Annotated in this window: 60 protein-coding genes (1 of these 60 running past the window's edge); 24 read left to right on the top strand and 36 right to left on the bottom strand. The window is 60.4% G+C overall.

What is annotated here, in order from left to right; all coding sequences use genetic code 11:
- Together CKW11_RS24465 and CKW11_RS24460 are read left to right on the top strand one after the other, a co-directional pair.
- Positions 1-22 carry the 3' portion of a DUF2782 domain-containing protein gene (locus CKW11_RS24465; protein ID WP_095139740.1) on the top strand. Its footprint begins 269 nt before the window's first position, so only the last 22 of its 291 coding nucleotides appear in the window; its start codon lies off the left edge, out of view; the stop codon is at positions 20-22.
- A 54-nt stretch (positions 23-76) separates the two neighbouring features.
- Positions 77-1,030, top strand: a complete 954-nt coding sequence (locus CKW11_RS24460) for a homoserine kinase (RefSeq protein WP_095139739.1) — start codon at positions 77-79, stop codon at positions 1,028-1,030.
- A 127-nt stretch (positions 1,031-1,157) separates the two neighbouring features.
- Here the strand turns inward: CKW11_RS24460 and CKW11_RS24455 are convergent, their stop codons facing one another.
- Positions 1,158-2,078, bottom strand: coding sequence for a zinc ABC transporter substrate-binding protein (locus CKW11_RS24455; protein ID WP_095139798.1), 921 nt, complete (start codon positions 2,076-2,078; stop codon positions 1,158-1,160).
- Positions 2,079-2,144: 66 nt separating this feature from the next.
- Between CKW11_RS24455 and CKW11_RS24450 the strand changes: the two genes are divergently transcribed.
- Genes CKW11_RS24450 through CKW11_RS24435 form a run of 4 tightly spaced genes read left to right on the top strand, consistent with a single transcriptional unit; the run spans position 2,145 to position 4,944 of the window.
- Positions 2,145-2,627 carry a Fur family transcriptional regulator gene (locus CKW11_RS24450; RefSeq protein ID WP_095139738.1) on the top strand — a complete coding sequence of 161 codons (483 nt, stop codon included), beginning with the start codon at positions 2,145-2,147 and terminating at the stop codon, positions 2,625-2,627.
- Complete coding sequence (gene znuC, locus CKW11_RS24445; RefSeq protein WP_095139737.1) at positions 2,627-3,412, top strand: zinc ABC transporter ATP-binding protein ZnuC; 786 nt, start codon at positions 2,627-2,629, stop codon at positions 3,410-3,412. The genes CKW11_RS24450 and znuC overlap by 1 nt, the downstream gene beginning before the upstream one ends.
- Positions 3,405-4,193, top strand: coding sequence for a zinc ABC transporter permease subunit ZnuB (gene znuB, locus CKW11_RS24440; RefSeq protein ID WP_095139736.1), 789 nt, complete (start codon positions 3,405-3,407; stop codon positions 4,191-4,193). The genes znuC and znuB overlap by 8 nt, the downstream gene beginning before the upstream one ends.
- A 37-nt stretch (positions 4,194-4,230) precedes the next feature.
- Positions 4,231-4,944, top strand: coding sequence for a PA5502 family lipoprotein (locus CKW11_RS24435; RefSeq protein WP_003220324.1), 714 nt, complete (start codon positions 4,231-4,233; stop codon positions 4,942-4,944).
- A gap of 96 nt (positions 4,945-5,040) precedes the next feature.
- On the opposite strand, the gene katE is transcribed toward CKW11_RS24435, so the two are convergent.
- Positions 5,041-7,182, bottom strand: coding sequence for a catalase HPII (gene katE, locus CKW11_RS24430; protein WP_095139735.1), 2,142 nt, complete (start codon positions 7,180-7,182; stop codon positions 5,041-5,043).
- Positions 7,183-7,442: 260 nt separating this feature from the next.
- On the opposite strand from katE, the gene CKW11_RS24425 reads away from it, so the two are divergent.
- From CKW11_RS24425 to CKW11_RS24415, 3 genes are all read left to right on the top strand, one after another.
- A complete protein-coding gene (locus CKW11_RS24425; protein ID WP_027610230.1) occupies positions 7,443-8,450 on the top strand; it encodes a methionine ABC transporter ATP-binding protein in 1,008 nt (335 codons plus the stop codon).
- The gene (locus CKW11_RS24420) at positions 8,450-9,124 is read left to right on the top strand and encodes a methionine ABC transporter permease (protein WP_027610229.1); all 675 of its coding nucleotides are present in this window, start codon (positions 8,450-8,452) and stop codon (positions 9,122-9,124) included. The genes CKW11_RS24425 and CKW11_RS24420 overlap by 1 nt, the downstream gene beginning before the upstream one ends.
- A gap of 77 nt (positions 9,125-9,201) precedes the next feature.
- Entirely contained in the window at positions 9,202-9,972 is a 771-nt protein-coding gene (locus CKW11_RS24415) for a MetQ/NlpA family ABC transporter substrate-binding protein (protein ID WP_095139734.1), read from the top strand.
- 173 nt (positions 9,973-10,145) lie between these two features.
- Here the strand turns inward: CKW11_RS24415 and CKW11_RS24410 are convergent, their stop codons facing one another.
- Genes CKW11_RS24410 through CKW11_RS24390 form a run of 5 tightly spaced genes read right to left on the bottom strand, consistent with a single transcriptional unit; the run spans position 10,146 to position 14,054 of the window.
- Positions 10,146-10,781 carry an SCO family protein gene (locus CKW11_RS24410; protein ID WP_095139733.1) on the bottom strand — a complete coding sequence of 212 codons (636 nt, stop codon included), beginning with the start codon at positions 10,779-10,781 and terminating at the stop codon, positions 10,146-10,148.
- Positions 10,778-11,677, bottom strand: coding sequence for a heme o synthase (gene cyoE / locus CKW11_RS24405; protein WP_095139732.1), 900 nt, complete (start codon positions 11,675-11,677; stop codon positions 10,778-10,780). The genes CKW11_RS24410 and cyoE overlap by 4 nt, the downstream gene beginning before the upstream one ends.
- Positions 11,665-12,744, bottom strand: coding sequence for a heme A synthase (locus tag CKW11_RS24400; protein WP_095139731.1), 1,080 nt, complete (start codon positions 12,742-12,744; stop codon positions 11,665-11,667). The genes cyoE and CKW11_RS24400 overlap by 13 nt, the downstream gene beginning before the upstream one ends.
- A gap of 10 nt (positions 12,745-12,754) precedes the next feature.
- Complete coding sequence (locus CKW11_RS24395; protein WP_095139797.1) at positions 12,755-13,348, bottom strand: hypothetical protein; 594 nt, start codon at positions 13,346-13,348, stop codon at positions 12,755-12,757.
- Positions 13,314-14,054 (bottom strand): SURF1 family protein, encoded by a 741-nt coding sequence (locus CKW11_RS24390; RefSeq protein WP_095139730.1) that lies wholly within the window; start codon positions 14,052-14,054, stop codon positions 13,314-13,316. Before CKW11_RS24390 ends, CKW11_RS24395 begins: the two co-directional genes overlap by 35 nt.
- A gap of 70 nt (positions 14,055-14,124) precedes the next feature.
- Here CKW11_RS24390 and CKW11_RS24385 point away from each other — a divergent pair, with 70 nt between their 5' ends.
- On the top strand, positions 14,125-14,328 hold the full coding sequence (locus tag CKW11_RS24385) for a twin transmembrane helix small protein (RefSeq protein ID WP_003220344.1): 204 nt from the start codon (positions 14,125-14,127) through the stop codon (positions 14,326-14,328).
- Between the two features lie 9 nt (positions 14,329-14,337).
- Here CKW11_RS24385 and CKW11_RS24380 read toward each other — a convergent pair whose 3' ends face one another.
- From CKW11_RS24380 to coxB, 4 genes are all read right to left on the bottom strand, one after another.
- On the bottom strand, positions 14,338-15,225 hold the full coding sequence (locus CKW11_RS24380) for a cytochrome c oxidase subunit 3 (RefSeq protein WP_095139729.1): 888 nt from the start codon (positions 15,223-15,225) through the stop codon (positions 14,338-14,340).
- A 25-nt stretch (positions 15,226-15,250) separates the two neighbouring features.
- Positions 15,251-15,802 (bottom strand): cytochrome c oxidase assembly protein, encoded by a 552-nt coding sequence (locus tag CKW11_RS24375; protein WP_095139728.1) that lies wholly within the window; start codon positions 15,800-15,802, stop codon positions 15,251-15,253.
- A gap of 129 nt (positions 15,803-15,931) precedes the next feature.
- A complete protein-coding gene (gene ctaD, locus CKW11_RS24370; protein WP_047597053.1) occupies positions 15,932-17,518 on the bottom strand; it encodes a cytochrome c oxidase subunit I in 1,587 nt (528 codons plus the stop codon).
- 82 nt (positions 17,519-17,600) lie between these two features.
- Positions 17,601-18,728, bottom strand: coding sequence for a cytochrome c oxidase subunit II (gene coxB / locus CKW11_RS24365; RefSeq protein WP_095139727.1), 1,128 nt, complete (start codon positions 18,726-18,728; stop codon positions 17,601-17,603).
- Between the two features lie 370 nt (positions 18,729-19,098).
- Between coxB and CKW11_RS24360 the strand changes: the two genes are divergently transcribed.
- Complete coding sequence (locus CKW11_RS24360) at positions 19,099-19,749, top strand: hypothetical protein (RefSeq protein WP_095139726.1); 651 nt, start codon at positions 19,099-19,101, stop codon at positions 19,747-19,749.
- A gap of 135 nt (positions 19,750-19,884) precedes the next feature.
- Here the strand turns inward: CKW11_RS24360 and CKW11_RS24355 are convergent, their stop codons facing one another.
- Together CKW11_RS24355 and CKW11_RS24350 are read right to left on the bottom strand one after the other, a co-directional pair.
- Positions 19,885-21,411: a SulP family inorganic anion transporter gene (locus tag CKW11_RS24355; protein WP_095139725.1), complete on the bottom strand. Its 1,527-nt coding sequence runs from the start codon at positions 21,409-21,411 to the stop codon at positions 19,885-19,887.
- Between the two features lie 89 nt (positions 21,412-21,500).
- A complete protein-coding gene (locus tag CKW11_RS24350) occupies positions 21,501-22,232 on the bottom strand; it encodes a carbonic anhydrase (protein WP_095139724.1) in 732 nt (243 codons plus the stop codon).
- Positions 22,233-22,716: 484 nt separating this feature from the next.
- Between CKW11_RS24350 and CKW11_RS24345 the strand changes: the two genes are divergently transcribed.
- Entirely contained in the window at positions 22,717-23,298 is a 582-nt protein-coding gene (locus CKW11_RS24345) for a hypothetical protein (RefSeq protein ID WP_143500105.1), read from the top strand.
- An 85-nt stretch (positions 23,299-23,383) separates the two neighbouring features.
- Here CKW11_RS24345 and CKW11_RS24340 read toward each other — a convergent pair whose 3' ends face one another.
- The 4 genes from CKW11_RS24340 to CKW11_RS24325 form a co-directional block, all read right to left on the bottom strand.
- Positions 23,384-24,442: a PA0069 family radical SAM protein gene (locus CKW11_RS24340; protein WP_095139722.1), complete on the bottom strand. Its 1,059-nt coding sequence runs from the start codon at positions 24,440-24,442 to the stop codon at positions 23,384-23,386.
- Positions 24,443-24,516: 74 nt separating this feature from the next.
- Positions 24,517-25,818, bottom strand: a complete 1,302-nt coding sequence (locus CKW11_RS24335) for a cytochrome c (RefSeq protein WP_095139721.1) — start codon at positions 25,816-25,818, stop codon at positions 24,517-24,519.
- Positions 25,819-25,830: 12 nt separating this feature from the next.
- Positions 25,831-27,615, bottom strand: a complete 1,785-nt coding sequence (locus CKW11_RS24330; protein WP_047597066.1) for a GMC family oxidoreductase — start codon at positions 27,613-27,615, stop codon at positions 25,831-25,833.
- A gap of 2 nt (positions 27,616-27,617) precedes the next feature.
- The gene (locus tag CKW11_RS24325) at positions 27,618-28,364 is read right to left on the bottom strand and encodes a gluconate 2-dehydrogenase subunit 3 family protein (protein ID WP_095139720.1); all 747 of its coding nucleotides are present in this window, start codon (positions 28,362-28,364) and stop codon (positions 27,618-27,620) included.
- A 304-nt stretch (positions 28,365-28,668) separates the two neighbouring features.
- On the opposite strand from CKW11_RS24325, the gene CKW11_RS24320 reads away from it, so the two are divergent.
- Positions 28,669-29,313: a dual specificity protein phosphatase family protein gene (locus tag CKW11_RS24320; RefSeq protein WP_095139719.1), complete on the top strand. Its 645-nt coding sequence runs from the start codon at positions 28,669-28,671 to the stop codon at positions 29,311-29,313.
- Between the two features lie 45 nt (positions 29,314-29,358).
- Here CKW11_RS24320 and CKW11_RS24315 read toward each other — a convergent pair whose 3' ends face one another.
- Positions 29,359-29,643 (bottom strand): YheV family putative zinc ribbon protein, encoded by a 285-nt coding sequence (locus CKW11_RS24315; protein ID WP_007962808.1) that lies wholly within the window; start codon positions 29,641-29,643, stop codon positions 29,359-29,361.
- On the bottom strand, positions 29,640-31,718 hold the full coding sequence (gene prlC / locus CKW11_RS24310; RefSeq protein WP_177440036.1) for an oligopeptidase A: 2,079 nt from the start codon (positions 31,716-31,718) through the stop codon (positions 29,640-29,642). The genes CKW11_RS24315 and prlC overlap by 4 nt, the downstream gene beginning before the upstream one ends.
- A gap of 62 nt (positions 31,719-31,780) precedes the next feature.
- On the opposite strand from prlC, the gene CKW11_RS24305 reads away from it, so the two are divergent.
- Positions 31,781-32,326, top strand: a complete 546-nt coding sequence (locus tag CKW11_RS24305) for a gamma carbonic anhydrase family protein (RefSeq protein WP_095139718.1) — start codon at positions 31,781-31,783, stop codon at positions 32,324-32,326.
- A 28-nt stretch (positions 32,327-32,354) separates the two neighbouring features.
- The gene (locus CKW11_RS24300; RefSeq protein ID WP_095139717.1) at positions 32,355-33,005 is read left to right on the top strand and encodes an HAD family hydrolase; all 651 of its coding nucleotides are present in this window, start codon (positions 32,355-32,357) and stop codon (positions 33,003-33,005) included.
- Between the two features lie 94 nt (positions 33,006-33,099).
- Here CKW11_RS24300 and CKW11_RS24295 read toward each other — a convergent pair whose 3' ends face one another.
- Complete coding sequence (locus CKW11_RS24295; protein WP_095139716.1) at positions 33,100-34,182, bottom strand: aminopeptidase; 1,083 nt, start codon at positions 34,180-34,182, stop codon at positions 33,100-33,102.
- Positions 34,183-34,240: 58 nt separating this feature from the next.
- On the opposite strand from CKW11_RS24295, the gene CKW11_RS24290 reads away from it, so the two are divergent.
- Entirely contained in the window at positions 34,241-34,663 is a 423-nt protein-coding gene (locus tag CKW11_RS24290) for a hypothetical protein (RefSeq protein WP_047297483.1), read from the top strand.
- Positions 34,664-34,703: 40 nt separating this feature from the next.
- Entirely contained in the window at positions 34,704-35,123 is a 420-nt protein-coding gene (locus CKW11_RS24285) for a hypothetical protein (protein WP_095139715.1), read from the top strand.
- A gap of 6 nt (positions 35,124-35,129) precedes the next feature.
- Here the strand turns inward: CKW11_RS24285 and CKW11_RS24280 are convergent, their stop codons facing one another.
- Positions 35,130-35,369: a DUF1161 domain-containing protein gene (locus tag CKW11_RS24280; protein WP_047297485.1), complete on the bottom strand. Its 240-nt coding sequence runs from the start codon at positions 35,367-35,369 to the stop codon at positions 35,130-35,132.
- A 244-nt stretch (positions 35,370-35,613) separates the two neighbouring features.
- Positions 35,614-36,045: an OsmC family protein gene (locus CKW11_RS24275; protein ID WP_034152273.1), complete on the bottom strand. Its 432-nt coding sequence runs from the start codon at positions 36,043-36,045 to the stop codon at positions 35,614-35,616.
- 242 nt (positions 36,046-36,287) lie between these two features.
- Between CKW11_RS24275 and CKW11_RS24270 the strand changes: the two genes are divergently transcribed.
- Positions 36,288-37,289: an LLM class flavin-dependent oxidoreductase gene (locus tag CKW11_RS24270; protein WP_027610203.1), complete on the top strand. Its 1,002-nt coding sequence runs from the start codon at positions 36,288-36,290 to the stop codon at positions 37,287-37,289.
- A gap of 171 nt (positions 37,290-37,460) precedes the next feature.
- On the opposite strand, the gene CKW11_RS24265 is transcribed toward CKW11_RS24270, so the two are convergent.
- Complete coding sequence (locus CKW11_RS24265; protein ID WP_047597082.1) at positions 37,461-37,685, bottom strand: DUF1161 domain-containing protein; 225 nt, start codon at positions 37,683-37,685, stop codon at positions 37,461-37,463.
- 124 nt (positions 37,686-37,809) lie between these two features.
- Positions 37,810-38,025 carry a dodecin gene (locus tag CKW11_RS24260; protein ID WP_095139714.1) on the bottom strand — a complete coding sequence of 72 codons (216 nt, stop codon included), beginning with the start codon at positions 38,023-38,025 and terminating at the stop codon, positions 37,810-37,812.
- 170 nt (positions 38,026-38,195) lie between these two features.
- Here CKW11_RS24260 and CKW11_RS24255 point away from each other — a divergent pair, with 170 nt between their 5' ends.
- A complete protein-coding gene (locus CKW11_RS24255; protein WP_003220391.1) occupies positions 38,196-38,522 on the top strand; it encodes a YqjD family protein in 327 nt (108 codons plus the stop codon).
- Here CKW11_RS24255 and CKW11_RS24250 read toward each other — a convergent pair.
- Complete coding sequence (locus CKW11_RS24250; RefSeq protein ID WP_095139713.1) at positions 38,495-39,412, bottom strand: LysR family transcriptional regulator; 918 nt, start codon at positions 39,410-39,412, stop codon at positions 38,495-38,497. The two genes, CKW11_RS24255 and CKW11_RS24250, sit on opposite strands and share 28 nt — an antisense overlap.
- 113 nt (positions 39,413-39,525) lie before the next feature.
- Between CKW11_RS24250 and trpB the strand changes: the two genes are divergently transcribed.
- The 3 genes from trpB (at position 39,526) to CKW11_RS24235 (ending at position 42,133) form a co-directional block, all read left to right on the top strand.
- Positions 39,526-40,758, top strand: coding sequence for a tryptophan synthase subunit beta (trpB, locus tag CKW11_RS24245; RefSeq protein WP_041074734.1), 1,233 nt, complete (start codon positions 39,526-39,528; stop codon positions 40,756-40,758).
- On the top strand, positions 40,758-41,570 hold the full coding sequence (gene trpA / locus CKW11_RS24240; protein WP_095139712.1) for a tryptophan synthase subunit alpha: 813 nt from the start codon (positions 40,758-40,760) through the stop codon (positions 41,568-41,570). Before trpB ends, trpA begins: the two co-directional genes overlap by 1 nt.
- A gap of 122 nt (positions 41,571-41,692) precedes the next feature.
- Entirely contained in the window at positions 41,693-42,133 is a 441-nt protein-coding gene (locus tag CKW11_RS24235; protein ID WP_095139711.1) for an anti-virulence regulator CigR family protein, read from the top strand.
- Between the two features lie 148 nt (positions 42,134-42,281).
- On the opposite strand, the gene CKW11_RS24230 is transcribed toward CKW11_RS24235, so the two are convergent.
- The 11 genes from CKW11_RS24230 to CKW11_RS24180 form a co-directional block, all read right to left on the bottom strand.
- Positions 42,282-44,243 (bottom strand): DUF4105 domain-containing protein, encoded by a 1,962-nt coding sequence (locus tag CKW11_RS24230; RefSeq protein WP_095139710.1) that lies wholly within the window; start codon positions 44,241-44,243, stop codon positions 42,282-42,284.
- Positions 44,240-44,560 (bottom strand): DUF2388 domain-containing protein, encoded by a 321-nt coding sequence (locus CKW11_RS24225; protein WP_007911662.1) that lies wholly within the window; start codon positions 44,558-44,560, stop codon positions 44,240-44,242. The genes CKW11_RS24230 and CKW11_RS24225 overlap by 4 nt, the downstream gene beginning before the upstream one ends.
- A 43-nt stretch (positions 44,561-44,603) precedes the next feature.
- The gene (locus tag CKW11_RS24220) at positions 44,604-44,909 is read right to left on the bottom strand and encodes a DUF2388 domain-containing protein (protein ID WP_095139709.1); all 306 of its coding nucleotides are present in this window, start codon (positions 44,907-44,909) and stop codon (positions 44,604-44,606) included.
- A 108-nt stretch (positions 44,910-45,017) separates the two neighbouring features.
- Positions 45,018-45,335, bottom strand: a complete 318-nt coding sequence (locus CKW11_RS24215) for a DUF2388 domain-containing protein (protein WP_007962831.1) — start codon at positions 45,333-45,335, stop codon at positions 45,018-45,020.
- Positions 45,336-45,546: 211 nt separating this feature from the next.
- Entirely contained in the window at positions 45,547-45,759 is a 213-nt protein-coding gene (locus tag CKW11_RS28935) for a hypothetical protein (RefSeq protein ID WP_256582138.1), read from the bottom strand.
- 162 nt (positions 45,760-45,921) lie between these two features.
- A complete protein-coding gene (locus CKW11_RS24205) occupies positions 45,922-46,137 on the bottom strand; it encodes a DUF1127 domain-containing protein (RefSeq protein WP_003220409.1) in 216 nt (71 codons plus the stop codon).
- A 321-nt stretch (positions 46,138-46,458) separates the two neighbouring features.
- Entirely contained in the window at positions 46,459-47,952 is a 1,494-nt protein-coding gene (locus CKW11_RS24200) for an acetyl-CoA hydrolase/transferase family protein (protein WP_095139708.1), read from the bottom strand.
- Positions 47,953-48,166: 214 nt separating this feature from the next.
- Positions 48,167-49,600: an NAD(P)(+) transhydrogenase (Re/Si-specific) subunit beta gene (locus CKW11_RS24195; protein WP_095139707.1), complete on the bottom strand. Its 1,434-nt coding sequence runs from the start codon at positions 49,598-49,600 to the stop codon at positions 48,167-48,169.
- Positions 49,600-49,920, bottom strand: coding sequence for an NAD(P) transhydrogenase subunit alpha (locus tag CKW11_RS24190; RefSeq protein ID WP_003220416.1), 321 nt, complete (start codon positions 49,918-49,920; stop codon positions 49,600-49,602). Before CKW11_RS24190 ends, CKW11_RS24195 begins: the two co-directional genes overlap by 1 nt.
- Before the next feature lie 15 nt (positions 49,921-49,935).
- Positions 49,936-51,057, bottom strand: a complete 1,122-nt coding sequence (locus tag CKW11_RS24185; RefSeq protein ID WP_095139706.1) for a Re/Si-specific NAD(P)(+) transhydrogenase subunit alpha — start codon at positions 51,055-51,057, stop codon at positions 49,936-49,938.
- A gap of 434 nt (positions 51,058-51,491) precedes the next feature.
- Positions 51,492-52,391 carry a LysR family transcriptional regulator gene (locus CKW11_RS24180; RefSeq protein ID WP_095139705.1) on the bottom strand — a complete coding sequence of 300 codons (900 nt, stop codon included), beginning with the start codon at positions 52,389-52,391 and terminating at the stop codon, positions 51,492-51,494.
- A gap of 157 nt (positions 52,392-52,548) precedes the next feature.
- Here CKW11_RS24180 and CKW11_RS24175 point away from each other — a divergent pair, with 157 nt between their 5' ends.
- A complete protein-coding gene (locus CKW11_RS24175) occupies positions 52,549-53,730 on the top strand; it encodes an acyl-CoA dehydrogenase (RefSeq protein ID WP_095139704.1) in 1,182 nt (393 codons plus the stop codon).
- A gap of 13 nt (positions 53,731-53,743) precedes the next feature.
- On the top strand, positions 53,744-54,964 hold the full coding sequence (locus CKW11_RS24170) for a CaiB/BaiF CoA-transferase family protein (protein ID WP_095139703.1): 1,221 nt from the start codon (positions 53,744-53,746) through the stop codon (positions 54,962-54,964).
- Positions 54,965-55,481: the final 517 nt, after the last annotated feature.

Raw genomic sequence — 55,481 nt, 5'->3', positions numbered from 1 at the left:
GAAAATTTTCGAATGGAAGTAGATTTTTAATTCACCCGGTGCCGCGATTGGCGGTGCCCGTACTGGCAGTTAAAACATGTCTGTGTTCACCCCCCTGGCTCGGCCCGAGCTGGAAACCTTTCTCGCCCCTTACGGGCTCGGCCGTCTGCTCGATTTCCAGGGGATCGCCGCCGGCAGCGAAAACACCAATTTCTTTATCAGCCTTGAGCAGGGCGAATTCGTCCTGACCCTGGTCGAGCGTGGCCCGGTGCAGGAGATGCCGTTCTTCATCGACCTGCTCGACGTGCTGCACGAGGCCGATCTGCCAGTGCCTTACGCACTGCGCACCGCCGACGGCGTGGCGTTGCGTGAGCTCAAGGGCAAACCGGCGCTGCTGCAACCGCGGCTGTCCGGCAAACACATCAAAGTCGCCAACGCTCAGCATTGCGCGCAGGTCGGCGAGTTGCAGGCGCATCTGCACCTGGCGACCCAGGGCGAGCGCATGATCAAGCGCAAGACCGATCGTGGCCTGGACTGGATGCTGGAAGAGGGCAGCGAGTTTCTCTCGCACCTGAGCGACGAGCCGCGTGCGCTGCTGCACAAGGCGCTGGAGGAAATCACGGCGCAGAAAGACAGAATCCTCGCGCTGCCACGGGCGAATATTCATGCGGATCTGTTCCGCGATAACGCGATGTTCGAAGGGACGCACCTGACCGGGTTGATCGACTTCTACAACGCCTGTTCGGGGCCGATGCTCTATGACGTGGCGATTGCCTTGAATGACTGGTGTTCGGACGAGGAAGGCTTGATTGACGGGCCGCGCGCCCGCGCATTCCTTGGCGCGTATGCGGCGCTGCGTCCGTTCACTGCCGCCGAAGCGGAGCTATGGCCGACCATGTTGCGCGTGGCGTGTGTGCGGTTCTGGCTGTCAAGGTTGATCGCCGCCGAGCAATTTGCCGGGCAGGACGTGCTGATTCACGATCCGCAGGAGTTCGAGCAGCGCTTGGCGCAGCGGCAGCAGGTCAGCACCCCTCTGCCGTTCGCGCTTTAAATTGTGGCGAGCGAGCTTGCTCGCGCTGGGTTGCGAAGCGGCCCCAAAATTCTGGCAGTCAGCCTGATTTTTGTGAGTGCTGCGCACTCAAGCGGGAGCAAGCTCCCTCGCCACAGGTTTTGCGTTGTTACAACGATTCCAGGCACCCGGCCAGATCGTTGCCCAGCTTCTCCAGCACCTGCTCATACCCCTGAGCCGTCGCCGGCGTATAGCCGCCAAGCGCATCCAGCTCCGCCAGTTTCACCGGCAGACCCGCTACCAGCGTCTCCGCCAGGCGTGGACGCAACGGTGGTTCGCTGAACACACAGGTCTTGCCGACTTCCTGCAGGCGTTTGCGCATTGCCGCCACATGCTGCGCGCCGGGCTGCACTTCCGCCGCCACACTGAACACGCCAGCGTGCTTCAGGCCATAAGCCTCTTCAAAGTAATCAAACGCCTCGTGGAACACGAAGTAGGGCTTGCCCTCAATGCCGGCCAGACGTTGCTTCAAACGTGCATCCAGCGCATCGAGGCGCTCATCGAAGGCCTTGGCATTGCTCTGATAACGCTCGGCATTCGCCGGGTCCGCAGCGCTCAAATCAGCCGCCATCCTGTCGGCAATCACCCGCGCGTTGACCGGCGATAACCACAAATGCGCGTCCAGGGTGCCCGGGCGATGATCGTGATCATGCTCGTCGGCGTCTTCGGCGTGGGAGTGGCTGTCTTCGGCAAAGCGGCGCAGTTTCATGCCCGGCAGATCCTGCACGGCCACGCTCGGCAGCGTGCGACCGTTCAGCACGCGGGGCAGGAAACCTTCCATGTCCGGGCCGATCCAGTACAGCAGGTCCACCGATTGCACCTTCCGTACGTCGGACGGGCGCAGGGCGTAATTGTGCGGCGAGGCACCCGGTGGCAGCAGCACTTCCGGAATGGCGATCCCGTCCTGCACCGCCGCGGCAATCAACTGCAGCGGTTTGATGCTGGTGAGGACCCTGACCTCGGCCTGAGCCGAACCGATCAGCAGAAAACTGGCGATAAAAGCCACAAAAACAGAAAAAAGTCGGGACACGATGACCACTCAATGAGGCGAGAACGGGTAACATAATAACGTCTCTATCAAAACTCGTCGCCGCCCATGCCTATTACACCGATTGCCAGCCGTCCCCACGACCACTCTCATTGCGTGCACAGCGCACTGACCGAGGCCGATACCTTGTGCGCCCAGAAAGGCCTGCGCCTGACTGCGCTGCGCCGGCGCGTGCTGGAACTGGTCTGGCAGAGCCACAAGCCACTGGGCGCCTACGACATTCTCGCGGTACTGAGCGAGCAGGACGGTCGCCGCGCTGCGCCGCCGACCGTGTACCGCGCGCTGGATTTCCTGCTGGACAACGGCCTGGTGCACCGCATCTCCTCGCTCAACGCCTTCGTCGGTTGCGTGCATCCCGAGCATGCGCATCAGGGCCAGTTCCTGATCTGCCGCGAGTGCCACGCTGCCATCGAGCTGGAACAGAAAGCCATCAGCGACGCGATCATCCACAGCGCCAAGGATGTCGGTTTCATCGTCGAAGCGCAGACCGTCGAAGTGGTCGGCCTGTGCTCCGGTTGCCAGGGGGCTTGATGAGCAACCCGTTGATCCGTCTTGAGCAGGTCGCCGTCACTTTTGCCGGGCAGACCGTGCTGGACAACATCGAGCTGAGCGTCGAGCCGGGACAGATCGTCACCCTGATCGGCCCCAACGGCGCCGGCAAGACCACTCTGGTGCGGGCCGTGCTAGGGCTGCTGAAACCGGACAGCGGCAGCGTCTGGCGCAAGCCGAAACTGCGCGTCGGCTACATGCCGCAAAAGCTGCACGTCGATCCGACCCTGCCGCTGTCGGTACTGCGCTTCCTGCGCCTGGTGCCCGGCGTAGACCGTCCGCGTGCGCTGGCAGCGCTCAAGGAAGTCGGCGCCGAACATGTCATCGACAGCCCGGTGCAAAGTGTTTCCGGTGGTGAAATGCAGCGCGTGCTGCTGGCCCGGGCACTGCTGCGCGAGCCGGAGCTGTTGGTGCTGGATGAGCCGGTGCAGGGCGTCGATGTCGCCGGTCAGGCCGAGCTGTACAGCCTGATCACCCGCCTGCGTGACCGTCACGGCTGCGGCGTGCTGATGGTGTCCCACGATTTGCATCTGGTGATGAGCACCACCGATCAGGTGGTTTGTCTGAATCGCCACGTCTGTTGCTCCGGGCATCCCGAGCAGGTCAGCGGCGATCCGGCGTTCGTCGAGCTGTTCGGCAAGAATGCGCCGAGCCTGGCGATCTATCACCACCATCACGACCACGCCCATGACCTGCACGGTTCGGTGGTCAAGGCGCCCGATGCGGGCCACACCCATGTTCACGGAGACCACTGCAAGCATGGCTGATTTTCTGTTGTATGCCCTGCTTGCAGGTCTGGCACTGGCGCTGGTCGCCGGGCCGCTCGGTTCGTTCGTGGTCTGGCGGCGCATGGCCTACTTTGGCGACACCCTGTCCCACGCCGCGCTGCTAGGCGTGGCCTTGGGCTTTCTGCTGGATGTCAGCCCGACGGTCGCGGTGACCGTTGGCTGCCTGTTGCTGGCGGTGCTGCTGGTGACCTTGCAACAGCGCCAGCCGCTGGCCTCCGACACGTTGTTGGGGATTCTCGCGCCGAGCACGCTCTCTCTCGGGCTGGTGGTACTAAGCTTCATGCATGAAGTGCGGATCGACCTGATGGCCTATCTGTTCGGCGACCTGCTGGCGATCAGCCCGACTGACCTGGCGTGGATCCTCGGCGGCAGCGCGGCAGTGCTGATATTGCTCGTCACGCTGTGGCGGCCGCTGCTGGCGATCACTGTGCATGAGGAATTGGCCAAGGTCGAAGGCCTGCCGGTCGCGGGTCTGCGCATGGCGCTGATGCTGTTGATTGCAGTGGTGATCGCGGTGGCGATGAAAATCGTCGGTGTGTTGCTGATTACTTCGCTGTTGATCATTCCGGCGGCTGCGGCACAGCGTCACGCCCGTTCGCCGGAGCAGATGGCACTGGGCGCGAGCCTGCTGGGCATGCTCGCGGTGTGTGGCGGGCTGGCGCTGTCATGGTTCAAGGACACCCCGGCCGGGCCGTCGATCGTTGTGACGGCGGCCGCACTGTTTCTGCTGAGTTTTGTTCTGCCCCGTCGAGGGGTGTAGACTTGCTCGCTTTTTGCGCAATTAGAGAGTCGCAGGAATGAAGCCGTTCGCCTCCCGTTATCTGCTCCTTGTCGCATTTTCCGTGCTGCTGGGCGCCTGCCAAAGCACGCCGCCGGTGGCCGAAGCCCCCGACGCGCGGGCCACGGCCATCGCACAGCTGGAGCAAAGCCTGGCCAGCAGCGAACTGGCCACCGCCGAAGACCAGTTGGCCGCGTTGCAGGCACAAAACCCCAACGATCAGTCGCTCGAGCAATACCAGCGCCAGTTGGCCGAAGCCTACCTGCGCCGCAGTCAGATCGTGTTGCAGAAAGGTGATGTGAACGCGGCAGCGACCGCACTGAGCCGTGCTCGCGCCCTGATGCCCAAGGCCCCGGCGCTGACCGGTGGCGTCAACGGCGCGATCACCGAAGCCCGTAAAGCCGAGCTGGAGAAAGCCGAAGCGGCGCTGCTGGCGGCCGAAGCCAAACCGAAAGCCAAGGTCATCGATCCGACCGCCGAAAGCACCACGGTGGCGCTGAACATCAACGATAGCCGCAAACTTCGCCGGCAACTCGACGCGATCGCCGCCGATGTGGTGAATTACGAATGTGCCGTGAGCATTCAGGCACCGCGCACTCAGGATTACCCTTGGCTGGCGACTCTGCTGAGCAAGCGGGTGAAGAAACTGAATCCGGATTTCGAGTTGCGCATTGAGAAGCAGATTCTGCGCACGGTGCCGGCGCAGATGGTTCTGATTCCCGCTAAACCCTAAAAGCTTCGCGAGCAAGCCCGCTCCCACAGGTACAGCGTGAACCCTGTGGAAGCGGGCTTGCTCGCGAAAGCGTCCTCTCAGCCGCCAGCCAAGAACTTAAGCTGGAATAGCCTTGGCCTTAGGCTCCCGCGCCCAAACCCGATGCTGCCCGATCGCCGCGAAGAACGGCTTGGTCAACCCCGGTACATCCTTGCCCTGCAGCAACCCCGCATCCGCCTCGAGCTTCAGCAGATCCTGCAATTGCTTGGCCTCGCCGTGCAGCGCAATCGCCTTCAGGTGCTTGTAGGCCTCCAGCAGGTAATGCAGCGCCACGCCGTCGCCACTCAACGCCTTGATCGACGCCGCGCCACCTGGCACGAACACCGCATCGAAGATTACCGATGGCATGCCCTCCATGGACGCGTCCACCGGCAGGGCTTTGCCGTCGGCAGTCTTCACCGGTGCCGAAGTCGGGCCTAGCAGCTTGGCGTGCGCACCTTCTGCTTCCAAGGCCTTTTTCATCGCATCAATCGCTGCACCATCGACGCCGTTAGCGGCAAGAATCGCCACTTTTCGGGTTTTGATGTCCTCTGGCAGCAGGTTGGCCTGACTCAGCGCCGGCGAATGATCGAACGAGGTTTTACGCACCTCGACCGTGCCTTTGCCTGGCGCTGGCAATCCGAGGTTGGCCGCCACGCGTTTAGCCAGTTCCAGGTCGATGTTGGCGAGAATCTCGTTCACCTGCCGTGCACGGATGAACTCACGTTCGACCTTGCCCAGCTCGAAGCTGTACGCGGCGATGATGTGTTCCTTCTCGTGCTCACTCATGCTGTTGAAGAACAGCCGTGCTTGCGAGAAGTGGTCGCTGAACGACTCGCTGCGCTGGCGGATCTTGTTCGCATCGATGCGTTCCGGGTAACTCTCGAAGCCGCCGTCCTGCGCGGCTGGCGGGGTTTCTTTCGGCCAGCCGCCGTCGATCGAGTTCGGCTCGTAGGACGCGCGCCCTTTGTCGATCACTGTGCGGTGCTGCGCGTCGCGCTGGCCGTTGTGAAACGGTGCGACCGGGCGGTTGATCGGCAGCTCATGAAAGTTCGGCCCACCCAGTCGGCTGATTTGCGTGTCGGTGTAGGAAAACAGCCGACCTTGCAGCAGCGGGTCATTGGAGAAGTCGATGCCGGGCACGATGTGGCCGGGGCAGAACGCGACCTGTTCGGTCTCGGCGAAGAAGTTATCCGGGTTGCGGTTGAGGGTCATCTTGCCCAGCGGGGTGATCGGCACGATTTCTTCGGGGATCAGCTTGGTCGGGTCGAGGATGTCGAAATCGAAGTCGTGTTCGTTTTCCTCCTCGATGATCTGCACGCCCAGCTCCCATTCCGGGTAGTCGCCCATCTCGATGGCTTCCCAGAGGTCGCGGCGGTGGTAGTCGGTGTCTTTACCGGCGAGCTTCTGCGCCTCGTCCCACACCAGCGAGCAGGTGCCGGCGGTCGGGCGCCAGTGGAATTTGACGAAGCGCGATTTGCCCTCGGCGTTGATCAGGCGGAAGGTGTGCACGCCAAAGCCCTGCATGCTGCGCAGGCTTTTCGGGATCGCCCGGTCGGACATCGCCCAGATCACCATGTGCGCCGATTCCGGCACCAGCGAGACGAAGTCCCAGAAGGTGTCGTGGGCCGAGCCACCAGTGGGGATCTCATTGTGTGGCTCGGGCTTCACCGCGTGGACGAAGTCGGGGAACTTGATCGCGTCCTGGATGAAGAACACTGGCATGTTGTTGCCGACCAGATCGAAGTTGCCCTCGTCGGTGAAGAACTTCACCGCGAAACCGCGCACGTCGCGCACGGTGTCACCGGAACCGCGTGGCCCCTGCACCGTGGAAAAACGCACGAATACCGGGGTCTTTTTCCCCGGGTCTTGCAGGAAGCCGGCCTTGGTCAGTGTCGAATGGTTCTCGTAGGCCTGGAAGAAACCATGGGCGCCGGTGCCGCGCGCGTGAACGATGCGCTCCGGAATGCGTTCGTGGTCAAAGTGCGTGATTTTCTCACGCATGATGAAGTCTTCCAGCAACGACGGCCCGCGCGGGCCGGCCTTGAGCGTGTTCTGGTTATCGGCGACCTTTACCCCTTGGTTGGTGCGCAGGGCCTGGCCGGTAGCGTCGGAGCGAAATTTCTCCAGGCTGTCGAGTTTGGCGTTGGTGTTGGCGCGATCCTTGGTATCGGTTCCGGCCAGCTGGCTTTTGTCGGTCGTAGGTTTCTTGCTGCTCATCAGACGTAAACTCCTCGGTTGACCCCATTTCGACGGGGACTCTTGAGCGTTTCCGGGCACGGTTACCCAGGGTTTCAAGTCGCTTAACTAGTGACCAATGAGCGGGAACGGGCGTTCCTTTTTTATGACCTTTGATCTTGTTATTGCCAAATCGAAGGTTAATTGCGAAATAAATGCTAAGAACCTCTATACGGACAGGCTAAAATGCGCGCCCGGCTAACCGCTGATCCTTTTCTAACGCGCCCCACAAGGTTCGCTACGTGATCGAGTTTCAAAACGTCCACAAAACTTACCGCGTCGCCGGTAAGGACATCCCCGCCCTGCACCCGACCAGTCTTTCAATTGAAAACGGTCAGGTCTTCGGCCTGATCGGCCATTCCGGTGCGGGAAAAAGTACCCTGCTGCGTCTGATCAATCGCCTGGAAGACTCCAGCGGCGGCAAGATCATCGTCGACGGCGAAGAAGTCACCGCGCTGGACGCCAACGGCCTGCGCCGTTTCCGCCAGCAAGTCGGGATGATCTTCCAGCACTTCAACCTGCTCGCCTCCAAGACCGTGGCCGACAACGTCGCGCTGCCGCTGACCCTGGCCGGCGAACTGTCGAGCAGCGAGATCAATCAGCGCGTCGCCGAATTGCTGGCGCGGGTCGGTCTGTCCGATCACGCCAAGAAGTATCCGGCGCAGCTGTCCGGCGGCCAGAAGCAGCGCGTCGGCATCGCCCGCGCCCTGGCGACCAAGCCGAAAATTCTGCTGTGCGACGAGGCCACCAGCGCCCTCGACCCGCAGACCACCGCGTCGGTTCTGCAACTGCTGGCCGAGATCAATCGTGAACTGAAGCTGACCATCGTCCTGATCACCCACGAGATGGACGTGATCCGTCGCGTCTGCGATCAGGTGGCAGTGATGGACGCCGGGGTGATCGTCGAGCAGGGTTCGGTAGCCGATGTGTTCCTGCATCCGCAGCACCCGACCACCAAGCGTTTCGTCCAGGAAAGCGAGCAGATCGACGAAAGCGAACAGCGCGATGACTTCGCTCACGTGCCGGGCCGCATCGTGCGTCTGACCTTCCAGGGCGAAGCGACCTACGCGCCGTTGCTCGGTACCGTTGCCCGGGAAACCGGGGTCGACTACAGCATCCTCGCCGGTCGCATCGACCGCATCAAAGACATTCCTTACGGGCAATTGACCCTCGCCGTCACCGGTGGCGACATGGAAGCGGCGTTCGCCCGCTTCACCGCCGCTGACGTTCATATGGAGGTGCTGCGTTAATGGAAATGCTCAAGGCTTTCTTCGAGAACATCGATTGGCTGGAAATCTGGCTGGCCACTGGCGACACCATGCTGATGCTCGGTGGTTCGCTGCTGTTCACCGTATTGCTCGGCCTGCCGCTGGGTGTGCTGCTATTCCTCTGCAGCCCGCGTCAGTTGCTGGAAAACCGTGGCCTCTATGCCTTCATGTCGTTGGCGGTGAACATACTGCGTTCGTTGCCGTTCATCATTCTGTTGATCGTGATGATCCCGTTCACCGTGCTGATCACCGGCACTTCGCTGGGCGTGGCCGGTGCGATTCCGCCGTTGGTGGTAGGTGCGACCCCGTTCTTCGCGCGTCTGGTGGAAACCGCGCTGCGTGAAGTCGATCGCGGCATCATCGAAGCCACCCAGTCGATGGGCGCGACCACCCGGCAGATCATCATGAACGCCTTGCTGCCGGAAGCCCGTCCGGGCATCTTCGCGGCGATTACGGTGACCGCGATTACCCTGGTGTCCTACACGGCAATGGCCGGTGTGGTCGGTGCCGGTGGTCTGGGTGACCTGGCGATCCGTTTCGGCTATCAACGTTTCCAGACTGACGTGATGATCGTCACCGTGGTGTTGCTGCTGATTCTGGTGCAAGTGCTGCAAATGGTAGGTGATCGACTGGTCGTGCATTTCTCGCGCAAATAACCGGTTTTTGTAATCAAGAAATGAGCCGGCCATTCGCTGGCAGGCGCCAGACGGGCGCCTCATAAGGAGTTAGCTGAATGAAAAAACTGATCGCTGCTTTCGCTGCCGTAGCCGCTTTTTCGGCCCACGCCGAAACCCTGACTGTCGCCGCCACCCCGGTGCCACACGCGGAAATCCTCGAATTCGTGAAGCCTGCTCTGGCCAAAGAAGGCGTGGATCTGAAGGTCAAGGTCTTCACCGACTACATTCAGCCGAACGTGCAGGTGGCTGAAAAGCGCTTGGACGCCAACTTCTTCCAGCACCAGCCATACCTCGATGAGTTCAACAAGGCCAAGGGCACCAGCCTGGTGGCGGTGACCGGCGTGCATCTGGAACCACTGGGCGCCTACTCGAACAAGATCAAGGATCTGAAGGACCTGCCAAGCGGCGCCAACGTGGTGATCCCGAACGACGCCACCAACGGCGGCCGTGCGCTGTTGCTGCTGGCCAAGGCTGGCCTGATCACCCTGAAGGATCCGACCAACATTCTGTCGACCCCGAAAGACATCGCGCAGAACCCGAAAGACCTGAAAATCCGTGAACTGGAGGCCGCGACCATCCCGCGCGTGCTGACCCAGGTCGATCTGGCGCTGATCAACACCAACTACGCGCTGGAAGCCAAGCTCGATCCGTCCAAGGATGCGCTGGTGATCGAAGGCAACGACTCGCCGTACGTGAACATCCTGGTGTCCCGTGCGGACAACAAGGACAGCGAAGCGATGCAGAAACTGGCGGCTGCGCTGCACAGCCCGGAAGTGAAGAAATTCATTACCGAGAAGTACAAAGGCGCGGTATTGCCGGCGTTCTGATTTAGATTGCTGCAACGAAAAGGGGGCGCCATGAGCGCCCCCTTTTTTGTGCCCGGAACACCGTCCCTGTGGGAGCGGGCTTACTCGCGAATGCGGTGTGTCAGCCAACATTTCTTTATCTGACCCACTGCATTCGCGAGCAAGCCCGCTCCCACACTGGTTCAGTGTTGTTGCTACTTGCGGTTAAGCATCACCGGCAGCTGCGCAACCAGTTTGGCGTTGTTCAGCGGCGCACGGATGAACCCGCGCTGCGTCCCGTCCGGGCCAATCACCGCCAGGTTGCCGCTGTGATCCACCGTGTAGTTCGGCTTGCTGGTATCGGCCGGAATGAACGGGATGCTCACGGCATTCGCCACCTTTTGCAGTTCTTCGATCGACTTCGGCGTCAGGCCCACGAACTGTGGATCAAAGTAGCCCAGATACTGCTTCAACTGCTGCGGGTTGTCGCGATTCGGGTCGACGCTGACCAGTACGATCTGCAACTTGTCCACCGCGTCTTTGGGCAATTCGCTCTTGATCTGGCGCAGTTGGGCGAGGGTGGTCGGGCAGATGTCCGGGCAGAAGGTGTAGCCGAAGAACAGCAGACTCCACTTGCCTTTCAACTCGTCGATGGCGACCGGTTGGCCATCCTGATTAGTCATTGTCACGTCCGGCAGGGTGCGGCTCTGCGGCAGCAGGATGATGCCGGCGTCGATCAGCGCGGTGGGGTCGCCCTGGCCTTTGCCACTCAGGACTTTGTTGACGGTCAGTCCCAGGATCAGCGCGATCACGGCGACGAGGATGAAGACGGTTTTCTGGGTTCGAGTCATAGGTTCAACAGTAAGTAGTGGTCTACGAGCAGGGCGATGAACAACAGGAACAAGTACCAAATAGAGTACTTGAAGGTGTTGATCGCCGCGTGCGGCCGAGTGCCACGGTACAGCACCACGGCCCATTGCAGAAACCTTGCGCCCAGCGCCAGCGCGCAAACCAGATACAGCACGCCGCTCATATGGATCACATACGGCAGCAGGCTCACCGCGAGCAGGGCGAAGGTGTACAGCAGAATGTGCACCTTGGTGTAGTGCTCGCCGTGGGTCACCGGCAGCATCGGGATGTCGGCCTTGGCGTATTCCTCCTTGCGATGAATCGCCAGCGCCCAGAAGTGCGGCGGGGTCCAGGCGAAGATGATCAGCACCAGCAGCAACGGTTCGGCGCTGACATGGCCGGTGGCGGCGGTCCAGCCGAGCAGCGGAGGGGCGGCGCCGGCAAGACCGCCGATGACGATGTTCTGTGGCGTCGCACGTTTGAGGAAGCCGGTGTAGATCACTGCGTAACCGAGCAGCGAAGCCAGCGTCAGCCAGGCGGTCAGCGGATTGGTGAAGGTCAGCAGCAAAGCCTGCCCGAGCAGCGCCAGCACCAGCGCAAAGGTCAGCGCCGCTGTCGGCGAAACCCGACCCTCGGCCAATGGTCGTTTGTGCGTGCGCGCCATCAGTGCGTCGATGCGTCGATCCACCACATGGTTGACCACCGCCGCGCCGCCGGCACATAGCGCGATCCCCAGATTGCCGAACACTAGCACCGTCCACGGCACCCCGGCGCGGGTCGCGAGGAACATGCCGACCAGCGAGGTGATCAGCATCAGCACCACCACTTTCGGCTTGGTCAGCTCCAGATAATCACGCCAGAGCGCCTGATGCGGGCGTTCGCCAATCAGAATCGCCACGGCGTTTCTCCTTTTATGGTGATGGGCGCCGCCACGTGTTTACGCGGGCTCAGGCGCCAGCGTGCGAGCACCGGTTGTTTGACCCGAACCAGACTGGTGCGCGCGTGGTAATTGACCAGCACAATCGTCAGCAACAGCGCCGCGCCGCCAGCGTTATGTGCAACCGCCACCGGCAGCGGCAGATGGAAAAGCACGTTGCTGATGCCGAGGGTGATTTGTGCGGCGAGGGCGATCAGCACCAGACCGGCCAGCCGCGTCATGCCGACGACTTTCAATTGCCAGGCGAGACCGAGCAGCACCAAAGTCACCAACAGCGCGCCGATCCGGTGAGTCAGGTGAATCGCCGTGCGCGCATCACTGTCCAGTTGTCCGCCGAGATAATTCGGGCCGATGTGTTGGGTCAGGTGAAAACCGTTGGCGAAATCCGCTGGCGGCAACCATTGCCCGTGGCAGGTCGGAAAATCGATGCAGGCCACCGCCGCGTAATTGGAACTGACCCAGCCGCCCAGCGCGATCTGGCCAATCACCAGCAACAATCCCGCCGTCGCCCAATACTGCAAACGCTTGGGCACGGTCAGCGCCGGCAACACTCCGGACAATCGCAACGTCAACAAAAACAGCAGACTCAAGGTCGCAAAACCGCCGAGCAGATGCCCGGTGACCACTTGCGGCCAGAGCTTGAGCGTCACCGTCCACATGCCGAACGCTGCCTGGGCGAACACCACCGCCAGCAGAAACAGCGGCAGTTTCAGTGGCTGACCCGGATGACCACGATTAACCCAGGCACGCCCCGCCAGAATCGCAATCAGCAGGCCGAGAGTGCCCGCGAAGTAACGGTGGATCATCTCGTTCCAGCCCTTGTGCGCCTCCACCGGCGAATCGGGGTAGTGCAATTCGGCATGGGCCAGTTGGGCTTCGCTTTTCGGCACGCTGATAAAGCCGTAGCAGCCCGGCCAGTCCGGACAGCCCAGGCCTGCGTGGGTCAGGCGGGTGTAGGCGCCGAGCAGCACGACGATCAGTGCCAGCAGGGTGGCAAACAGCGCGAGGCGAAATCCAGGTTTGGCCATGACGATGCCCTTATCCGATGTTCGACAGTTTCAGCAGATGACGCAGGTCGTTGAGCAGGTCCTTGCCCTTCACGCTCGGTTCGTAGCGCAGTACGAGGTTGCCGTGGGGGTCGATGATCCACAGCTGCGGCGTGGCCTTGTCGCCGTTGGCCTTGCTCAACGCTGCGCTGTCCAGGGGATAGCGTTGCAGTTGCGGGTATTCGCGGCTCAGCTTGGCTTCGTACTCGGAGCCCAGCGGTTGGGCAGCGGCAAGGGCATGGCTGGCGCGTCCGGCGTCGCGGCCGAGACCGATCTGGATCTGCCGGGCGAGGTACACCAGTTGCTGACAGTCCACCGCGCAATCCTTCGGCGCGGTCACCAGCATCTGCCAGCGTTGCTCGTCGGCCTGCACACCGAGGTCGCCGCGGGTCTGGCCGTTGCCGATCAGCTCGCCGTGATAGCTGCGACCCTCCGGTACCCAGAACTGCAATTTGTACATGCCGGTGGCGAGCAGCATCGGGCCGACCACGCCGAGCACAATCAGCAACAGCTGGATCCTTCCACGGCGGCGGGCGGCCGGGGTTTTCGCCTCAGACATGCTGGGTGGATTCATGGCCGTTCCCATGGTCGTTCTCCTTTGCGTTGTGCAATCCAAGGTAGAGATAGAGACCGAGCAGGGCGGTGGCCATCGCGAACCACTGCACGGCGTAACCGAGGTGTTTTTCCGGGCCCATGGCGACGACCGGCCAGTCGGCCTCATAGCTGGCGGGGCCGGGTTCGGCGCGAAGTTCGTAGGCGAAGCCGTCACGTTCGAGGGTTTTCCACAGCCTGGCCGGCTCGACGGCGGTGATGGTTTGCGGCCAGGTGCTGCTGGCCGGGTCGGCGTGCAACTGGAAGGTCGCACCGGGGGCGACGTAGACCCAGGCGTCGACAGTCAATGCGTCGGAAGGTGTGGTGAATTGCGGCGGCACGCGGCGATCCGGCCACGGCAACCAGCCGCGATTGACTAGCAGCCACTGGCCGCTGCGTTGATCCTGAAACGGTTGCAGCAACTCGACGCCGACCTTGCCGTCGCGTTGGCGGTTGTCGAGCAACAGACTGTGCGCGGCATCGAACTGGCCGTGCAGATGCACACGGCGATAAGCCGGGTCGGTGCTATGCAGCAATTCGCTGCTGGCCATCGGGTCAGCCGCGCGGCGCTCGGCGTAACTGGTGAGCAGGGCGGTTTTCTCCGCGCCGCGGCCCAGTTGCCAGAAACCCAGCGACACCAGCAGTGGCAGCAACAGCGCCACCACCACGGTCGGTATCACGCCCGGGCGAAAGCGCTTCATGGCCGCGCCACAAAGTCAGTCGTCGCGCTCGCTATACTCAACTGCATCGCCTGTCCCCCGGAGTCTTCCCATGCTAAAAGCAGCCATCGTCCTGCTGCTGATTGCCACGGTGATCAGCCTGTTCAGCGGCCTGTTTTTCCTGGTCAAGGACGACAGCAGTTCGAATCGCCTGGTGATCGCCTTGAGTGTTCGGGTGGCACTGGCCGCTGCCACCGTCGGCTTGATTGCCTGGGGCTTTTACAGCGGCCAACTGGTGTCGCATGCGCCTTGGTAATGCAGATCCTCAGAGTACGTAAACGAAGATAAAGAGGCCGATCCACACCACGTCGACGAAGTGCCAATACCAGCTCGCCGCTTCGAAACCGAACTGGTGCTCGTTGTCGAAGTGGCCCTTCATGATGCGCATCAGCATCACGAACAGAATGATCGTGCCGATGGTCACGTGGGCGCCGTGGAAACCGGTGAGCATGAAGAACGTTGCGCCGTAGATGCCCGAACCCAGGGTCAGGCCCAGTTCGTGATAAGCGTGGATGTATTCCTCCGCCTGGAAACCGAGGAACGCACAGCCCAACAGCACGGTGATCGCCAGCCAGATTTTCAGCGCGCCGCGATGGCCCTTCTTCAAGGCATGGTGGGCGATGGTGATGGTGACGCTGGAGCTGACCAGCAGAATCGTGTTGATCAGCGGCAGGCCCCACGGGCTGATGACTTCCTTGGGCGGCGGGAACAGTTTCGGATCCGGGGTGTGCAGCAACGGCCAGGTGAACTGGAAGTTCGGCCAGAGCATGTGGGCGATGCCTTTCGGGCCTTCGCCACCCAGCGCCGGGCCGGAAATGTGCCGCACGTAGAACAGTGCGCCGAAGAAAGCGACGAAGAACATCACCTCGGAGAAGATGAACCAGCTCATGCCCCAGCGGAACGAGCGATCCAGCTGTGCGCTGTAAAGTCCCGCGCGGCTTTCCTTGATCACCGTGCCGAACCAGCCGAACAGCATGTACGCCACCAGCAGGCCACCGATGAAAAAGATCAGCGGGCCGTGAGATTCCGGGCGCGCGGCCTTCAGATCGTTGAACCAGACGGCCAGGCCGTACACGGTGACGAACATCCCGACCGTGGCAATGATCGGCCACTTGCTCTGGGCTGGAACGAAATAATGCTCATGAGTTGCCATTTATTGTTCTCCTTATCGGGCACGCTTAACCGCCAGTGTTTACAGCCACCGGAGGATGTCGGGCGGTGATATCGAACAGCGTGTAGGACAGCGTCAGGTGCTTCACGTCCTTGGGCATGTCGCGGTCAACGATGAAACGCACCGGCATCTCGATCTGCTGACCCGGCTGCAGCACCTGCTGGGTAAAGCAAAAGCATTCGGTCTTGTGGAAATACGCCGCAGCGTTGCTCGGCGCGATGCTCGGCACAGCTTGCGCACTCATCGGTTTGTCGGTGGGATTGCGCGCGATGAAAATCATCTCGTTGACCGCGCCGGGGTTGGCGGTCAATTCATCGTGTTTGGGATAGAAGTCCCACGGCATGTCGGCGGTGTTGGTCGAGAGAAACTGCACGCGTACCTGGCGAGAGGTATCCACCACCTGCTCACCCTCGTACTGCCCTCCAGTCTTGCCATTGATGCCGAAGGCCTTGCACATCACGTCGTAGATCGGCACCAGGGCAAAGCCGAAGACAAACATTGCGACCACGACTCCCAGCAGCCGGATGACCAGTTTTTTCAGCGAGATCGAGTCAGCCATGATTGTCAGCCTCCACCGAGATCCCCTGTGGGAGCGGGCTTGCTCGCGAATGCCATTCATCATTCAACACATGAGTTGAATGATCTGACGCATTCGGGAGCAAGCCCCCTCCCACAAAGGCCAGGCGTTTCATTTCACTTCCGGCGGCGTGGTAAAGGTGTGATACGGCGCCGGCGACGGCACGCTCCACTCCAGGCCTTCGGCGCCATCCCACGGTTTGGCCGGGGCCGGCGCGCCACCGCGAATGGTCTTGATCACGATGAACAGGAAGAAAATCTGCGTGGCGCCGAACATGAACGCGCCGATCGAGGAGACCATGTTGAAGTCGGCGAACTGCAGGTTGTAGTCCGGAATCCGCCGTGGCATCCCCGCCAGCCCCACAAAGTGCATCGGGAAGAAGGTCAGGTTCATGCCGACGAACGACAGCCAGAAGTGCAGCTTGCCGAGGGTTTCGTCGTACATGTGCCCGGTCCACTTCGGCAGCCAGTAATAGGCCGAGGCGAAGATCCCGAAGATCGCCCCCGGCACCAGCACGTAGTGGAAGTGCGCGACCACGAAGTAGGTGTCCTGGTACTGGAAGTCCGCCGGGGCGATGGCCAGCATCAGCCCGGAGAAACCGCCGATGGAAAACAGGATCACAAACGCCACGGCAAACAGCATCGGCGTCTCGAAAGTCAGCGAGCCCTGCCACATGGTGCTGGCCCAGTTGAACACCTTCACCCCGGTGGGCACGGCGATGAGCATGGTCGCGTACATGAAGAACAACTCGCCCACCAGCGGGATGCCGACCACGAACATGTGGTGCGCCCAGACGATGAACGACAGGAACGCGATGCTCGCCGTCGCATAGACCATTGAGGTGTAGCCGAACAGCGGCTTGCGCGAGAAGGTCGGGATGATCTGGCTGACGGCGCCGAAGGCCGGCAGGATCATGATGTACACCTCGGGGTGGCCGAAGAACCAGAACACATGCTGGAACAACACCGGGTCACCGCCACCGGCGGCGCTGAAGAAACTGGTGCCGAAGTGGATGTCCATCAGCATCATCGTCACGCACCCGGCCAGTACCGGCATCACCGCGATCAGCAGAAACGCGGTGATCAGCCAGGTCCAGACGAACAGCGGCATTTTCATCAGGGTCATGCCGGGGGCGCGCAGGTTGAGGATGGTCGCGACCACGTTGATCGCGCCCATGATCGAACTGATCCCCATCAAGTGGATGGCGAAGATAAAAAACGTCACGCTTTCCGGCGCGTAAGTCGTCGACAGCGGCGCATAGAATGTCCAACCGAAGTTCGGCCCGCCACCGGCGGTGAACAGGGTTGAGACCAGCAGCAGGAATGCCGCCGGCAGCAGCCAGAAACTGAAGTTGTTCATCCGTGGCAGGGCCATGTCCGGCGCGCCGATCATCAACGGGATCATCCAGTTGGCGAGGCCGACGAACGCCGGCATCACCGCCCCGAAGACCATCACCAGGCCGTGCATGGTGGTCATCTGGTTGAAGAACGCCGGTTCGACGATCTGCAGCCCGGGCTGGAACAGCTCGGCGCGGATCACCATGGCGAACGTGCCGCCGAGCAGGAACATGCAGAACGCGAACCACAGGTACAGCGTGCCGATGTCCTTGTGGTTGGTGGTCAGGACCCAGCGCATCAGGCCTTTGGCGGGGCCGTGGGCGTGGTCGGCATGACCGTGGTCATCGATTACAGCGCTCATGGCCGGTCTCCTTTACGTGAGTGGACGGGGCGGGCCGGGGCGCGTTGCCCCGGCCGGTTCACGAAGTACGCGATAGACCGGCTCATTTGCTTTCCGCCTGTTTGAGCTCCAGCACTTCTTTTGGCGTGACCATGTCGCCTTTGTTGTTGCCCCAGGCGTTACGTTCGTAGGTCACGACCGCGGCGATATCGACCTCCGACAGCTGCTTGCCGAACGCCGCCATGGCGGTGCCGGGCTTGCCGTGGAAGACAATGCTCAAGTGATCCTTGATCGGCCCGGTGGCTATTTTCGAACCCTTGAGTGCCGGGAACATTGGCGGCAGGCCCTGACCTTCGGCCTGGTGACAGGCCACGCAGGTGGTGTGATAGACCTTGTCGCCGCGCTCCTTGAGTTCGTCGAGGGTCCATTCCTTGCTGGTCAGCTCTTTAAGCTGCGCGGCCTCGGCTTTGCGCTCGGCGAGCCATGTCTCGTAGTCGGCCTTGTCCTTGACCTCGACCACGATCGGCATGAAACCGTGATCCTTGCCGCACAATTCAGCGCACTGGCCACGGTAGAGGCCGGGCTTGTCGACGCGCGTCCAGGCTTCATTGACGAACCCCGGGATCGCATCGCGTTTGACCGCGAAGGCCGGCACCCACCAGGAGTGGATAACGTCGGCGGAGGTCACGAGGAAGCGCACCTTGGCGCCGACCGGCAGCACCAGCGGCTTGTCGACTTCGAGCAGGTAGTGCTCGCCCTTGGCTTCCTTGTTGTGGATCTGTTCGGCGGGGGTGGCCAGGTTGCTGAAGAACTCGACGTCCTGTCCCAGGTATTTGTAGTGCCACTTCCACTGGTAACCGGTGATCTGGATATCGATATCCGGCTCACTGGTGTCGTACATGCGGATCAGGGTGGCGGTCGCCGGAACCGCCATCGCCACCAGGATCAGCAGCGGCACGACAGTCCAGAGAATTTCGACGGTGGTACTTTCGTGGAATTTTGCGGCGACCTGTCCGGTCGAGCGACGATGCACGATCATCGACCAGAACATGGCGCCGAAGACGATGATCCCGATCACCACACAGATCCAGAAAATGGTCATGTGCAGGTCGAATACTGCGTGACTGATTTCAGTCGCTCCAGGCGCCATATTCACAGTCCAGGCCGCATGCGCCGGGCTGAAAATCGACCACAACAGGAGGCCCATCCAGACGTGTGGATGTCGCATCATTGCGGGTTCCCCTTATCGTTCTTGTTATCCCGGAGGCGTAACGCCTGCGGCAAGGGAGCGGCTGCATCAGACTACGAACTTGAATCGCCGGGCCTTGCTGCGGGTGCAGTCGGGCGTCATCAGCTAACTCCATTCAATGGCGAGTATAGACAGCCATCGGGAATTGCAATGTTGAGGCGTAAATGATCTGAAACAGCCGGGGCTTGCGCTCAAGGGTACGAATGGAGAAGGATGCAGACGAGTGGTGGCGAACCGATATAACGCTGCTGCATCAAGGATGAAATAATTATGACAAATGCGTCTTAGCATTTTTCGTAAGCCAGCTAACTTATGTCTTCCCTATTTCATTGCCTTGTTCCCTGGAGTTTTCATGAACACCGCCGCATTGCGCGAGCAGATCCAAAAAGCCCAAAAACACGAGAAGGAAACCGGCCTGCTGACCCGTCAGCTGGAAAGCAAACTGCCTCATTTACACCCGGCGATCCAGTTGCCGGAAGCCGACGCCAACGGCGTGCTGACGCGTTTTGTCGCCGCCTACATCGATGAAGTGCCAGACCTGCTGGATGCAGCCAATGATGTCGCCAAGGAAGCGGGAATCGAATCGCAGATCAAACCGGTGCTGAGAATCGCCGAGCAGTATTTCCTCCAGCCGCCGGCCATCATGTCCGGGCATGTCGGTCTGGACAGCCTGCTGGACGAAGCCTATCTGGCGCACCGCTTTGTAGAAGAGGTCAACGACCTGTACATCAAGCATTTAGGCCAGCCACTGATCCCCTTGGACATGACGGTCGCCAATCTGATTGCTCACCAACTGATCGGTGAGGAATTTGCCAATCAACTGGACGAAGCCGTGCATCACGCCATCGACGAGATGCTCAACGACGAGAGTTTTGCGCTGGAGTCGGTAGAAGCCTACCGCGATAAACTGAGCAGCCCGGACACCGGCGCGGCATGGAAGCGCTGGCCATGCATGGGCCGCCGCCTGGGCGTGGGCCTGGAGCTGGATCAGCCTGCCGCCTGATTCAAAGCCCAGTACAAATGCCGATTGTGGGAGGGGGCTTGCTCCCGAAGGCGGTGGATCAGTCACGATCAATGTCGACTGACCCACCGCATTCGGGAGCAAGCCCCCTCCCACAGGGGTATTTCAAGATCAGGTTTAACCTGCCGCACCGATCCCGGTATTGGTCCGAATCCGTCCCTCAAGCCGTCGCTTCAACCCGCGCGACTCGATCACCAGTTTCGACCCCTTGGCCGCATTCGCCCGGCCCCACTCTTCCAGCAATTCCAGACACGAATGGTCGATGTAGCTCAGGTTATTGAGCGGCACATGCACTGTCGTGCCCTGCGGAATACTGCCCAGCACCTGGGTCAGCGCCGGCACCTTGAGGAACGTCGCCGCGCCCACCAGACGCAATTCCATCTCGCCGTCCTGCGGCAGATCGATCAGGCTGATCTTCAGCCGCGAAGCCTTGAACGCCAGTTTCAACATCGTCAGACCGAAACCGATCAGCACACCGGTCAGCAGGTCGGTGAAGATGATCGCCAGGGCCGTGGCGGCGTAGGTGAACATCGGCATCCGCCCATAACGACCCAGGCCTCGAAACGCTTTGAGATCGACCAGTTTGAACCCGGTGTACACCAACACGCCTGCCAGACTCGCCACCGGAATGCTTTGCAGCACGCTCGACAGCAACAGCACGAACGCCAGCAGCCACAGACCATGGAAGATCGTCGAATATCGGGTGGTCGCACCGGCCTGGACGTTGGCCGAGCTGCGCACGATCACCCCGGTCATCGGCAACGCACCGACCAGACCGCAGAGCATGTTGCCGACACCTTGCGCCGACAGCTCACGGTCGAAGTCCGAGCGCACACCGCTGTGCATGCGGTCTACAGCCGCTGCAGACAACAGGGTTTCGGCGCTGGCAATGAACGCCACGGCAAAAGCCGCAATCAGCAGGGTTGGATCAGCGAGGCTGAGCAAGTCCGCCGGTTTCAGCCAGTCGATGGCTTCGGCCAGGTTCTCCGGCACTTCGACCCGTTTCACCTGCAACGCCAGCAGCAGACTGGCGCCCGTGGCCAGACCGACGCCGAGCAGAGCACCGGGAATGAAACGCAGCGAATGCGGGCGAAACTTCTCCCACAGCCACATCACCGCAATGGTCGCCAGGCCGAGCAATCCGGCCTGCCAGCCGAACGACGGCAAGGCTTGCGCCACTGCGCCGGGGAACGCCGTGAGGTTATCCAGCCCGGACGGTTGCGGTTTGGCATCGAGCATCACATGGATTTGTGAGAGCACGATCAGCACGCCAATCCCGGCGAGCATGCCGTAGACCACCGCTGGGGCCGTCACCCGAAACCAGCACCCGAGCTTCAGGCGCCCGGCCACCAGTTGCAGGAAACCGGCGAGCAACAGAATCGGCCCGAGCATCTCGATCCCGTGCTGGCGCACCAGCTCGAACACCAACACCGCCAGACCGGCCGCCGGCCCGCTGACCTGCAACGGCGAGCCCGCCAGCCAACCCACCACCAGACCGCCGATGATCCCGGTGATCAGACCTTTGGCCGGCGGCAACCCGGAAGCGATCGCAATGCCCATGCACAGCGGCAACGCGACCAGAAACACAACCACCGAAGCCAGCAGCTCCCGTGGTAACACCGCTTTCAATTGAGCAGCACGCATGATGACTCTCCCGAAGCTTTCTTCAGGCGTGGCGAAGCCGGGCCGCTGAACAGCGGCCGGCGTCATGCCACACAGATTTTTAGGAGGATTTAGAAGCGCGCTTTGGGCGTCGCCACCGGAATCGGATGGCTGCCGTCGAGCGGCAGGAAGCGTCCCTGATCCGCGTCGTAAGCTTTGATTTCACTGGTTTCGATGTTGTAGACCCAGCCATGGATGAACAGCTGACCGTTCGCCATGCGTGAGGCTACTGAAGGATGGGTACGCAAGTGCTGCAGTTGGGCGATGACGTTCTCCTCGGTGAGGATCGGCATGCTTTCTTTTTCGTCGGCGCAGTTACAGTTTTCGTGGACCATGGTTTTTGCCACTTCGGCGTGGCGCAGCCAGGCTTTGACCGTCGGCATTTTTTCCAGGCTCTCCGTATTGAGCACCGCGCGCATGGCGCCGCAATCGGAGTGGCCGCAGATGATGATGTGCTGCACGCCCAGCGCCAGCACCGCGTATTCGATGGCGGTGGAAACGCCACCGTTCATCTGGCCGTAAGGCGGTACGACGTTGCCGACGTTACGGGTCACGAACAGATCGCCCGGCGAGCTCTGGGTGATCAGCTCGGGCACGATGCGCGAGTCGGCACAGGTGATGAACATCGCCCGCGGCGATTGCGCCGTGGCGAGTTTCTTGAAGAGTTCTTCCTGCTGGGGGAAGACCTCATGATGAAAATGCAAAAAGCCGTCAACAATCGTTCGCAGCGCTGCATCGGCGGATTCCGCCCCAGGGACGGCTTGCGCCGACGCAGCCAACGGCTGTTTATCCTTGTCACTCATGATTCATCCTCTTTGGCGGATTCGGGGAGTCGTTCCCGTGTATTCCGATATGAAGCCAGTGGCTGTTTAAAACATCCGGGCCATCCCGACCCGTCAGTCACTCGATGAACAAGGTAGCCGCCGAAACTTAACTCAAACTGAATCAAGCGCTCTAGAACGTGTGTTCCAGGTCACAAAAAACGTGACTGGCGTGTTTCGACGCAAGGATTCCAAGCCTCAACCATAAGCTGATTGTCGCTAAATCAACGGCATGTGGCGACCCGGCGGACAGAAGGCCGCGCGACCAAGCCGAAGAATTTTTAATTTGATAATGGGGAGGAAGTTAGTATTAGTTGGCTTGAGTCTCATGTTAGTTGATCTATTTGTAGTCGAGTTTATTATTTTGAAATGACTAAGTTGTTGTGGCTCAATCGTTTTATTTCTATAGTTTTTTGGCGGGCATGATTAGTGTGTCCGTCTAATTAATTATTCAGGGATTGAAAAAATGACAACTCAAACTACTTTTGTTACTACCATGAATGCTCTGCGCGAATTTCATAAGGCAAGTTGCGATCATACGCCTGGGGCGCGCCGCCAAGTTCTGGTCAAACCGGTTTATCCAACGGTTTCTGCGCTCACTTCGCTGACACCGGAAGAAACCGCGGCAGTTGAAGGCTTGAAAGAAGATTCGCAAAGAAACGGTGCCGTTAACACCAATGAAATTCAGAATCAGATCACCGCGGACACCGAGCGGTTCAAGGAAAGCGGTGGTGGTGACGCTGCCAGCGAGGAGTTCAGGAAGCGTATGGAGGAGAAGCGTGCAGCGCAGAAAGAATCTTCCAACAAAATGATCGATGATATGTTCGATAAGGCTATTGATATTGGTGAAAAGTATCCGGCGACTCAGGGGGCAATCCTTTCTGTATCGGACCAGATCATGGCGTTTTTCAGCAAGTTATACAACGAGATCTATTTCTGGGTCAGCAATATTGTTGAGCAGTTTGTCGAGTGGGTGAAAAACGCTTGGGAAAACATCAAGAATACCGCCCGCCGCATCGTCGACTGGATCAGTAACTGGTTCAAGTAACAGCTTCTCCGAAGCCAGTAGTTCTAAATAATCGCTTGATGGAGCCAGACTCCATCAGGCGATTTTTTATTGTTTTGCGCTCTGCCTACAGCAGAGCCATTTGTGCCCCTGGCGGACAGAAGGCCGTGCAGTCGAGGTTATAGCCCTCACGATGGTTTAAACCGAGACGTTTAATGGCTTTGGCGAAACGTTGCGCCAGCAGGTCGGCGAACGGTCCCTCGCCACGCATTCTCGCGCCGAAACGGCTGTCGTAGAGCTCGCCGCCTCGGCTCTGGCGGATCAGGCTCAGGACATGGGCCGCGCGCTGCGGATAGTGCGCCTGCAACCATTCCTCGAACAACGGCGCCACTTCCAGCGGCAGGCGCAGCATCATGTACGCGGCGCTTTGCGCACCAGCCGCATGGGCTTCGGTCAGCAGGCTCTCGATTTCGCTGTCGTTGATCATCGGAATCATCGGCGAACACAGCACCCCCACCGGAATGCCCGCTTCGCGCATCACCCGGATCGCCCGCAGCCGTGCTTTCGGCGCAGCGGCTCGCGGTTCGAGGATGCGTTTGAGTTCGTCGTCGAGGGTGGTAAGGCTGATCATCACCGCCACCAGCCGTTGCTGCGCCAATTCGGTGAGCAGGTCGAGGTCGCGCAAAATCAGCGAGCCCTTGGTGACAATGGTCACCGGATGCCGGTAGCGCAGCAGCACTTCAAGGGTCTGCCGGGTGATCTTGTGCTCGCGTTCGATGGGCTGATACGGATCGGTGTTGGAGCCAAGGTTGATTGGCGCGCACTGGTAACCGCGTTTGTTCAACTGTTGTTCCAGCACCTGGGCGGCGTTGGTCTTGGCGATCAGCCGGGTTTCGAAATCCAGCCCCGGCGACATGTCCCAATAGGCATGGCTTGGTCGCGCATAGCAATAGATGCAACCGTGCTCGCAACCGCGATAAGGATTGATCGACCGATCAAAGGGCAGGTCCGGCGAGGTGTTGCGGGTGATGATGGTTTTCGCGGTCTCGATCATCACCTCGGTGTTCTGCGTCTCCGGCACTTCCTGATACCAGCCGTCGTCCTCGGCTACCGAACGGTTCGGTGCAAAGCGGTTGTGCGGGTTGGTCGCGGTGCCGCGACCCCGTGGTGGCAATGGAGTAGACATGAAAACGCCCCGATACTGTATATGCACACAGTATCGGGGCGTTGCTCATCTGGCTAGTGCCGTCGGGCGACTGGTCAGTTGTGTTGCGTGACCTGACCGAGGTCATCGCCGGAGGTGTGCTTCATATCCTCCTTGCGTAGTTCGGCAACGTCAGCGGCGTTCACCGGCGCACCTTTGTTGCCCCAGCTGCCACGGATGAAACTCACCACATCCGCCACTTCCTGATCCGACAACCGCCAGGCGAAACCCGGCATGGTGAAGGTCGAGGGTGCCGTGTGCGTCGCCGGCAAGGTACCGCCCTTGAGCACGATGTGGATCAGCGATGTCGGATCCTCCGATTGCAGCACCGGATTGCCCGCCAGCGCCGGGAACACCCGGGTGTAGCCATGGCCGTCGGTACGGTGGCAGGCCGCGCAGTTGTCGATGTACACCGCTGCGCCGCGCTGGCTGTCGTCGCCGTTCCACAGGGCTTTGGCCGCTTTCTCGTCGTACTGGTGCGGCTGATCGTTTGGATCAACTGCCGGCAGCGACTTGAGGTAGCGGGCGATCGCGGTCAGGTCGGCGTCGGTCATGTATTGCATGCTGTGGGTGACCACATCGCTCATGCCGCCGAACACTGCACTGCGGTCGCTGCGGCCGGTCTTGAGAAATTGCACCAGCTGCTCTTCGCTCCAGCTGCCCAGGCCATCCTTGTGATCACCCCGCAGACTTTTAGCGATCCAGCCTTCCAGCGGTGCACTGCCGGCGAGGAAGTTGTTGCCGTCCGCCGCGCTCAGGGATTTTTCCTGCATGGTCAGCGCCCGTGGCGTATGGCAGGCGCCGCAATGGCCGAGGCCTTCGACCAGATAGGCGCCACGATCGATCACCGGATCAGCCGAGGTGGTCTTGTAGTCCTCGACCTTCGGCGCAAACAGCCAGCGCCAGCCCATCAACGGCCAGCGCATGCTGAGCGGCCATGGAATGTCGCTGGCTTTGTTCTCCTGCGCCACCGGCTCGACGCCGTGCATGAAGTAGGCGTACAGCGCCTGCATGTCGGTTTCGCTGACCCGGGCGTAGGACGGATACGGCATCGCCGGGTACAACGTACTACCGTTTTTGGCGACGCCGTGGCGCACCGCTTTGTCGAAGTCCTCGAAGCTGTAATCACCGACGCCGGTTTTGTCCGGGGTGATGTTGGTCGAGTAGATCGTGCCGATCGGCGTTTCCATCGGCAGGCCGCCGGCGAACGGCTTGCCGTTCTTGGCGGTGTGGCAGGCCACGCAGTCACCCGCGCGGGCAAGGTATTCGCCTTGTTTGATCAACGCCTGATCGACGTCGGCGGCGTGTACAGCCGCGCTGCCGAGCAGGGCCAGGGTCGCGATAACGATATTCTTCATAGTCATCGCTCCTTATGCCTGAACCAGCGGGCCGGGGTTTTTCAGGTACTGCTCGCGGATTGCCTTGGCCGACCAGTAGGTCAACGCCGCGACCAGCCCGGTCGGGTTGTAACCCAAGCCCTGCGGGAACGCCGACGCGCCCGGTACGAAAACGTTGTGCACGTCCCAGCTCTGCAGGTAACGGTTCAGGGCGCTCTTCTTCGGATCGGTGCCCATGATTGCGCCGCCGTTGAGGTGGGTGGTCTGGTAGGCCGCGGTGTTGAAGTGATCACCGACCTGCTTGCCGATCACCGCGATGGCTTTCGGGCCCATGGCTTGAGCGACCTTGCCCATTTTCTCGACCATGAAGCGGTTCATCTTGATGTCGTTTTCCTGCCAGTCGAAGGTCATGCGCAGCAGCGGCAAGCCGTAGGCATCGCGGTACACCGGATCCAGATCGAGGTAGTTGCCACGGTAGGACTGGTGCGCGCCGTGGGCGTCCATCGACACCTGGTGGGTGTAGTAATCGGCGGTCGCGCGCTTCCACTGGCTACCCCAGGCCGGGGTGCCGGGCGGGTTCGAGGTGCCGGCAATCGGGCGGCTGCCCGCCTGGTTGACCCACATTGGCGAGCCACCGACGAAGCCGTGCGGGCCGTGGTCAAAGTTGTCGGCGTTGAAATCGTCCAGCGCCACGCCGTTGCCGCCGGCACCGATGAAGTTGTTGGTGTGGGTGTCCTTGTCGAAGAACGCCTTGATGGTCGCCATGTTCTGGTAGGCGAAGTTACGCCCGACCACGCCTTCGCCGCTGATCGGGTCGTACGGTTTGCCGATGCCCGACAGCAGCATCAGCCGCACGTTGTGCAGCTGGAAGGCGCCGAGGATCACCAGATCCGCCGGTTGCTCGATCTCGCGGCCCTGGCCGTCGATGTAAGTCACGCCGGTGGCCTTGGACTTGGTGCTGTCGAGGTTGACCCGCAGCACATGCGAGTTGGGCCGCAGCTCGAAATTCGGCAGCGGCTTGAGCGCCGGCAGAATGTTCACGTTCGGCGAGGCCTTGGAGTACATGTAGCAAACGTAACCGCTGCAGAACCCGCAGAAGTTGCACGGGCCCATCTGTGCGCCGTAAGGATTGGTGTACGGGCCTGAAGTATTCGCGGAGGGCAGGTTGTAGGGTTTGTAACCGACCTCTGTCGCCGCTTTGCCGAACAGCTGTGCGGAAACGGTGTTCTTCTGCGCTTCCAACGGGAACGGATTGGAGCGATCCGGTGCGTAAGGGTTACCGCCCTTGCCCTGACCGACCAGTTGGCCCTTCACGGTCCAGGCCTGGCCGGAGGTGCCGAAGACTTTTTCGGCGAAATCGAAGAACGGCTCCAGCTCTTCATAGCTGACGCCGAAGTCCTGGATGGTCATGTCCTTGGGGATGAAGCTCTTGCCGTAACGCTCTTCGTAGTGGCTGCGCATACGCAGTTCGATCGGATCGACGCGAAAGTGCACGCCCGACCAGTGCAGACCGGCGCCGCCGACGCCATTGCCCGGCAGGAACGCACCCAACTGGCGGTTCGGCAGGGCGATGTCGTTGACGCTGTGGCGGATGGTGACGGTTTCTTTCGAGATATCCTGAAAGAGTTTCTTGCGCACGCTGTAGGTGAGTTCGTCGATCACCTGCGGATAGTTGCCGTCGGGGTAGGTGTCCTGCATCGGCCCGCGCTCCAGCGCCAGCACGTTGAGCCCGGCCTCGGTCAGCTCCTTGGCCATGATCGCGCCAGTCCAGCCAAAACCGACGATCACGGCGTCGACCTTCTTCATTACGGTTGCCATGCTCAAGCCCTCTCGCCGCGAATCGACACTGCCGGGAAGGGGTATTGCTCGTTGCGTTCTACCCAATCCATGAAATCGGCGCGGGCGCCGGGAAAGCCGATCATGGTCCAGCCGACCATGCCTTTATTGCCGCCGTGGATCGGGTCGCAGAAGAACCCTTCCTTGGTGTTTTGCAGCAGCAGATTGAAGAAAATCTTCGCTGGAACCGCATCGAACTGCGGTTTTCCGGCTTCGAGCTGCTTGAGCAAATTCTCTCGGGTAGCGCTGTCTTGCTCGGCAAATGTTTTACCGTTGAGGGATTTTGCCCACTGATCCGTGGCAGCGATGCCCAGGCGATAGATCTCTTTTGGCACCAGTTTGCTCTGCCAGCCCATCTCCGGCGCGGCGTCGGCGTTGAACGGGCCTTGCATGTACCAGAGAGCACCGGCGGCATACGGGGTGTTCATCTGGCGGTCGATGTATTCCGGCACGCCGGCTTCCAGGGCGCCCGGGCCTTGCTCGTCGTTGGGGATCAAGTGCGCTACGGCGGCGTTGATGAAGGCCCATTCCTCGGCGGTGAAATAGCTTGGCTGGTAAGCGCTGGCATCCGCCTTGGCAGGGGATGCTGCGGGCGTCGCCGGGGCCGCCTCGGGCGCCGCTTGCAACACGCTGCTGCCCAAGCCGGTACCGGCAAGGGTGACCACAGGAATCAGGGTCAGGGATTTGCGCAAGAACTCACGCCGCGGGTTGTCTCGATCTGCATCAGACATGGGGTGCACCTCATCAGGCATTGATGGTTGTCCGTTTCTGCGAACGGCTTGAGCATTTTTTCGTCGCGGCGTGGGGCCCGTTTGACCGGGAAAAGGGGGACGCCTGCAACATCGTGTGACAAATGGTAGCAGGCTATGCATCGTGATAAACCGATTCAGCGGAAAAAAGCCGCCGGTTTTTATGCGTGTCTCAATGAAATCGCACGGATTCACAATTCTTTGACAAGTGCCTCACAGGGCTTTGACCGTGAGACGCACAAGCTGCGAGGCCTTTCGTTATGAATTCCGATACGGTCAGCCCAGCATGCCTCGAGTGCGCCTTTTCCCTGCTTTGTGTTTGTCGATTGTTGCGCTGCTGCACCTGATTCCGGCCCAGGCTGACGCTGCTGCACCCTCGCGTCCTCCGGAGTGGGCGCAACCGGTGCAAGTGCAATACAACCTGTTCCAGATGTCGCCAACGCTGTACCGCAGCGCCTTGCCCGATGGCGGTGTGGTGCCGTTGCTGAAGAACCTGAAAGTGGCGACGGTGATCAACTTCCTGCCGGAAGCCGATAGCCGTTGGCTGTCTGAGCCCGACATCAATCAAGTGCAATTGCCTTATCACACCAACCATGTCGATGACGCCGATGTGCTCAAAACGTTACGCGCGATTCAGGCTGCCGAAGCCAATGGCCCGGTGCTGATGCACTGCAAACATGGTTCCGACCGCACCGGCCTGATGGCGGCGATGTACCGGATCGTGGTGCAGGGCTGGAGCAAGGAAGACGCGCTGAACGAAATGACTCAGGGTGGTTTTGGTGAAAGCGGCCATTTCAAGGATGGCGTGCGTTATGTGATGCAGGCTGATGTCGACAAACTGCGCATCGCCCTGGCCAACGGCGACTGCAGCACCAGTGCCTTTGCCACCTGCTCGATGAAGAGTTGGTTCCAGTCGGTCGACCTCAAGTAGGCCGCACCCTCCACGGCATTGCACCGTGGAGGGTCATTCGCCGGCTCAGTCTTCGGACTTTTTCTTCAGCTTCGGATTCGGAAAGAACTGCACGGCCTGGACGGTTTTGTCCGGCGCCGGCTTGAGCGCGCTGGTATTGACCCGCGTGCCCAGTTCCTTGGGAACCGACAGCCCCTGCTCGTTCAGCGTATCCGAGTAACCACAGGCCACGCACTCACGGTGCGGCACGCTGTCCTCGTTCCACATCATCAACTTGTCCGGCTCGCTGCACGCCGGGCAGACGGCCCCGGCGATAAAGCGCTTCTTGGTAATCACAGGTGCCTCACTCATGCTGCCGCGTCCTCACTCAGGCCGCTATGGCGCAAGAGTGCGTCAATCGATGGCTCACGGCCACGGAAGTCGACGAACAGCACCATCGGTGCCTGCGAGCCGCCGCGCGCGAGAATTGCTTCGCGGAAGGCGCGACCGGTCTCGGCATTGAGCACGCCGTCTTCTTCGAACCTGGAGAAGGCATCCGCCGACAGCACTTCCGCCCACTTGTAGCTGTAATAGCCCGCCGCGTAACCGCCGGCGAAGATGTGCGCGAAGCTGTTGGGGAAGCGGTTGTACGCCGGTGGACGCATCACCGACACCTCGTCGCGCACGCCTTCCAGTACTTGCGCCACGCTGCGACCGTCACCATGGGTGGCGTGCAGTTCGAAGTCGAACAGCGAGAATTCCAGCTGCCGCACCATCATCAGGCCGGACTGGAAGTTCTTCGCCGCGAGCATTTTCTCCAGCAGGTCTTGCGGCAGCGGCTCGCCGGTTTCGTAGTGACCGGAGATCAGCGCCAGGCCTTCCGGCTCCCAGCACCAGTTTTCCATGAACTGGCTTGGCAGCTCGACCGCATCCCACGCCACGCCGTTGATCCCGGAAACACCGGCGTGATCAACGCGGGTCAGCAGGTGGTGCAGGCCGTGACCGAATTCGTGGAACAGGGTGGTCACTTCATCGTGGGTCAGCAGCGCAGGCTTGCCGCTGTCGGCCGGGGTGAAGTTGCACACCAGGTTGGCCACCGGGCTTTGCAGTACGCCGTCAACGGTGCGGCGACGGTCGCGGGCACCGTCCATCCATGCACCGCCGCGCTTGTTGGCGCGGGCGTAGAGGTCAAAGAAGAAGCGGCCGACGTGCTGGCCGTTTTCTTTGATCTCGAACAGGCGCACGTCCGGATGCCAGGTGTCGAAGCCTTTCAGTTCGGCGATTTCGATGCCGTACAGACGCTGAACGATAGCGAACAGACCGCCGAGGACTTTATCGATCGGGAAGTAGGCGCGCAGGGTTTCCTGAGCGACGCTGTAGCGTTGCTCGCGAAGTTTTTCCCCGTAGAAACCACTGTCCCAGCTTTGCAGATCGGCGCAGCCCTGTTCGGCGGCATAGGCGCGCAGCTGCTGCAGATCCTGCGCGGCGAACGGCTTGCTGCGCTTGGCCAGGTCGCGCAGGAAGCTCAGCACCTGATCGCTGGACTCGGCCATTTTCGTGGCCAGACTCAGCTCGGAGAAACTGGCGAAACCCAACAGTCTGGCCAGTTCCTGACGCAGGTCGAGGATCTCTTCCATGACCGGGCCGTTATCGTTCTGCCCGGCATTCGGGCCTTGATCCGACGCACGGGTGCAGTAGGCGGCATAGACTTCTTCACGCAGCGCGCGGTCCTGGGCGTAGGTCATCACCGCGTAGTAGCTCGGGAATTCCAGGGTGATCAGCCAGCCATCGAGGCCTTTGGCCTGGGCGGCGGCAGCCATTTGCGCCTTGGCCGAATCAGTCAGGCCGGCGAGGGCCGCTTCGTCGGTGATGTGCTTGGTCCAGGCTTGCGTGGCGTCGAGCAGCTGGTTGGAGAAGCGGCTGCCCAGCTCGGACAGTTTGCTTTGCACTTCGGCGTAACGCTTCTGTTCGGCTTCCGGCAGGTCGATACCCGACAGACGGAAATCACGCAGGGCGTGTTCCAGAATGGTTTTTTGCGCCACATCGAAACCGGCGGCTTCCGGGCTGCTGGCCAGCGCTTCATAGGCCTGGAACAGTTCGCGGTTCTGGCCCATCTCGGTGGAGTAGGCGCTCAGGGCCGGCAGGCACGACTCGTAGGCTTCGCGCAGTTCAGCGCTGTTGCACACGGCGTTGAGGTGGCTGACCGGGCTCCAGGCAGCGCCAAGGCGATCGTTGAGTTCGTCCATCGCCAATACCAGGCCGGCCCAGGTCGGGTTTTGAACCTGGGTCTTGAGAATTTCGGTGATGGCGGCGCGGTTGTCGGCCAGGATCGTTTCGATGGCTGGCAGCACGTGTTCGGCACGGATCGTGGAGAACGGCGGCAGGTCGTAGGACTGCAGAAGAGGGTTGTTCACGCTCACGGTTGGCACCTTGGCTGGAAGAAACATGCACCCATCTTAATTACAATCGACACTCACCGCAGCTATCGGCGACAGAGAGAGAACTTATCGTGCCCGTTCGCAAGTACCAGAATCACACCCCGCAACTCGGCAAAGGCGCGTTTGTCGACGCCTCGGCGGTGGTAATCGGCGACGTCGAAATCGGTGAAGACAGCTCCGTCTGGCCGCTGACCGTGATCCGTGGCGACATGCACCGCATCCGCATCGGTGCGCGCACCAGCGTGCAGGACGGTTGCGTGCTGCACATCACTCACGCCGGGCCGTTCAACCCAGACGGGTTTCCGTTGCTGATCGGCGATGACGTGACCATTGCCCACAAGGTCATGCTGCATGGCTGCAGCGTTGGCAGCCGCGTGTTGATCGGCATGGGCAGCATTGTCATGGACGGCGCGGTAGTCGAGGACGATGTGATCATCGGCGCCGGCAGCCTGGTGCCGCCGGGCAAGCGCCTGGAAAGCGGTTTCCTGTACGTGGGCAGCCCGGTGAAACAAGTCCGCTCGTTGACCGACAAGGAGCGCGCCTTCTTCACCTACAGCGCGGCGAACTACGTGAAGCTCAAGGACCTGCATCTGGCCGAAGGCTACGACCAGCTCTGAATCGACCTACACCTGCTCGGGATTTCTCATGCATTACCAGACCGTACTGTTCGACCTTGATGGCACCCTGACCGACCCGCGTGAGGGCATCACCCGTTCCATCCAGTTCGCTTTGAGCAAACTCGGCATCGACGAGCCGGATCTGAGCAAACTCGAACACTTCATCGGCCCGCCGCTGTTGCAGGCGTTCATGCAGTTTTACGATTTTGATGAAGCCAAGGCGTGGCAGGCGGTGAATTTTTATCGCGAACGATTCAAGGTCACCGGCCTGTATGAAAACCGCGTGTTTGATGGTGTTACGCCTTTATTGGAAACCCTGAGCGGGCAGGGACGGCAGCTGTATATCGCCACTTCGAAGCCGTGGGAATTTGCTCGCGAGATTGCCCGGCACTTTGATTTTGCCCGGCACTTCAAGGTGATCTACGGCAGTGAGCTGGATGGCACGCGGACCAACAAGGTCGAGCTGATTGCGCACCTGATTGCTGAAGAGGGGCTGGATCCGGCCAGCACGCTGATGATCGGCGACCGCAAACATGACCTGATCGGCGCGCGCAGCAACGGTATCGATGCGGCGGCAGTGGGTTATGGGTTTGGCAGTTTTGAAGAGTTGAGTGCCGAGGCGCCGGCTTATCATTTTGAGACTTTGGCCGAGTTGCATCAGGCGTTTTTGCGGCGCTGATTGGATTGCTATCGCGAGCAGGCTCACTCCTACATTTGGAATGCGTTCCTCCTGTAGGAGTGAGCCTGCTCGCGATGACGTCTTCCCAATCAACTCAACTGTTTGTTTCTGCCAATATTTTCAAAGCCGCCTTGCGTTTCTCGAGAGCTAAACCGCCTAGCTTCTCAACCTCGGCATAAAACCGCACCCAATCCCCCCCAACTTGCCTGAACAGCGCCGCAAACGCCGGCACCCACTGGTCATACAGCCCGAACGGCAACAATCGCGCATTGTTCAGCGGCATGTTCACCCACGCATCGTAGCGCTTGTCCCCGGCCCACTGGCGGTCGCGCATCAATCGATATTCGCGACGAAACTGCTCGAACGTCGTCGCTTTGCGTTCGCGCATCTGCTCGGCCGGCAGCGGCTGGGCGTAGAGCTTTTCCAGGCGCGCGCGCGTTTCCAGCACCAGCTCAATGAACTGATCGCGCTGCTTTAGCCTGGCATCGGTGTCCGGCGGCAATCCCCGAAACGCCCGCCACTGGCGGGTGCCTTCCTGTTCGACAAACGTGGCAAACGACTCGTTGAACTCGGTGTCGTCCTTCACATAGAAGCGCTGATGCGCCAGTTCATGAAAGATCAGCGTGGCCAGACGCTCATCGCCCCAGCCCATCATCGAATTGAGGATCGGGTCATTGAACCAGCCGAGGGTCGAATAGGCCTCGACGCCGCCAATCGCTACGTCCATGCCTTGCAGGCGCTGAATCGCCGCTTCGCCGCGCGCGGCGCTCTGGCTGTAGTAGCCGCGATAGGCCACGCAACCGGCGATCGGGAAGCAGTGATTCTGCGGGGTCAGGGAAAACTCCGGGGTGGCGAACACGTTCCACACCACGTACGGCCGACCAATGTCGGCGTACAGCCGATAGCTCTGGTTGTCCGGCAGGTGCAGCCGTTCACTGGCGAAGGTCCGGGCCTTTTGCGACTGGATCAGGTGTGTGCGCAGCTTAGCGTCGCGGCTCGGGTCGGCAATCACCTTGGCCACCGGCTCGCGCGCGCGCAACAACTGCAACTGACCGCTGGCCAACTGGCTGTAATAGCTGACGCTGGAACAACCGTTGAGCAACAAAAGCATCACACCCGGAAACAAAATCCGAAAAACACGATCAAGTAACCCATGGCTTGGAAGCGGCCTGCTCAAAATAAAAATCCTTTGGAAAGTCTGCCCGCAAGACTATCCCGCCATTTGGAGCTTCGCTATGCGCATGTTGTTGCTGACAGGAGGCCTGCTGACGCTGGCCGGTTGTGCCGGATTCGGAATGCCCGACCCTGACCCCTCGCAAGCCTGGATCGATCTCGATGCCCGGCAACAGGACACGGCGCTGCAAGCGCTGCAGGTCGATAGCCGGGCCACGGTCGACAAACGTTATTTCGAAGTCCAGCCCGGCAGCCATGAGCTGAAGGTGCGTTATCAGTTTCCGGTCGAAGCCACCAACATCGGCCCCGACGCCGAGCCACTGTGGCGCGACTGCCAGTTGAAGCTGACATTCAAGGAATTCAACGCCGGACAGCGTTATCAATTGCAAGCCGGCAGCATCGGGTTCCGGCCATGGGCGAAGCTCTATGACGAGCAGCGCAATGTGGTCGGCCAAGGAACCCCGGCAGGCTGCCAGCGCACGTGATCGGCGCTATGCTGGAGGTCTGAACCCCTGGACATCCCTCATGCGCAAGTTGATGTTGTTGCTCGCGGTCGGCGTTGTCGCCGGTTGCCAGACCCCGTTACCGCCGGTCGATCCGCAAATGGCCTGGGTCGACTTCTCGACTCCGACCCCTGGCGGCAAACTGCTTATGGCCGAGCGCCTGGACAATCAACGGCTGACCGATGGGCGTTTCTTTCAGGTCACGCCTGGCAGCCACGAGCTGCGGGTGCGGTTTGACTTCGAGGTGTTTGGCGGCGGCGGTGCGCTAATGACCGGCCCTGTCGAGCGGCTGTGCTATCTGTACATCCGCTACGACCATTTCGAAGCCGGCCAGCGTTATCTGCTGGAAGGTCGTTCGCTAGGGTTCACCCCGAGTGCCCGGCTGTACAACGCCAAACGTGAAATCGTCGCCGAGGATCGCGACTACAACTGCATTAACTGAGACGACTCAGCTGTCGTTCTTTTGATAGATGATCGCTTTGCTGCCGTTCTCACATGAACCGACCACCATGGCGATGTCATGTTTTGCGGCTTCTTCCTTGCTGACGATTTCCAGTGTGTAGGACGGCACTGCTTTAGCCTGAATCTTGATTTCGATCTCTTTCCTGAGTTCTTCGCAGTCTTTCGGTGCCGCAAAAACCGAGGTGGCCAGTGCACTGCAGAGGATCGCCAAGCCAATACGTTTCATTTTGAAGCTCCATAGGGCAGCGCGCACGGGCGTGCGCTGAAGCTGCTGTCAGGTATTCGACCATATTTTTGCAGCGTGGGTTCTGACTTCGCTCACATCTTCCGGGATTGCGGTAATTGTTAGATTGCCATCGCGAGCAGGCTCACTCCTACAGGGGATCCCGATTGTTCACAATTGATGTCCGCTGGAGATCGAATGTAGGAGTGAACCTGCTCGCGATGGCGCCAGTACAGTTAACGCCTGATCAGCTGACCAGCGAAGCCTCAAGCGTAATCTTCGCGTTCAACACCTTGGACACCGGGCACCCTTCCTTGGCCTTGTTGCTCAGTTCTTCAAACTGCGCCTGAGTCGCCCCCGGGATTTTCGCCTTGAGGATCAGCTTCACCGCCGTGATTGCGAAGCCGCCATCTACCTGATCCAGCGTGACTTCAGCCTGAGTATCAATGCTGTCGGCCTTCAGGCCCGCATCGCCCAGAATCATCGAAAACGCCATGGAGAAACAGCCGGCATGCGCGGCGCCGATCAGTTCTTCCGGGTTAGTGCCCTTACCGCCCTCGAAGCGAGCCTTGAAGCCGTAGGGGGCTTCTCTGAGGACACCGGTTTCAGTGGAGATCGAGCCGATGCCGGTTTTCAGATCGCCTGCCCAATGCGCGGATGCTTTCTTCACGATAGCCATGTCTGCCTCCTCAAGATCTGGCGCGGAAACGCCGCGCCGTCGTGGTTTTTACTTGCAAGGCTTCTGAGGATAGACGCCCGGACAAAGTTCAGCCCGGCTGAATCGTTGACTTTTTTAGTAGGAAATTTCATCGCGGCTATTGAAACTCGGGTATATGCCCTCATTGCATAAAACACGCTTATGGATTGGGCAGGTTTTCGTTCGCAAGAAAAACCTGCCTCCTCATTCGGAGACGCAGGTTTATGAAGCAACTGTCCGACGTAAAGTTTTCCACCCTCGACCTGGTGCCCGTGCGCGAGAACGGCAGCCCGGCGCAATCGCTGCGCAACTCGCTGGATCTGGCACAGCATGTCGAGAAGCTTGGCTACACCCGTTTCTGGGTCGCCGAACACCACAACATGGACGGCATCGCCAGCTCCGCCACGTCGGTGCTGCTGGGGTATCTGGCCGGTGGCACCTCGACGATTCGCGTCGGCTCCGGCGGGGTGATGCTGCCCAATCATGCGCCGCTGGTGATCGCCGAGCAGTTCGGTACCCTCGAAAGCCTCTATCCGGGACGCATCGATCTGGGTCTGGGCCGTGCGCCCGGCTCCGACCAGATGACCGCCCGCGCCCTGCGCCGCGAACGCTCCGGCAGTGCCGATGATTTCCCGGAAGATGTCGCCGAGCTGGCGCGCTTCCTCGGCCCGCGCACCCCGGACCAACGGGTAATCGCCATGCCCGGCACCGGCACCAATGTGCCGATCTGGTTGCTCGGTTCCAGCCTGTTCAGTGCGCAACTGGCCGGTGAGCGCGGTTTGCCCTACGCCTTCGCCTCGCACTTCGCCCCGCGCTTCATGCACGAGGCGATTCGCGTCTACCGCAACCACTTTAAGCCGTCGGCAGTGCTCGATAAACCGTACGTGATGCTCGGGGTGCCGTTGGTGGCGGCCGATACCGATGAGCAGGCCGACTACCTGGCGACCTCGGTGTATCAGCGAATTCTCGCGCTGATGCGTGGGCAGAGTCTGGTGCAGCGTCCGCCGGTGAAAACCATGGACGGCCTGTGGCTGCCCCATGAGCGCGAGGCTGTGGGGGATTTCCTCGGTCTGGCGATGGTCGGCAGCCCGCAGAAGATCCGCGCGAAGCTGGAGGTGCTGGTCGAGCAGACCCAGGCCGATGAGCTGATCTTCACCTGCGATCTGTATGAGCATGCCGATCGTCTGCACTCCTATGAATTGCTGGCCCAAGTCATGAAGGGCTGACTCTGGAATTCGGCTTCTGTGGGAGCGGGCTTGCTTGCGAAGACGGAGTGTCAGACACCCTGGATGTCGGCTGACATATCGCTTTCGCGAGCAAGCCCGCTCCCCCATTGGGAACCAGTGGCCCACAAAAAAGCCGACGCCTTCGCGTCGGCTTTTGCATTTCAGGTGCGATCAACCGCGTTTGTAGACGATTTCCTTGGCGCCACCTTCGCAAGTTCCGACGACTTTGCCGTCAGCCGCTGCACCCTTATCGACAACCTCCAGCGAATACCCGGAAACGCCCTTGGCATCCAGCTTCGCCGCAATCTCGCTTTTCAACTCTTCACAAGGCTTGCCAGCAGCCAACGCGCCACCCGCAAGGCTCAACAAACCTACTGCCAATATGAACTTCTTCATCGGTCGCACTCCCTGGTCGGATTAAAAGAGGCGGGCACCGGCTGTGCCGATGCGCTCACCTTGTAGCGCTTTGCCATTCCTATGGCACTCGGCCAGCGCGCAAGTTCAGAAGCGTAGCCCAAACTCAGCTGCTGGCAATGCGGAAGCCGACTTTGAGGGTTACCTGGAAATGCGCAGCCTTGCCGTCCTTGATGTGGCCACGGGTCTCGACCACTTCAAACCACTCCAGATGCTTGATGCTTTTGTGCGCTTCAGCCAGCGCGTTGTTGATGGCGTCCTCGATGCTGCTGGTGGACGAGCCAACCAGCTCGACTTTCTTGTACGTGTGATGGTCACTCATGGCGATCTCCTTGGCGTTTGCAATTGACGTGTGGAATTGAGACTAGCAGTCAATCTGCTCTGTGGATTTCGGTGCCGCGGCGCAAGCTAAGTTCAGATTTTCTGCACTTTCTCAAACCGCTGAAGTCCCAACCAACACACGCCACTCATCACCAATGCAGGAGAGCCACCATGGCCAACACCTCTTTACGTAAAGCCTCGTTGCAAAGCATGGAAGCCGAGATCGAGAGTCTGCTCAAATCGTTGGAAAGCCTGAAGGACGACGCGTCCGACGAGTCGCGCAAGACCCTGAAGGCGCTCAAAAGCAACGCCGAAAGCGCGCTGAAACATTCGCGCAGCCTGCTCAGCGATGCCTATGAAGAAGTCAAAGTGAAAACCCGCGAGACCGGCATCGCCACCCGCGATTACGCTCAGGAACACCCTTGGACCACCGCTGGTGTGGCGGTCGGTGCAATCGGTCTGCTCGCCGCTTACTTGCTGTTCAAGCGCGGCGAGTGATCCGTTTGGCGCAGCTCGTTCTTGAGCCACTGCGCCAGTTGCCGGGCGCGTCCATCTGCGGCGCGCTTGGGTAGCCACAATGCCAGTTGCGCCGGGGTTTCGCAGAAGCCCCACGGCGCAACCAGGCGACCGGCCTTCAAGTCTTCGGCCACCAGCGGCTCCGGGGCGATCGCCACGCCGAGTCCGGCCACTGCGGCCTCCAGCAGATAATACAAATGCTCAAAACCTTGCCCCAACTTCAACGCCTTGGCGTCGAGGTGATTTTGCTGTGCCCAACTCGGCCAGGCTTGCGGGCGCGATGTGGTGTGCAGCAGCGGTTCACTGAGCAAGGCTGACGCGGGCGCTGCTTGCAGGCGTTGATTCCCGCTGAACAGCGGGCTCAGTACCGGGCCGATGCGTTCTGCGGCCAATTCGTAGACCTGCATGTCTGCCGGCCATGGCGGCTCGGCGAACAGCAGCAAGGCATCGAGTCCGGGGCGTCTAGGGTCGAGATCACCTTCACCGGCGGACAGATGCAGTCGCAAGTCCGGCAAATCTGCGTTGAGCCGCCCCAGGCGTGGGATGAACCAGCGTGCCAGCAGACTGCCGGAGCAGCCGAGCACGAACGGCGCGTCAGCGGTGCTCTGCGTCAGCTCGGCGCACACACTGCGCAAGCGATCGAACGCCTCACCGCTGGCATCTCGCAGACGAACACCGGCATCTGTGAGTTTCAAGCCGCGACCGTCCTTGACGAACAGGCTCACGCCCAGATGCTCTTCGAGCAGTTTGAGCTGGCGGCTGACCGCCCCGTGGGTGACGTGCAGCTGTTCGGCCGCCTGGCTGACGCTGTTCAGCCGGGCGGTGGCTTCGAACGCGCGCAGGGCGTTCAGCGGGGGAAGGTCGTGGCTCATGGTATCTGTGAGTTTTCCTGACAGGTTGTGGCGATCTTATCGGTTTTCAGTCTGGAAGGTCAGGGGTAGAGTGGCGTCATTGTCTTCTGACCCGAATTCACCTGGAGCAAATCATGACCCAGACTTCGAACACCTCCAACCTGCGCAGCGGCCCTGACGATAACGGCCTGTTCGGCGCGTTCGGCGGCCGCTACGTGGCGGAAACCCTGATGCCGTTGATCCTCGATCTGGCCCGCGAATACGAGGCGGCCAAGGAAGATCCGGCGTTCAAGGAAGAGCTGGCCTACTTCCAGCGTGACTATGTCGGACGTCCGAGCCCGCTGTATTTCGCCGAGCGTCTGACCGAGTTCTGCGGTGGCGCGAAGATCTACCTCAAGCGCGAAGAGCTGAACCATACCGGCGCGCACAAGATCAACAACTGCATCGGCCAGATCCTGCTGGCGCGGCGCATGGGCAAGAAACGCATCATCGCCGAGACCGGTGCCGGCATGCACGGCGTTGCAACGGCCACCGTGGCCGCGCGTTTCGGTCTGGACTGCGTGATCTACATGGGCACCACGGACATCGAACGTCAGCAGGCCAACGTGTTCCGCATGAAGCTGCTGGGTGCCGAAGTGATTCCGGTGGTCGCCGGTACCGGTACTCTGAAAGACGCGATGAACGAAGCGCTGCGTGACTGGGTGACCAACGTCGACAGCACCTTCTACCTGATCGGCACCGTGGCCGGCCCGCACCCGTACCCAGCCATGGTGCGCGACTTCCAGGCGGTGATCGGCAAGGAGACCCGCGAGCAGTTGCAAGCTCAGGAAGGTCGTCTGCCGGACAGCCTGGTGGCGTGCATCGGTGGCGGTTCCAACGCCATGGGCCTGTTCCACCCATTCCTTGACGACCAGAGCGTCGAGATCATCGGCGTCGAAGCGGCCGGTTACGGCATCGAAACCGGCAAGCACGCGGCGAGCCTCAATGGCGGCGTACCGGGTGTGCTGCACGGCAACCGTACTTTCCTGCTGCAGGACGACGATGGCCAGATCATCGACGCCCACTCGATTTCCGCCGGCCTCGACTATCCGGGCATCGGCCCTGAGCACGCCTGGTTGCATGACATCGGCCGCGTTCAATACACCTCGGTCACCGACGACGAAGCCCTCGCCGCGTTCCACCAGTGCTGCCGCCTCGAAGGCATCATCCCGGCACTGGAAAGCGCGCATGCGCTGGCTGAAGTGTTCAAACGCGCACCGAAACTGCCGAAGGATCACCTGATGGTGGTCAACCTCTCCGGCCGCGGCGACAAAGACATGCAGACCGTCATGCACCATATGGAACAGTCGAAGCAGGAGAAACACTGATGAGCCGCCTGCAAACCCGTTTTGCCGACCTCAAGCAACAGAACCGCGCCGCGCTGGTGACCTTCGTCACCGCCGGTGATCCGGACTACGACACCTCGCTGGCGATCCTCAAAGGGTTGCCGGGCGCTGGCGCCGACGTGATCGAGCTGGGCATGCCGTTCACCGATCCGATGGCCGATGGTCCGGCGATTCAACTGGCGAACATCCGTGCCTTGGGCGCCAAGCAGAATCTGGCGAAAACCCTGCAGATGGTGCGTGAGTTCCGCGAAGGCAACAGCGACACGCCGCTGGTGCTGATGGGCTACTTCAATCCGATCCACATGTATGGCGTTGAGCGTTTTATCGCTGATGCCAAGGAAGCGGGGGTCGACGGTCTGATCGTGGTCGACATGCCGCCAGAGCACAACAATGAACTGTGCGACCCGGCACAGGCTGCGGGTCTGGACTTCATCCGCCTGACCACCCCGACCACTGATGATGCGCGTCTGCCGAAAGTGCTCAATGGCAGTTCGGGCTTCGTTTACTACGTGTCGGTGGCCGGTGTGACCGGTGCCGGTGCCGCGACTCTGGAGCATGTCGAAGAAGCGGTGACTCGTCTGCGTCGACACACTGACCTGCCGATCAGCATCGGTTTCGGTATCCGTACTCCGGAGCAGGCCGCTTCCATCGCCCGCTTGGCGGACGGTGTGGTGGTGGGTTCGGCACTGATCGATCACATCGCCAATGCGACCACGCCGGCCCAGGCTGTCGATGGTGTGCTGGGCCTGTGCAAGGCGCTGTCCGAAGGCGTGCGTAAGGCCCGCGTCAGCTAAAGGTAAAGTTCCTGATACAGAGGAATTAGCGCCTCACAACGCAACCTAATCGAGCAAGACCGAGGGATTCAGAACCACGTTCTGAATCCCTTTTTGCTGTTGGTGCAGTGAGGAAAGACCTGATGAAAATGCCGAAACGTCTGATTGCCGGACTGGGCGTGCTGATGCTCAGCGCGACGCCGCTGCTGGCCTGCGCCGATCCACGCGATGATCATGACCACGGCGGCCCGCAGCAGGGCCACTACGATAACCGCGGTGACGATCACCGTGGCCCGCAGAACGACCACCGAGGTGGCCCGCCACGCGACTTCGGCCCGGTGCGCCAGACCATTCGCGACAATCATGGCTACTTCGTGCGCGGTGCACCGCCACCGCCGGGCATTCGTCTGGAACGTGGCCGGCCGTTGCCGCACGGTTATTACGGCGAGCGGCTGGACGGTCGGGCACTGAGTCGTTTGCCGGTGTATCCGGGTTATGAATGGCGCCGGGCCGGTGGTGACATTGTGCTGATCGCGGTGGGTACCGGGATCGTTTACGAAATTCTGGATGGTGTTTTGTACTGATTTGGCACGATCATCTGTGGCGAGGGAGCTTGCTCCCGCTGGGGCGCGGAGCGGCCCTGAAAATTCGGCATTCAACCGATTTACGACTGCTGCGCAGCCGAGCGGGAGCAAGCTCCCTCGCCACAAGACTCAGTTCCAGTCTTCTGTCTCAGGGTAGCTCCAGCCCGCCGGACGCCTTGTGCAGTTTGCGCAGATGCTCGCCGATCTGCTTCACGTTGGCTTCGCTGGCGGCAATTTCGGCCGCTCGTTGGGGTTCCAGCAACTTGCGCACCTCCGTGTCCAGATCGCCGCTCAGCGCCAGCAGTTGTTTCTGGCGTTGGGCGCTTTCGTCCTGCAGGCGCTTGAACTCGCTTGGTTGCGGCAGACCGTAGCCGCGGCTATCGAGCAGTTCCGCCGGGCGACTGAGGAAGCCACTGTTGGCGAGAATTTCCTGCAGGGTCGCGTTGGCCTTGTCCATGCCACCGTTTTCCAGCTCCCGGGCGCCGAGGTAACGCTGCTTGACCTCGTCCTGGGCCAGCAGCAACTGGCGGCGATAACTGGCCTGCTCCAGCAGCAGCAATGCGGCGCTGGTACGCAAGTCGGCGCGTTCGAACCACTCACGGCGTTCTTCGGCTGTCAGCGAAAGCCATTCCTCAACAGTGTTCTGCTTGATCGGCAACTGCTTCTTCAGCACATCGAACATCGCCTGATAGCGATCGCGGAACGAGTCGAAGCGATAACCCAGGCGCAGGGCTTCCTTGGGATTGTCGAGTACGCTGGTGTCGGCCAGCCCCCGGCCTTTTAGCACTTCGAGCAAGCCGTTGGGCATGATGCTGTCCAGACCGACAAGTTGCTTGTTGTTGCTGCCGCTGCGCAGCAGCTTCAGGCCTTCCACCGCGCAGTTGTTCGACAGGAAGAAGTAGTTGCCGTCATAGCTCCAGTGCATTTCGGCAGCGTGTTCGACCACACCTTCGATCTCGTCGCGTGACAGGTTCAATGGCACCGAGGCGAGGCTGCGCAATTCAGTCTTGGTGTATTCGTCGATGACCTGCGCAAGCGGCAGGACGAACAGGCGTGACGGATATTTGCCGACCAGTCCGTCCCAGCTCGACAGCTGCACGTCGCCGACAAAGGCGCGGTAGGACAGCACCAGATGTTGATCAAGGTCGAGCCGGCAATCCGGCCCACGCGGGCGACCCGGTGCGCAGATCACCAGGCGCAACATGCTGTGACCCCAGCGGCTGACCCAGTTCTGGTTGGCTTCGGCCAGCAAATAGTCGACGGCATATACCCGCTCCGGGTCGACCTGACCCAAGGGTTGCTTGGCGAAGTCGTTGCCGGCGTTGAGAAAGGCGAAGGTGTTGCTGCAGGTGTCCTTGACCGGTGGTGCCCAGCCGAAATGCTCCTTGTAGTAGCGATAGAGCGCTGGCCGCCGACAGGCATAGCTCGGGTCGAGGAGGAAATACTCCATGTTGACCGCGACAAACTCTTTCGGGCTGGAGATCTCGTACAGGTCCGGGCTGCGCGCGATCTGTCGGTTGTGCTGTTCGCGTTCACCGCGGCGGCCGACATATTGCTGCCAGCCGGCGAGGTCGAGCAGGCGCGGGTCATCGCTTAGGGTGAAGCGCCGCTCTGTCTGGCCGCGACACTCATCGGGAATACCAATCAGCCCGGCGCTGTTGAAGCGTCGGCTGCAACGCTGGCTCAGCGTGCGCTCGGCGGCGGGCCACAGGCGCGCGCGGTCATAAATGTGGGTGAGTTCGTGCAGCACCGTTGCCAGCAGCTCCTGGCGTACCGTGCCGTGGGGGCGATTGGTTTTCTCTTTTGCTGCGCTACCGTCGGTGAGGCCTGCGAGTAGTTTGCGATTCAGGTCGAGTTCCGCGACCAGGGTCGCCTGGCCGTAGGCGTTACCGGGCATGTCGTCGGTCCAGCCGACGTCGATGCGCCGATCCAGCTGTTCGACGAAGCTGGGCGGCAGTTTTTGCATCGCTTCATCAAGCAGCGCCTGGCTGGCCTGCTGTTGAGCGGGGCTCAGACCGTCGGTCTTGAGCCGCAATTGCAGGCTGGCGTGGGCGCTGTTGCCAAGCAGCAACAACGCCCCGGCCAGCAGCCAGGTGCCGAGTGACTTCACAGTGCGAGGATGGCTTCGGCGAGCACCTGATCACTGGCGTCGCGGGCTTCCGGCACGCGCGTGCGCAAGGTATTGAGCGCAGCTTCCAGGTGCGCACCACGGATATCGCCGTTGGTGGCAACGAAGCTGGCGGCATCGTCGTGGGCTTCGCGGATGATTTTCGAATCGCGAATCGACGTGGTGGTATCGGAGGTGAAATCGATGGTGCGCTGGGAGGCACGAACGATGATGTTACTGGTGGCTACCAGGGTGTGCGCCTGGGCCACGTCGGCCAACAAAAACAGGCCAAGGGCGGCAGCAATCAGCGGGCTACGCATGGAACGACTCCGGAGGGCAATGATAACGAAGGGATCAAGATAACTATTGGACGAGAATTGCCTGTGCCAGTTCAAGGTCGCTGACATGAAGTTTTGGTCGGGATTTGCGCAGGTAATGCAGTGCGGATTCGAGCTGCGCGCCGCGCAATTGACCGTCACTGGCAACAAACACCGCCGCGTCATCGTGAGCGGCGATGATCAGTTTACGGTCGAATGGTGCGGAAGACACCATCCCAGTTGCCCAAACGCTGACCACGGTGTTTTGAGTGGAGATATCAAAGGCATCGACCGAGGTCGCCCAGAAGGCGCTGATCAGCACAGAAGGAAAAAGCAGTCTGAATAAACGCATGAGACTCGGTAACGGTTAACGAACCTCAAGGCTAGCGCAAATGCCCGGGCCAGAGCCAGCGGCGAAACATCGGGACACGACTGGCGTGTCCCGTCTGACAGCGGCAGATCAGATCGCGAGGATGGCTTGCGCCAGTTGGAAGTCAGTCGCGTTCAGTTGCGGTGCCTGATGGCGGATCAGGTCCAGGGCACTTTCCAGTTTCACGCCACGAATTTGGCCTTCGCTGGCGACGAAGCTGGCAGCGTCGTCACGGGCAGCAATCACGACTTTGTTGTCACGCAGCGAAGAGCTGACGTCGGAGGTGGCATCCGAAGAGGACTTCAGCGCGCCAACCACAGCGTCGGTGGTCACGATGAAGCTGGAGGCGCTGGCGTTGGCAGCCACGGCGAGCAATGCGGCAGCGCTGAGCAGGCGAAGACGGGACATGGGGTATCTCCTGAAAGTAAACCGTTTTGAGAGGTGGCTTGTGTCTGATGTGTCAGACGCGGGTAACAGAAGATTCGCCACGTTCCGGTGTGGATATTAGGCCTGTATGCGGCGTTCGGACAGTGGGCAGAATGCTAGCGCCAGCAGGGGCTCTCCGGTTCATTCGGTCGCTCGGAATGCCCGAGGCCCTGATCCGCGGGATCGCGGTGATTCAGCTGAGCCAGCAGGCGTCGCGTTCCGGCGTGCTCCATCCCTTGTCAAAGCCACGCAGCAAGCGCGGACGAACGAGCGGCTGGATCGGAATTGCGGAAACATCCTGTAAGTTTTTCATGGTGTTTTCTTTAAGCCGGGATGGATTGAAGCCTGGCGATGCCCGATGCAGATAGCCAGGCAGATAAACCGATGCAAAATTGTACTGGTGCAAATCTTGTTTTTTTGAACTGTACTTGTTGCCCCAGTGAATCGCTTCTCGGGACGTTTTCGAACCCCGAAACGACAAAACCCGTCGCGGTTTCCCGCGACGGGTCTTGTTTTTTCAATTCGGGTTGCTGGCGGTGGGTCTAACGACCAGAGCCAGCGACGCTACTTAGCGCCAGAACGGCTTGCTCAGCTCTTCGTAGCGTTGTGCTTCGCTGATACCGGCGTCAGCCAGCAGACGCGAATCCAGACGAGCCAGTTGGTGGCGGCTGGAGATGCGGCGCTGCCACAACATCAGGTTGGCGATAACGCGCAGAGGCAGGGAAGCCTGGGTTTTTGCAGCTTTGTCTTCGAAGAACAGTTCGGAACTGAGTGTACGTTCCATGGTTGACATCCTTCCGCTTGTGGCGGGATCAGGTAGTGGTTTGACTGGTGCCCATGATCCTCTCGTTTGCCTAGTCTCTCTAGATACAGTTCAACTGTATTGTGAGTGACCAGTTAACTGTTTATAGGGGGTGTACGGGTCAAAATTGAGCAAACTGTACCTGTCTGCACTTAACTGGTGCATTTTTAGTCTGTTCGTGGGAAATAGTAGGAAAAAGGTGTAGGAAAGCACCGGTACAGTAGTACAGTTTTTTCCAGAAAAGGCTGATGAATAAAACCGCTGATACAAACTGTGTTTGCATCAGCGGTTTGACTGTGTGAATTACACTGCGAGCATGCGGCCGGTTTCTTCCAGGTTCATGTGCCAGCTCAAAGCGTCACGCAGAATGTGCGGGGTATGACCACCGATGGCGCAGGCAGCGGTGAAGTAGTCATTCAGCGCCTGGCGGTAATCGGGATGCACACAATTGTCGATGATCACCCGGGCGCGTTCGCGCGGGGCCAGGCCACGCAAGTCCGCCAGACCCACCTCAGTCACCAGAATGTCGACGTCATGCTCGGTGTGGTCAACGTGGCTGACCATCGGCACCACGCTGGAAATCGCCCCGCCCTTGGCGATCGACTTGGTTACGAACACTGCCAGGTGCGCGTTGCGTGCGAAGTCGCCCGAGCCACCAATGCCATTCATCATCCGCGTGCCGCAGACGTGGGTGGAGTTGACGTTGCCGTAGATATCGAACTCCAGCGCGGTGTTGATGCCGATGATACCCAGGCGCCGGACTACTTCCGGATGATTGGAGATTTCCTGCGGCCGCAGCACCAGTTTGTCTTTGTACTTCTCCAGGTTGCCGAACACATCGCTGTTGCGCCGCTCCGACAGGGTGATCGAGCTGCCCGAGGCGAAGCTCAGCTTGCCTGCATCAATCAGGTCGAAGGTCGAGTCCTGCAACACTTCGGAGTACATGGTCAGGTCTTCGAACGGCGAATCGATCAGACCGCACATCACCGCGTTGGCGATGTTGCCGATCCCGGCCTGCAACGGGCCGAGCTTGTTGGTCATGCGCCCGGCATCGACTTCCTGCTTGAAGAAGGTGATCAGGTGTTCGGCGATAGCGTTGGTGTCGACATCCGGGGTTGATACCGTGGACGGCGAATCCGCCTGCTGGGTGATGACGATGGCGACAATCTTCTCCGGCGGGATCGGGATCGCGGTGCTGCCGATGCGGTCGTCGACTTTCACCAGCGGGATCGGCGTGCGCGTCGGGCGATAGGTCGGGATATAGATGTCATGCAGGCCTTCGAGATTGGCGTTGTGCGCCAGGTTGATCTCGACAATCACCTGCTTGGCGAAAATCGCGAAGCTGGCCGAGTTGCCCACCGAGGTGGTCGGCACGATGTGACCCTGTTCGGTGATGGCCACGGCTTCGATCACCGCGATATCCGGCAGCTTCAGTTGCTGGTTGCGCAGTTGCTCGACGGTTTCCGACAAGTGCTGGTCGATGAACATCACTTCGCCGGCGTTGATTGCCTTGCGCAAGGTGCTGTCGACCTGGAACGGCATGCGCCGCGACAACACGCCGGCTTCGGTCAGTTGCTTGTCGAGGTCGTTGCCCAGGCTCGCACCGGTCATCAGGCTGATCTTCAGCGGCGTGACCTTGGCTCGCTCGGCCAGTGCGTGAGGGACGGCTTTGGCTTCGCCTGCGCGGGTGAAGCCGCTCATGCCGACGGTCATGCCGTCTTCAATCAGCGCGGCGGCGTCGGCGGCGCTCATCACTTTATCCAACAACGAAGGCAGGCGAATACGGTCACGGTACATGGATTATTTTCTCGGGAAGCGAGTAGCAGGATGCGCAGTCTAGTGAATTTCGCGGGCGCCTGTCCCGCTACCAAGGTCGCAAACGAGGCGTCTATTTAGCGGGTTTCAAGTAAAACACCGTTACTGGATCTGCAACAACGTGGCAAATTGTCCGACGCTTTGCGCAAACAAAAACGCCCCGACAAGTCGGGGCGTCCGGTGCAACTGCGGAGGATTACTCGACCGCTTTGACCATGTCTTCGATGACTTTCTTCGCGTCGCCGAAGACCATCATGGTCTTGTCCAGGTAGAACAGTTCGTTGTCCAGACCGGCATAGCCGCTGGCCATCGAGCGTTTGTTGACGATGATGGTCTTGGCCTTGAACGCTTCGAGAATCGGCATGCCGGCAATCGGCGATTTCGGATCGTTCTTGGCGGCCGGGTTGACCACGTCGTTGGCGCCGAGCACCAGCACCACGTCGGCCTGGCCGAACTCGGAGTTGATGTCTTCCATCTCGAACACCTGGTCGTAAGGCACTTCGGCCTCGGCGAGCAGGACGTTCATGTGCCCGGGCATGCGACCGGCCACCGGGTGGATCGCGTACTTCACGGTCACGCCACGGTGGGTCAGCTTCTCGGTCAGCTCTTTCAAGGCGTGTTGCGCGCGCGCCACCGCCAGGCCGTAACCCGGAACGATGATCACGGTGTCGGCGTTGGTCAGCAGGAAGGTTGCGTCGTCTGCCGAACCGGACTTAACTGGACGGGCTTCTTTCGCACCGGCAGGTCCTGCGTCGGCCGTGTTGCCGAAACCACCGAGCAGGACATTAAAGAAGGAACGGTTCATCGCCTTGCACATGATGTACGAGAGAATCGCACCGCTCGAACCCACCAGCGAACCGGCGATGATCAGCATTGAGTTGTTCAGCGAGAAGCCGATACCCGCTGCAGCCCAGCCCGAGTAACTGTTGAGCATCGACACCACCACCGGCATGTCGGCGCCGCCGATCGGGATGATGATCAGCACGCCCATCACGAACGCCAGGGCCAGCATCAGCGCGAACGCTGCGAGGTTGCCGGTGAGCATGAAGGTCACGCCCAGCACCAGTGTCGCCAGACCGAGTACCGCGTTCAGCTTGTGCTGACCGGCGAACTGTACCGGCGCACCCTGGAACAGACGGAACTTGTACTTGCCCGACAGCTTGCCGAAGGCGATCACCGAACCGGAGAAGGTGATTGCACCGATCGCCGCTCCGAGGAACAGCTCCAGACGGTTGCCCGCCGGGATCGAATCGCCCAGTTGCTTGACGATGCCCAGCGATTGCGGCTCGACCACCGCGGCAATGGCGATGAACACCGCCGCCAGACCGATCATGCTGTGCATGAACGCGACCAGTTCCGGCATCTTGGTCATTTCAACGCGCTTGGCCATGATCGAGCCGGCGGTGCCGCCAATCAGCAGGCCGACGATCACGTAACCGATACCCGCAGTCGCCAGCTCAGCCCCAAGCTTATAGATGAGGCCGACAGTGGTGAGGATGGCCAGCGCCATGCCGAGCATGCCGAACAGGTTGCCGCGCCGCGATGTGGTCGGGTGCGACAGGCCTTTAAGGGCCTGGATAAAGCAGATCGACGCGATCAGGTAGAGCGTCGTGACGAGATTCATGCTCATTACTTCGGCGCCTCTTCTTTTGCTTTCGGGGCTTTCTTCTTGAACATCTCAAGCATGCGGCGGGTGACCAGGAAGCCACCAAACACGTTGACCGCCGCCAGTGCCACGGCGAGGGTGCCCATGGTCTTGCCCAGCGGCGTGACGGTCAGCGCAGCGGCAAGCATGGCGCCGACGATCACGATCGCCGAAATGGCGTTGGTCACCGCCATCAACGGCGTATGCAACGCAGGCGTAACGTTCCAGACCACGTGATAACCGACATAAATCGCCAGCACGAAGATGATCAGGTTGTAGATACCGGGGGAGATAAGCTCTTCCATCGTCTGAATCCCTGCTTAGGCGTTTTTGCGGATGACTTGGCCGTCGCGGCACATCAGGCACGCGGCGACGATGTCGTCTTCGAGGTTGACGTCGAACTGGCCTTCTTTGGTGAACACCAGCTTGAGGAAGTCCAGCAGGTTGCGGGCGTACAGCGCCGAGGCGTCTGCAGCGACTTCACCGGCGAGGTTGGTCGGGCCGACGATGGTCACGCCGTTCTCGACCACAACCTGATCGGCCACGGTCAGCGGGCAGTTGCCACCCTGGGCCGCTGCGAGGTCGATGACCACCGAGCCTGGCTTCATCTGCGCCACGGTTTCCGCGCTCAGCAATACGGGTGCCTTGCGGCCCGGGATCAGTGCGGTGGTGATGACGATGTCGGCCTGCTTGGCGCGTTCGTGCACAGCCTGGGCCTGACGTTGCATCCAGCTCGCCGGCATCGGGCGAGCGTAACCGCCGACACCGACCGCGCATTCACGCTCTTCGTCAGTCTCGTAAGGCACATCGACGAACTTGGCGCCGAGGGATTCGATCTGTTCCTTCACCGCCGGACGCACGTCAGACGCTTCGATCACCGCACCCAGACGTTTCGCTGTGGCAATCGCCTGCAACCCGGCCACACCGGCGCCCAGAATCAGCACGCGCGCCGCTTTCACGGTGCCCGCAGCGGTCATCAGCATCGGCATGAAGCGTGGATAGTAGTGCGCGGCCAGCAATACCGCCTTGTAGCCGGCGATGTTCGCTTGCGACGACAACACATCGAGACTCTGCGCCCGAGACGTACGCGGCGCCGCTTCCAGGGCGAACGCAGTAATCCCGCACTCGGCCATTTTCGCGATGGTTTCGTTATCGAAGGGGTTGAGCATGCCAACCAGCACCGTGCCGCGCTTGATCAGCGCCAGTTCGGCGTCGCTGGGGGCGACCACTTTGAGAATCAGCTCGGCAGCGAACGCATCGTTGGCACTGCCAATGGTTGCGCCCGCCGCTTCATAGGCACTGTCGACAACACTGGCTTTTACGCCGGCGCCGGTTTGCACAGTGACCTTATGACCTTGGCTGATCAGCTTTTTAATGGTTTCCGGGGTTGCAGCAACCCGTGTTTCACCGGTCTGGGTTTCGAGAGGAACACCAATGTGCACGTCAAATCTCCTGCGTGATCTTATTGAGTAAACCCAGGCACTGCGGATGGTGCGACTGGGGCGGCCGATCAGCACGATCCCGCCAAATCAGGGCGGGGCGCGGCATTTTGCAGGCGAACTTTATGCCCTTCAAGGGATTATGACGGGTGACGGAAAATTAACTACAAGTCATCCCGTGACCGAATGTCGCAGATGCCCAGTTGAATCCCTTGCAGGCCGTGCCTTGCAAGGATTCTGGCTGAATTTGAAAAAAATTCTCATCGGTGGCGTGAATAGGCCGTAATGAGTCGTGGATGGAGGCTCAAAGCCACGTCGGCAGGCGCTTGTGGGACGTCTGTACGACTTTCGGATACAGTCTGCGATTTTGCGACAAATACTTATATCTGTAGGGCTTTTATTTTCCTGACTACCGGGTTAGCAATCGTTGTATGCCTTTATTCTTCTAGGCTGTAGCTGTGTGCTTGGTTGACCAGCCAATCACGAAAAGCCTTGAGTGATGCCGATTCGACCTTTCGCTCCGGAATCATCAGGTAATACGCCTTGATGCTGGAGAGGGCATTCGGGTTGGCGATCACCAGGCGTTTCTCTGCCAGTTCGCGCTGAATCAGAAACGGTGGAATCAGCGCGATCCCCATGTCGTGCATGGCCGCCTGGGCCAGCATGGAGAATAGCTCGTAGCGCGGGCCTGTCATGTCGCGGGGGATGTTCAGGTGCTGTGAGTTGAACCACTGGCGCCAGGCGTAGGGGCGTGTGGTTTGCTGCAGCAGAGGCAGCTCGGCGATCTCGTCAGGTGTCAGATGTGTCCTGCTGCCGAGTAGGGCGGGGCTGCACACCGGCATGGGATTTTCTCCCATCAACCTATGGGATTCAGTACCCGACCAATCGGCGTCGCCAAAGTAGATCGCCGCGTCGAAATCAGTGTCGGCAAACAGGAACGGGCGGGTGCGGTTGGTCAGGTTGACCGTTACTTCCGGGTGCTTGAGTTGGAAGTCCTTGAGGCGTGGCAGCAGCCATTGGGTGCCGAAGGTAGGCACCACCGCCAGTTCAATTACATTGGTGCCCTGCTGGCCCATCACCGAGAGCGTGTCGCGCTCCACGGCGTCCAGTTGCGTGGCCACCCGACGGCTGTAGGAAAGGCCCGCTTCCGTCAGTTTCACTCCGCGTCGCGAGCGTCGGAACAGTTCCACGCTGAGGAAATCCTCAAGGCTGGCGATCTGTCGGCAAATGGCGCCCTGAGTGAGGGAAAGTTCTTCGGCAGCCTTGGTAAAGCTTTCGTGGCGAGCGGCGGCTTCGAAGCTGATCAGGGCAGCGGTGCTGGGAATCTTCCTGCGCATGTACGTCAACCTCACTAATGCGCCGCATAAAAGGCATTCAGCGACGTTTCGGAGTGAGAAATTAGCACAACAGGATGCGAAATCCTCGTTTGCCGCGCTGGCAAAGCGGGCCTAGGATCAATGCCACGTTAATTCACCGATTTGCGAGGACACACTCATGGGCGGTAAAGCTAGCTTCAACTGGATCGATCCCCTGCTGCTGGATCAACAGCTCACCGAAGAAGAGCGCATGATCCGCGACACCGCCGCCACGTTCGCTCAGCAGAGCCTGGCGCCACGCGTGCTTGAAGCGTTCCGCCATGAGAAAACCGATCCGGCAATCTTCCGCGAAATGGGCGAAGTCGGTCTGCTCGGTGCGACCATCCCTGAGCAGTACGGTGGCAGCGGCCTGAACTACGTCAGCTACGGCCTGATCGCCCGTGAAGTGGAGCGTGTCGACTCCGGCTACCGTTCGATGATGAGCGTGCAGTCCTCGCTGGTGATGGTGCCAATCAACGAATTCGGCACAGAAGCCCAGAAACAGAAGTACCTGCCGAAACTGGCCTCCGGTGAATGGATCGGCTGCTTCGGTCTGACCGAGCCAAACCATGGTTCTGACCCGGGTGCGATGATCACCCGTGCGCGCAAAGTCGACGGCGGCTACAGCCTGACCGGCGCAAAGATGTGGATCACCAACAGCCCGATCGCCGATGTGTTTGTGGTCTGGGCCAAGGACGATGCCGGCGACATTCGTGGTTTCGTGCTGGAGAAAGGCTGGAAGGGCCTGAGTGCACCGGCGATTCACGGCAAGGTCGGTCTGCGTGCTTCGATCACCGGCGAAATCGTCATGGACAACGTGTTTGTCCCGGAAGAGAACATCTTCCCGGACGTGCGCGGTCTGAAAGGCCCGTTCACGTGCCTCAACTCCGCACGTTACGGCATCTCCTGGGGCGCGTTGGGCGCTGCCGAGTTCTGCTGGCACACCGCTCGCCAGTACACCCTCGATCGTCAGCAGTTCGGGCGTCCATTGGCCGCTACCCAATTGATCCAGAAGAAGCTGGCCGACATGCAGACCGAGATCACTCTGGCGCTGCAAGGTTGCCTGCGTCTGGGCCGTATGAAGGATGAGGGCACTGCGGCGGTCGAAATCACCTCGATCATGAAGCGCAACTCCTGTGGCAAGTCGCTGGATATCGCGCGCATGGCTCGTGACATGTTGGGCGGCAACGGTATCTCCGATGAATTCGGTGTGGCCCGTCACCTGGTCAACCTGGAAGTGGTGAATACCTATGAAGGTACTCACGACGTTCATGCGCTGATCCTCGGTCGCGCGCAAACCGGTCTGCAGGCGTTCTATTAACAGGAGAGCGACCATGGGCGCGCTGTCGCATCTGCGGGTACTGGATTTATCGCGCGTGCTGGCCGGGCCTTGGGCCGGGCAGATTCTCGCCGACCTTGGCGCCGAGGTGATCAAGGTCGAGCGCCCGGGCAATGGCGACGACACGCGCGCGTGGGGGCCGCCCTTCCTTAAGGACGCTTATGGTGAGAACACCAGCGAGGCGGCTTATTACCTGTCGGCCAACCGCAACAAGCAATCGGTAACGATCGACTTCACCCGACCTGAAGGGCAGCAGCTTGTACGGGACCTCGCGGCGAAGTCGGACATCCTGATCGAGAACTTCAAGGTTGGAGGGCTGGCCGCTTATGGGCTGGACTATGAGTCGCTCAAAGCGATCAATCCGGACCTGATCTATTGTTCGATCACCGGGTTTGGTCAAACCGGGCCGTATGCCAAGCGGGCCGGTTATGACTTCATGATCCAGGGGCTGGGCGGGCTGATGAGCCTGACCGGTCGCCCTGAAGGTGATGAAGGCGCCGGGCCGGTGAAGGTGGGGGTGGCGCTGACGGATATCCTCACGGGACTGTATTCGACCGTGGCGATTCTGGCAGCGCTGGCTCATCGTGATCACGATGGAGGCGGCCAGCACATCGATATGGCTCTGCTGGATGTGCAGGTCGCATGTCTGGCGAACCAGGCAATGAACTACCTGACTACCGGCAATGCGCCGAAACGTCTGGGTAATGCACATCCGAACATCGTGCCCTATCAGGACTTCCCGACGGCTGATGGCGATTTCATTCTTACCGTTGGCAATGACGGCCAGTTCCGCAAGTTTGCCGAGGTGGCGGGGCAGCCGCAGTGGGCGGACGATCCGCGTTTCGCGACTAACAAGCTGCGGGTGGCTAATCGCGCGGTGTTGATTCCGCTGATCCGTCAGGCGACGGTCTTCAAGACCACTGCCGAATGGGTGGCGCAGTTGGAGCAGGCGGGCGTGCCTTGTGGGCCGATCAATGATCTGTCCCAGGTGTTTGACGATCCGCAGGTGAAAGCGCGTGGGTTGGCGATAGAGCTCCCGCATGCACTGGCCGGGATGGTTCCGCAGGTAGCGAGTCCGATCCGGCTGTCGCAGACGCCTGTCGAGTACCGTCGTGCGCCTCCTTTATTGGGCGAGCATACGTTGGAGGTTCTGCAGCGGGTGCTGGGTCTGGGAGCTGGCGCGGTGGAGGCGCTCAGGGCTGATGGGGTGCTTTGAGTATCCCCTCTATATAGAGGAGGCGTTTCCCAGCCTATATATAAGTGTCGCTGTGTGTTTTTTGACCGATCTGTAAGTCGTTGAAAGAAAAGTGAAATTAACGGTTGACGGCAGATTCAGGAGGTCTATAATTCGCCCCACTTCCGGCGCAGTCGAAACGGAAAACTCCTTGAGATTCAATGAGTTATGCAATTTTCGACAGCGAGTTGCTTCAGTTCATCGAAGCCTGGAAGGAGTTGAAAGGGCGTTGATGTTTGGCTCTTTTGACGGTTCGATCTTCTCGGTCGAAAGCGGTGAAAAAGAGGTGTTGACAGCAGCGTGTAACGCTGTAGAATTCGCCTCCCGCTGACGAGAGATCGGAAGCGCAAGTGGTTGAAGTTGTTGAAGAATTCTTCGAAAACTTCTGAAAATAATCACTTGACAGCAAATGAGGCTGCTGTAGAATGCGCGCCTCGGTTGAGACGAAAGATCTTAACCAACCGCTCTTTAACAACTGAATCAAGCAATTCGTGTGGGT

The organism is Pseudomonas sp. Irchel s3a10 (assembly GCF_900187525.1).
GTDB lineage: Bacteria > Pseudomonadota > Gammaproteobacteria > Pseudomonadales > Pseudomonadaceae > Aquipseudomonas > Aquipseudomonas koreensis_G.
The sequence above is the reverse complement of the archived record's forward strand: the minus strand, read 5'-3'. Positions and strand labels throughout refer to the sequence as shown.

Coding starts and splice junctions, on each gene's coding strand:
- CKW11_RS24195 (WP_095139707.1), bottom strand. CDS start 49,600: ATGAGCATGAATCTCGTCACGACGCTCTACCTGATCGCGTCGATCTGC.
- CKW11_RS24225 (WP_007911662.1), bottom strand. CDS start 44,560: ATGCGTAGCCCGCTGATTGCTGCCGCCCTTGGCCTGTTTTTGTTGGCC.
- CKW11_RS24410 (WP_095139733.1), bottom strand. CDS start 10,781: ATGACTCGAACCCAGAAAACCGTCTTCATCCTCGTCGCCGTGATCGCG.
- CKW11_RS24330 (WP_047597066.1), bottom strand. CDS start 27,615: ATGGCAACCGTAATGAAGAAGGTCGACGCCGTGATCGTCGGTTTTGGC.
- CKW11_RS24215 (WP_007962831.1), bottom strand. CDS start 45,335: ATGTCCCGTCTTCGCCTGCTCAGCGCTGCCGCATTGCTCGCCGTGGCT.
- ctaD (WP_047597053.1), bottom strand. CDS start 17,518: ATGAGCGCTGTAATCGATGACCACGGTCATGCCGACCACGCCCACGGC.
- CKW11_RS24420 (WP_027610229.1), top strand. CDS start 8,450: ATGGAAATGCTCAAGGCTTTCTTCGAGAACATCGATTGGCTGGAAATC.
- CKW11_RS24300 (WP_095139717.1), top strand. CDS start 32,355: ATGCATTACCAGACCGTACTGTTCGACCTTGATGGCACCCTGACCGAC.
- CKW11_RS24275 (WP_034152273.1), bottom strand. CDS start 36,045: ATGGCTATCGTGAAGAAAGCATCCGCGCATTGGGCAGGCGATCTGAAA.
- CKW11_RS24200 (WP_095139708.1), bottom strand. CDS start 47,952: ATGTACCGTGACCGTATTCGCCTGCCTTCGTTGTTGGATAAAGTGATG.
- CKW11_RS24235 (WP_095139711.1), top strand. CDS start 41,693: ATGAAAATGCCGAAACGTCTGATTGCCGGACTGGGCGTGCTGATGCTC.
- CKW11_RS24435 (WP_003220324.1), top strand. CDS start 4,231: ATGAAGCCGTTCGCCTCCCGTTATCTGCTCCTTGTCGCATTTTCCGTG.
- coxB (WP_095139727.1), bottom strand. CDS start 18,728: ATGATGCGACATCCACACGTCTGGATGGGCCTCCTGTTGTGGTCGATT.
- CKW11_RS24270 (WP_027610203.1), top strand. CDS start 36,288: ATGAAGCAACTGTCCGACGTAAAGTTTTCCACCCTCGACCTGGTGCCC.
- CKW11_RS24395 (WP_095139797.1), bottom strand. CDS start 13,348: ATGGGAACGGCCATGAATCCACCCAGCATGTCTGAGGCGAAAACCCCG.
- CKW11_RS24260 (WP_095139714.1), bottom strand. CDS start 38,025: ATGAGTGACCATCACACGTACAAGAAAGTCGAGCTGGTTGGCTCGTCC.
- CKW11_RS24180 (WP_095139705.1), bottom strand. CDS start 52,391: ATGCGCAGGAAGATTCCCAGCACCGCTGCCCTGATCAGCTTCGAAGCC.
- CKW11_RS24460 (WP_095139739.1), top strand. CDS start 77: ATGTCTGTGTTCACCCCCCTGGCTCGGCCCGAGCTGGAAACCTTTCTC.
- znuC (WP_095139737.1), top strand. CDS start 2,627: ATGAGCAACCCGTTGATCCGTCTTGAGCAGGTCGCCGTCACTTTTGCC.
- CKW11_RS24315 (WP_007962808.1), bottom strand. CDS start 29,643: ATGAGTGAGGCACCTGTGATTACCAAGAAGCGCTTTATCGCCGGGGCC.
- CKW11_RS24450 (WP_095139738.1), top strand. CDS start 2,145: ATGCCTATTACACCGATTGCCAGCCGTCCCCACGACCACTCTCATTGC.
- CKW11_RS24220 (WP_095139709.1), bottom strand. CDS start 44,909: ATGCGTTTATTCAGACTGCTTTTTCCTTCTGTGCTGATCAGCGCCTTC.
- CKW11_RS24340 (WP_095139722.1), bottom strand. CDS start 24,442: ATGTCTACTCCATTGCCACCACGGGGTCGCGGCACCGCGACCAACCCG.
- CKW11_RS24175 (WP_095139704.1), top strand. CDS start 52,549: ATGGGCGGTAAAGCTAGCTTCAACTGGATCGATCCCCTGCTGCTGGAT.
- CKW11_RS24400 (WP_095139731.1), bottom strand. CDS start 12,744: ATGGCCAAACCTGGATTTCGCCTCGCGCTGTTTGCCACCCTGCTGGCA.
- CKW11_RS24250 (WP_095139713.1), bottom strand. CDS start 39,412: ATGAGCCACGACCTTCCCCCGCTGAACGCCCTGCGCGCGTTCGAAGCC.
- CKW11_RS24360 (WP_095139726.1), top strand. CDS start 19,099: ATGAACACCGCCGCATTGCGCGAGCAGATCCAAAAAGCCCAAAAACAC.
- CKW11_RS24190 (WP_003220416.1), bottom strand. CDS start 49,920: ATGGAAGAGCTTATCTCCCCCGGTATCTACAACCTGATCATCTTCGTG.
- znuB (WP_095139736.1), top strand. CDS start 3,405: ATGGCTGATTTTCTGTTGTATGCCCTGCTTGCAGGTCTGGCACTGGCG.
- trpA (WP_095139712.1), top strand. CDS start 40,758: ATGAGCCGCCTGCAAACCCGTTTTGCCGACCTCAAGCAACAGAACCGC.
- CKW11_RS24345 (WP_143500105.1), top strand. CDS start 22,717: ATGACAACTCAAACTACTTTTGTTACTACCATGAATGCTCTGCGCGAA.
- CKW11_RS24325 (WP_095139720.1), bottom strand. CDS start 28,364: ATGTCTGATGCAGATCGAGACAACCCGCGGCGTGAGTTCTTGCGCAAA.
- CKW11_RS24385 (WP_003220344.1), top strand. CDS start 14,125: ATGCTAAAAGCAGCCATCGTCCTGCTGCTGATTGCCACGGTGATCAGC.
- CKW11_RS24170 (WP_095139703.1), top strand. CDS start 53,744: ATGGGCGCGCTGTCGCATCTGCGGGTACTGGATTTATCGCGCGTGCTG.
- katE (WP_095139735.1), bottom strand. CDS start 7,182: ATGAGCAGCAAGAAACCTACGACCGACAAAAGCCAGCTGGCCGGAACC.
- CKW11_RS24280 (WP_047297485.1), bottom strand. CDS start 35,369: ATGAAACGTATTGGCTTGGCGATCCTCTGCAGTGCACTGGCCACCTCG.
- CKW11_RS24355 (WP_095139725.1), bottom strand. CDS start 21,411: ATGCGTGCTGCTCAATTGAAAGCGGTGTTACCACGGGAGCTGCTGGCT.
- CKW11_RS24320 (WP_095139719.1), top strand. CDS start 28,669: ATGCCTCGAGTGCGCCTTTTCCCTGCTTTGTGTTTGTCGATTGTTGCG.
- CKW11_RS24350 (WP_095139724.1), bottom strand. CDS start 22,232: ATGAGTGACAAGGATAAACAGCCGTTGGCTGCGTCGGCGCAAGCCGTC.
- CKW11_RS24380 (WP_095139729.1), bottom strand. CDS start 15,225: ATGGCAACTCATGAGCATTATTTCGTTCCAGCCCAGAGCAAGTGGCCG.
- CKW11_RS24265 (WP_047597082.1), bottom strand. CDS start 37,685: ATGAAGAAGTTCATATTGGCAGTAGGTTTGTTGAGCCTTGCGGGTGGC.
- CKW11_RS24290 (WP_047297483.1), top strand. CDS start 34,241: ATGCGCATGTTGTTGCTGACAGGAGGCCTGCTGACGCTGGCCGGTTGT.
- CKW11_RS24415 (WP_095139734.1), top strand. CDS start 9,202: ATGAAAAAACTGATCGCTGCTTTCGCTGCCGTAGCCGCTTTTTCGGCC.
- CKW11_RS24390 (WP_095139730.1), bottom strand. CDS start 14,054: ATGAAGCGCTTTCGCCCGGGCGTGATACCGACCGTGGTGGTGGCGCTG.
- trpB (WP_041074734.1), top strand. CDS start 39,526: ATGACCCAGACTTCGAACACCTCCAACCTGCGCAGCGGCCCTGACGAT.
- CKW11_RS24335 (WP_095139721.1), bottom strand. CDS start 25,818: ATGAAGAATATCGTTATCGCGACCCTGGCCCTGCTCGGCAGCGCGGCT.
- prlC (WP_177440036.1), bottom strand. CDS start 31,718: ATGTTTCTTCCAGCCAAGGTGCCAACCGTGAGCGTGAACAACCCTCTT.
- CKW11_RS24285 (WP_095139715.1), top strand. CDS start 34,704: ATGCGCAAGTTGATGTTGTTGCTCGCGGTCGGCGTTGTCGCCGGTTGC.
- CKW11_RS24255 (WP_003220391.1), top strand. CDS start 38,196: ATGGCCAACACCTCTTTACGTAAAGCCTCGTTGCAAAGCATGGAAGCC.
- CKW11_RS24205 (WP_003220409.1), bottom strand. CDS start 46,137: ATGGAACGTACACTCAGTTCCGAACTGTTCTTCGAAGACAAAGCTGCA.
- CKW11_RS24375 (WP_095139728.1), bottom strand. CDS start 15,802: ATGGCTGACTCGATCTCGCTGAAAAAACTGGTCATCCGGCTGCTGGGA.